Annotated in this window: 46 protein-coding genes, 2 tRNA genes, 1 other RNA gene and 1 pseudogene (1 of these 50 cut by a window edge); 40 read left to right on the forward strand and 10 right to left on the reverse strand. The window is 28.4% G+C overall.

The window, feature by feature from the left end; genetic code table 11:
• From TY07_RS07160 to TY07_RS07195, 8 genes and pseudogenes are all read left to right on the forward strand, one after another.
• Window positions 1-254 carry the 3' end of a sensor histidine kinase gene (locus TY07_RS07160; protein ID WP_005211996.1) on the forward strand. The gene continues 1,192 nt to the left of window position 1, outside the view, so only the last 254 of its 1,446 coding nucleotides appear in the window; the start codon falls outside the window, past its left edge; its stop codon occupies window positions 252-254.
• 208 nt (window positions 255-462) lie between these two features.
• Window positions 463-1,821: an ABC transporter permease family protein gene (locus TY07_RS07165; RefSeq protein WP_042397341.1), complete on the forward strand. Its 1,359-nt coding sequence runs from the start codon at window positions 463-465 to the stop codon at window positions 1,819-1,821.
• A gap of 11 nt (window positions 1,822-1,832) precedes the next feature.
• Entirely contained in the window at window positions 1,833-2,465 is a 633-nt protein-coding gene (locus tag TY07_RS07170; protein WP_005212002.1) for an ABC transporter ATP-binding protein, read from the forward strand.
• A 47-nt stretch (window positions 2,466-2,512) separates the two neighbouring features.
• Window positions 2,513-2,875 carry a hypothetical protein gene (locus TY07_RS07175; protein ID WP_005212003.1) on the forward strand — a complete coding sequence of 121 codons (363 nt, stop codon included), beginning with the start codon at window positions 2,513-2,515 and terminating at the stop codon, window positions 2,873-2,875.
• Between the two features lie 333 nt (window positions 2,876-3,208).
• Window positions 3,209-3,421, forward strand: a complete 213-nt coding sequence (locus tag TY07_RS07180; protein WP_042397347.1) for an NUDIX hydrolase — start codon at window positions 3,209-3,211, stop codon at window positions 3,419-3,421.
• A 41-nt stretch (window positions 3,422-3,462) separates the two neighbouring features.
• A pseudogene (locus TY07_RS07185) lies at window positions 3,463-3,777 on the forward strand (hypothetical protein).
• Window positions 3,778-3,843: 66 nt separating this feature from the next.
• Complete coding sequence (locus TY07_RS07190; RefSeq protein WP_042397350.1) at window positions 3,844-4,182, forward strand: hypothetical protein; 339 nt, start codon at window positions 3,844-3,846, stop codon at window positions 4,180-4,182.
• Between the two features lie 20 nt (window positions 4,183-4,202).
• Complete coding sequence (locus TY07_RS07195) at window positions 4,203-4,508, forward strand: hypothetical protein (protein WP_042397354.1); 306 nt, start codon at window positions 4,203-4,205, stop codon at window positions 4,506-4,508.
• Window positions 4,509-4,762: 254 nt separating this feature from the next.
• On the opposite strand, the gene TY07_RS07200 is transcribed toward TY07_RS07195, so the two are convergent.
• The gene (locus TY07_RS07200) at window positions 4,763-8,476 is read right to left on the reverse strand and encodes a M60 family metallopeptidase (RefSeq protein ID WP_078061307.1); all 3,714 of its coding nucleotides are present in this window, start codon (window positions 8,474-8,476) and stop codon (window positions 4,763-4,765) included.
• Window positions 8,477-8,532: 56 nt separating this feature from the next.
• On the opposite strand from TY07_RS07200, the gene TY07_RS18815 reads away from it, so the two are divergent.
• The 11 genes from TY07_RS18815 (at window position 8,533) to TY07_RS07250 (ending at window position 16,818) form a co-directional block, all read left to right on the forward strand.
• Window positions 8,533-8,937: a reverse transcriptase domain-containing protein gene (locus tag TY07_RS18815; RefSeq protein WP_302537713.1), complete on the forward strand. Its 405-nt coding sequence runs from the start codon at window positions 8,533-8,535 to the stop codon at window positions 8,935-8,937.
• 30 nt (window positions 8,938-8,967) lie between these two features.
• Complete coding sequence (locus TY07_RS18820) at window positions 8,968-9,513, forward strand: group II intron maturase-specific domain-containing protein (RefSeq protein ID WP_052330635.1); 546 nt, start codon at window positions 8,968-8,970, stop codon at window positions 9,511-9,513.
• Between the two features lie 227 nt (window positions 9,514-9,740).
• Entirely contained in the window at window positions 9,741-10,088 is a 348-nt protein-coding gene (locus tag TY07_RS07210; protein ID WP_042397360.1) for a PepSY domain-containing protein, read from the forward strand.
• A 37-nt stretch (window positions 10,089-10,125) separates the two neighbouring features.
• Window positions 10,126-10,794, forward strand: coding sequence for a response regulator transcription factor (locus TY07_RS07215; protein ID WP_042397363.1), 669 nt, complete (start codon window positions 10,126-10,128; stop codon window positions 10,792-10,794).
• Window positions 10,795-10,796: 2 nt separating this feature from the next.
• Window positions 10,797-12,173 (forward strand): sensor histidine kinase, encoded by a 1,377-nt coding sequence (locus TY07_RS07220; RefSeq protein WP_052330636.1) that lies wholly within the window; start codon window positions 10,797-10,799, stop codon window positions 12,171-12,173.
• Between the two features lie 104 nt (window positions 12,174-12,277).
• Window positions 12,278-12,895 carry a PepSY domain-containing protein gene (locus TY07_RS07225; protein WP_052330637.1) on the forward strand — a complete coding sequence of 206 codons (618 nt, stop codon included), beginning with the start codon at window positions 12,278-12,280 and terminating at the stop codon, window positions 12,893-12,895.
• A 160-nt stretch (window positions 12,896-13,055) separates the two neighbouring features.
• Entirely contained in the window at window positions 13,056-13,787 is a 732-nt protein-coding gene (locus tag TY07_RS07230) for a MerR family transcriptional regulator (protein ID WP_042397366.1), read from the forward strand.
• A gap of 347 nt (window positions 13,788-14,134) precedes the next feature.
• A complete protein-coding gene (locus TY07_RS07235) occupies window positions 14,135-14,476 on the forward strand; it encodes a zinc ribbon domain-containing protein YjdM (protein WP_042397370.1) in 342 nt (113 codons plus the stop codon).
• 124 nt (window positions 14,477-14,600) lie between these two features.
• Window positions 14,601-14,783 (forward strand): hypothetical protein, encoded by a 183-nt coding sequence (locus TY07_RS07240; protein WP_042397374.1) that lies wholly within the window; start codon window positions 14,601-14,603, stop codon window positions 14,781-14,783.
• A gap of 786 nt (window positions 14,784-15,569) precedes the next feature.
• Window positions 15,570-16,460: a polysaccharide deacetylase family protein gene (locus TY07_RS07245; RefSeq protein WP_042397378.1), complete on the forward strand. Its 891-nt coding sequence runs from the start codon at window positions 15,570-15,572 to the stop codon at window positions 16,458-16,460.
• 52 nt (window positions 16,461-16,512) lie between these two features.
• Window positions 16,513-16,818 (forward strand): hypothetical protein, encoded by a 306-nt coding sequence (locus TY07_RS07250; RefSeq protein WP_042397381.1) that lies wholly within the window; start codon window positions 16,513-16,515, stop codon window positions 16,816-16,818.
• Window positions 16,819-16,874: 56 nt separating this feature from the next.
• Here the strand turns inward: TY07_RS07250 and TY07_RS07255 are convergent, their stop codons facing one another.
• Window positions 16,875-18,482 (reverse strand): DEAD/DEAH box helicase, encoded by a 1,608-nt coding sequence (locus TY07_RS07255; protein WP_042397384.1) that lies wholly within the window; start codon window positions 18,480-18,482, stop codon window positions 16,875-16,877.
• Window positions 18,483-18,890: 408 nt separating this feature from the next.
• Complete coding sequence (locus tag TY07_RS07260; RefSeq protein WP_042397387.1) at window positions 18,891-19,613, reverse strand: lysophospholipid acyltransferase family protein; 723 nt, start codon at window positions 19,611-19,613, stop codon at window positions 18,891-18,893.
• Window positions 19,614-19,763: 150 nt separating this feature from the next.
• Between TY07_RS07260 and TY07_RS07265 the strand changes: the two genes are divergently transcribed.
• Together TY07_RS07265 and TY07_RS07270 are read left to right on the forward strand one after the other, a co-directional pair.
• The gene (locus TY07_RS07265; protein WP_042397390.1) at window positions 19,764-20,219 is read left to right on the forward strand and encodes a staygreen family protein; all 456 of its coding nucleotides are present in this window, start codon (window positions 19,764-19,766) and stop codon (window positions 20,217-20,219) included.
• 57 nt (window positions 20,220-20,276) lie between these two features.
• Window positions 20,277-20,351 (forward strand) — tRNA-Arg (locus tag TY07_RS07270).
• Between the two features lie 49 nt (window positions 20,352-20,400).
• Here TY07_RS07270 and TY07_RS07275 read toward each other — a convergent pair.
• Complete coding sequence (locus TY07_RS07275; protein WP_042397393.1) at window positions 20,401-21,294, reverse strand: DUF368 domain-containing protein; 894 nt, start codon at window positions 21,292-21,294, stop codon at window positions 20,401-20,403.
• A gap of 222 nt (window positions 21,295-21,516) precedes the next feature.
• On the opposite strand from TY07_RS07275, the gene TY07_RS07280 reads away from it, so the two are divergent.
• From TY07_RS07280 to ppcA, 6 genes are all read left to right on the forward strand, one after another.
• Window positions 21,517-22,761, forward strand: coding sequence for an HlyC/CorC family transporter (locus tag TY07_RS07280; protein ID WP_042397396.1), 1,245 nt, complete (start codon window positions 21,517-21,519; stop codon window positions 22,759-22,761).
• Window positions 22,762-22,871: 110 nt separating this feature from the next.
• Window positions 22,872-23,342 carry a nucleoside deaminase gene (locus TY07_RS07285; RefSeq protein WP_042397399.1) on the forward strand — a complete coding sequence of 157 codons (471 nt, stop codon included), beginning with the start codon at window positions 22,872-22,874 and terminating at the stop codon, window positions 23,340-23,342.
• Between the two features lie 11 nt (window positions 23,343-23,353).
• Window positions 23,354-24,127: a prolipoprotein diacylglyceryl transferase gene (lgt, locus tag TY07_RS07290; protein ID WP_042397474.1), complete on the forward strand. Its 774-nt coding sequence runs from the start codon at window positions 23,354-23,356 to the stop codon at window positions 24,125-24,127.
• A gap of 198 nt (window positions 24,128-24,325) precedes the next feature.
• Window positions 24,326-24,415: transfer RNA gene (locus TY07_RS07295), tRNA-Ser, on the forward strand.
• A 3-nt stretch (window positions 24,416-24,418) separates the two neighbouring features.
• Window positions 24,419-24,683, forward strand: an RNA gene (gene ffs / locus TY07_RS17605) — signal recognition particle sRNA large type.
• Between the two features lie 413 nt (window positions 24,684-25,096).
• The gene (gene ppcA / locus TY07_RS07300; protein ID WP_042397402.1) at window positions 25,097-26,713 is read left to right on the forward strand and encodes a phosphoenolpyruvate carboxylase; all 1,617 of its coding nucleotides are present in this window, start codon (window positions 25,097-25,099) and stop codon (window positions 26,711-26,713) included.
• A 61-nt stretch (window positions 26,714-26,774) separates the two neighbouring features.
• On the opposite strand, the gene TY07_RS07305 is transcribed toward ppcA, so the two are convergent.
• Both TY07_RS07305 and TY07_RS07310 read right to left on the reverse strand, forming a co-directional pair.
• Complete coding sequence (locus TY07_RS07305; RefSeq protein WP_042397406.1) at window positions 26,775-27,266, reverse strand: dihydrofolate reductase; 492 nt, start codon at window positions 27,264-27,266, stop codon at window positions 26,775-26,777.
• Entirely contained in the window at window positions 27,266-28,057 is a 792-nt protein-coding gene (locus TY07_RS07310) for a thymidylate synthase (protein ID WP_042397409.1), read from the reverse strand. Before TY07_RS07310 ends, TY07_RS07305 begins: the two co-directional genes overlap by 1 nt.
• Before the next feature lie 493 nt (window positions 28,058-28,550).
• Between TY07_RS07310 and dnaX the strand changes: the two genes are divergently transcribed.
• The 3 genes from dnaX (at window position 28,551) to recR (ending at window position 31,263) form a co-directional block, all read left to right on the forward strand.
• A complete protein-coding gene (dnaX, locus tag TY07_RS07315) occupies window positions 28,551-30,179 on the forward strand; it encodes a DNA polymerase III subunit gamma/tau (RefSeq protein ID WP_042397411.1) in 1,629 nt (542 codons plus the stop codon).
• An 88-nt stretch (window positions 30,180-30,267) separates the two neighbouring features.
• On the forward strand, window positions 30,268-30,612 hold the full coding sequence (locus TY07_RS07320; protein ID WP_042397414.1) for a YbaB/EbfC family nucleoid-associated protein: 345 nt from the start codon (window positions 30,268-30,270) through the stop codon (window positions 30,610-30,612).
• Window positions 30,613-30,666: 54 nt separating this feature from the next.
• On the forward strand, window positions 30,667-31,263 hold the full coding sequence (recR, locus tag TY07_RS07325) for a recombination mediator RecR (RefSeq protein WP_042397416.1): 597 nt from the start codon (window positions 30,667-30,669) through the stop codon (window positions 31,261-31,263).
• A 152-nt stretch (window positions 31,264-31,415) separates the two neighbouring features.
• Here recR and TY07_RS07330 read toward each other — a convergent pair whose 3' ends face one another.
• Entirely contained in the window at window positions 31,416-32,264 is an 849-nt protein-coding gene (locus TY07_RS07330) for a DegV family protein (RefSeq protein ID WP_042397418.1), read from the reverse strand.
• Window positions 32,265-32,513: 249 nt separating this feature from the next.
• On the opposite strand from TY07_RS07330, the gene TY07_RS07335 reads away from it, so the two are divergent.
• The 6 genes from TY07_RS07335 (at window position 32,514) to serC (ending at window position 37,374) form a co-directional block, all read left to right on the forward strand.
• Window positions 32,514-32,789, forward strand: coding sequence for a DUF2508 family protein (locus TY07_RS07335; protein ID WP_042397421.1), 276 nt, complete (start codon window positions 32,514-32,516; stop codon window positions 32,787-32,789).
• A 79-nt stretch (window positions 32,790-32,868) separates the two neighbouring features.
• On the forward strand, window positions 32,869-33,117 hold the full coding sequence (locus tag TY07_RS07340; RefSeq protein ID WP_042397423.1) for a pro-sigmaK processing inhibitor BofA family protein: 249 nt from the start codon (window positions 32,869-32,871) through the stop codon (window positions 33,115-33,117).
• 396 nt (window positions 33,118-33,513) lie between these two features.
• Window positions 33,514-33,702 (forward strand): hypothetical protein, encoded by a 189-nt coding sequence (locus TY07_RS07345; RefSeq protein WP_042397426.1) that lies wholly within the window; start codon window positions 33,514-33,516, stop codon window positions 33,700-33,702.
• Between the two features lie 247 nt (window positions 33,703-33,949).
• Window positions 33,950-34,897 (forward strand): D-2-hydroxyacid dehydrogenase, encoded by a 948-nt coding sequence (locus tag TY07_RS07350; protein ID WP_042397428.1) that lies wholly within the window; start codon window positions 33,950-33,952, stop codon window positions 34,895-34,897.
• 63 nt (window positions 34,898-34,960) lie between these two features.
• Window positions 34,961-36,217: a DUF1015 domain-containing protein gene (locus tag TY07_RS07355; protein ID WP_042397432.1), complete on the forward strand. Its 1,257-nt coding sequence runs from the start codon at window positions 34,961-34,963 to the stop codon at window positions 36,215-36,217.
• Window positions 36,218-36,291: 74 nt separating this feature from the next.
• On the forward strand, window positions 36,292-37,374 hold the full coding sequence (gene serC / locus TY07_RS07360; RefSeq protein WP_042397436.1) for a 3-phosphoserine/phosphohydroxythreonine transaminase: 1,083 nt from the start codon (window positions 36,292-36,294) through the stop codon (window positions 37,372-37,374).
• Between the two features lie 49 nt (window positions 37,375-37,423).
• Here the strand turns inward: serC and TY07_RS07365 are convergent, their stop codons facing one another.
• Complete coding sequence (locus tag TY07_RS07365; RefSeq protein WP_042397438.1) at window positions 37,424-38,119, reverse strand: 5'-methylthioadenosine/adenosylhomocysteine nucleosidase; 696 nt, start codon at window positions 38,117-38,119, stop codon at window positions 37,424-37,426.
• A gap of 311 nt (window positions 38,120-38,430) precedes the next feature.
• Between TY07_RS07365 and TY07_RS07370 the strand changes: the two genes are divergently transcribed.
• Window positions 38,431-39,147, forward strand: a complete 717-nt coding sequence (locus TY07_RS07370; protein WP_042397441.1) for a tRNA threonylcarbamoyladenosine dehydratase — start codon at window positions 38,431-38,433, stop codon at window positions 39,145-39,147.
• A gap of 175 nt (window positions 39,148-39,322) precedes the next feature.
• On the opposite strand, the gene TY07_RS07375 is transcribed toward TY07_RS07370, so the two are convergent.
• Window positions 39,323-39,808, reverse strand: coding sequence for a DUF4230 domain-containing protein (locus TY07_RS07375; protein WP_196049015.1), 486 nt, complete (start codon window positions 39,806-39,808; stop codon window positions 39,323-39,325).
• A gap of 352 nt (window positions 39,809-40,160) precedes the next feature.
• On the opposite strand from TY07_RS07375, the gene TY07_RS07380 reads away from it, so the two are divergent.
• Entirely contained in the window at window positions 40,161-41,090 is a 930-nt protein-coding gene (locus TY07_RS07380; protein WP_042397444.1) for a GNAT family N-acetyltransferase, read from the forward strand.
• A 20-nt stretch (window positions 41,091-41,110) separates the two neighbouring features.
• Window positions 41,111-41,965 (forward strand): PRD domain-containing protein, encoded by an 855-nt coding sequence (locus TY07_RS07385; protein ID WP_042397447.1) that lies wholly within the window; start codon window positions 41,111-41,113, stop codon window positions 41,963-41,965.
• A gap of 41 nt (window positions 41,966-42,006) precedes the next feature.
• Here TY07_RS07385 and TY07_RS07390 read toward each other — a convergent pair whose 3' ends face one another.
• Window positions 42,007-42,537 (reverse strand): PTS sugar transporter subunit IIA, encoded by a 531-nt coding sequence (locus tag TY07_RS07390; RefSeq protein WP_074431752.1) that lies wholly within the window; start codon window positions 42,535-42,537, stop codon window positions 42,007-42,009.
• Between the two features lie 423 nt (window positions 42,538-42,960).
• On the opposite strand from TY07_RS07390, the gene nagE reads away from it, so the two are divergent.
• Complete coding sequence (gene nagE / locus TY07_RS07395; RefSeq protein WP_042397450.1) at window positions 42,961-44,406, forward strand: N-acetylglucosamine-specific PTS transporter subunit IIBC; 1,446 nt, start codon at window positions 42,961-42,963, stop codon at window positions 44,404-44,406.
• Window positions 44,407-44,826: the final 420 nt, after the last annotated feature.

The raw sequence follows: 44,826 nt of genomic DNA on the forward strand, positions 1-44,826 counted from the left end.
ATGAAGGAAAGGAAATAAGAATATATATAAAAGATAAAAAACTTATTATAGAAAATGATTGTAAGCCAATTTCAGAAGAACATTTAGCACATATTTTTGAGGCATTTTATAGAGTTGATTTTGATAGAAATAAGAGTAGTGGGGGGAATGGGTTAGGATTATACATAGTTCAACAAATTTTAAAAATGTATAATTTAGATTATTCTTTTAAATCAATATTAACTGGAATGAGTTTTGAAGTTGATTTTAATTAAATATTTGAAATTTGTTCATGTTTAATAAAAAATAAAATAGTTGAAAAATAACGGGTATTAGATTAATAATATCCTTATTTTTTTATAAAAAATAATTTAATTAATACGATTCTTAATGAATTTTATAAACTTAATTTTTAAATTTCATAAATATTTCATATTAGGTTGATAGAATGTACTCAAGTTAATAAACAAGGAGGACATAAATATGAATGTATTTAAGAGATCAATATTATATATAACAAGAAAAAAAATAAAAAGTATTATTATGTTATTTATATTATTTGGAATAGCAACGGCAGTTTTAAGTGGAATTTCAATTAAAAAGGCAGCAAATATAGCAAGACAAGATTCAAATAAGGATATGGCAAATACTTTTGAATTACAAGCTAATTTTGCGGGTAATTTTGAAGGAACAATTCCAGAAAATTTAATTGATAAGGTTTCAAAGGTAGAAGGTGTTAAGAATTATGATGCAGCAATTCAAGGAGCTGGTTTAGATTTAGAAAATGTAAATTATATAAAACCTGAAAAAAATGTAGTTCAATATAATGATGATTATAAATATGAAAAACTTTTTTCTGTAGAAGCACATAAAAGTTCAGAATATGATACTAAGTTTATAAGTAAATCATTAAAGCTGATTGATGGTAGACATATTGTTGCTACTGATAAAAACAAGGTATTAATTCATAAGGATTTAGCAGAAGCAAATAATTTAAAAGTTGGAGATACTATAAAAGCAACAAAGAGTGCTGGAGATTTTAATGCATCAACTTTATCTAAAAGTGATTATGACCTTGAAATTGTAGGTATTTTTGAAAGTGAAAATACTGAAAGAGCTGGACATAAATTAGAAATGCCAGAAAATCTTTTAATTACTGATGTAGATACTATTAAAACTTTATATGGATATTCAGATGGAAATGTAAAATATACAAATGCTACTTTCAATACAGATACTGATGTAGATAAAGTAACATCAAAATTTAAAGATATTCCTACTGATTGGAATAAGTATACAATAGTAAAAAGTGAAGATACATTTTTAGCTTTATCTAAGTCTTTTGATTCTTTAGATAAGATTATAAATATGGTTTTAATTGGAGCAATAATAGCTGGAGTAATAATACTTTCATTAGTGTTAGCATTTTGGATTCAAGGAAGAGTTCATGAAACCGGTATATTACTTTCAATAGGAGTTTCAAAGTTTAATATTATTTCTCAATATATAATTGAATTATTACTTATAAGTATATTAGCTTTTGGAGGATCATATTTCTCAAGTAAGGTAATTTCACAAAATATAGGAAATACAATAGTTGCACAAGCAGGTAAGCAAGCGGTTCAAGACGTTCAAAGTGGATTTGGAGGATTTTCATTAGGAAATGATGTTAATAGTTCTTTAGCAACTCGTACAGTAGATGAAATAGATGTAAAAGTAGAGGTTGAAGAATTAATTTATGTATATGTTATAGGAACAGTTATTATCATACTTTCAGTAATGGCATCATCAGCATCAATAATTAGATTAAAACCAAAAGAAATATTATCCAAAATGAGCTAGGAGGAAAATAAATGTCAATTTTAGCATTAAATAAAGTTAATTATTCATATAAAAATGGAAAAAAAGTTTTAAATGATATAAGCATGGAATTTGAAGAAGGAAAACTTTACGCTATTTTAGGGGCTTCGGGTTCAGGAAAATCAACGTTATTATCACTATTGGCTGGATTAGATGAACCTAGAAATGGCGAAATATTATATAATAATCAAAATATAAAAGTAAAGGGATATGAGAATCATAGAAAAAGCAATATTTCATTAATATTTCAAAATTATAATTTAATTGATTATATGACACCTTTAGAAAATTTAAAAATAGTTAATCCCAAGGTGAATAAGAAAATATTAAACAATTTAGGGTTAGCTGATGATGAAATTAATAGAAACGTATTACAACTATCAGGGGGACAGCAACAGCGTGTTGCCATTGCAAGAACACTTGTTACAGATTCACCAGTAATATTAGCAGATGAGCCAACGGGGAATTTAGATAGTGATACAGCTGATGAAATTATAGAAATATTAAAAACAAGTGCACATAAACATGGAAAGTGTGTAATAGTGGTTACTCATAGTAAGGAATTAGCTAAAAAAGTAGATGTTGTACTTGTTCTAAAAAATAAAAAACTAACACAGATTAATTAATAAAAATTATATTATTAACAATAAGTTTTTAGAAGGAAGAATTAAGTATGAAAGTAAAACATTTTAAAGATGCAAATTTAATAAGTAAAGTACTATATGTTATTTCAATAATTATATTAGCATATACATTATTAACTATATATAATTCACATGTATATATATTATCACTTGTAGCATCAGGTAAGATTGTGGTAAGTAAAAGTATATTAGTGGTAATAACATATTACATTAATTCATCATTACCGTATGCATTTTATTCAATAGCAACATTTTCTATGGGATATATTATCAATGAATTAAATGTTAAAAGGGAAGTAGAAAAAGATATAAAAACTGATTTAGAAGACTTTAATAAATTAAATGAAGATGATAATGAATTAGAAGAATTAATAGAATATTTAAAAGATTAACTAGCTGTTAAGGATTAATTTAGAAAACTCTTGATATTCACTTGAGAAAGTTATTATGATGTTAGGGTAATGGGCAAGATGGTAAGGGATAACAAGCAATTGGATATAAAGTAAGTTTTGAGAAGGAGTATCAGTTAAGGGTGCTCCTTCTTCTTTTAGGTTAAGAAGTTTTGGAGCAACTATGTTGAATTTGAACATTACTATATAGAATAATATGGGGATGTAGATCATAATTAAATTATAATTTTAAAAGTATATTAGAAAAGGAGAAAAGTAATGAGCAAGTTTACAACCTAACTTAACACCGATACGGAGATTCAATTACATGGTCCAATGCATACTCTTCTTGAAAATGTAGGTCATGAAGTTGAGAATATAGATTTTATATATTTTGAAAGAGCATTTTCTAATGAAGTTAGACCACAAAAGGGAGAAAGCAAAGAATTATATTGGTTTACTAAAGAAGAAATTGAAAGTAATGATACTATAAAACCTCATGTTAAAGTAATGGCATTAGATGCATTACGTATTTTAAGTAATATATAAATATATATTATGATTATGTAGTATATAAGGAGGTTGTATCTATGAATAATGAGATTATACGTAGAAAAATGAAAGAGTTTCCGTAATGGAATGATAGAAATGGTTGTTATACAGATGAAAATTGTGATTTAGAAGAAGTACCAAGAATGACATATGATGATTCAGTAAAATATTTCTTTGGTGTGATGAATGATGATTTCTACTATAACATAACAGATAATATTTTTGAATTATCTTATGAGGAAGTAATTAAATATGCTAAAGATAATAACTTCTATGATTCAACATATGAAAAATTAAATCTGTTAATAAATAATGATAAGCCAACAATAGAATTTTATAAAAGTTTACTTTAGTAAAGCTCTTACTTGTATTTAGATATGCAAGTAAGAGTTTTTTATATGTAGAAGGGAGAAAGTATAATGAAAAAAGTTTATAATGAAAGTCAATTAGTTAAATTAAATAGCATACCAGTAGAGGTTATTGAATTCGTAAGAGAACTAATAGTTATATTAAATGAAGCATATGGAGAGGATAGGAATGTAGAATCTGACTTAGGTGGATATGTATTAATAGCAGAAAATATAGTAGATATCGAAATATTGAAACAAGATAAGTTACAATGTTTAGTGCCAGAATATACTGATGTAATAGAAGTTATGAATGGAGAAAATTATACTTCAAGCTTATACTTACTTTCTAGCGATTTTTCAATTGTAGTAGTATGTACTGAAGAACTTTCTAAGTTCCTACTGGAATAAGATAAGGAGGTAGAATTAATGTGAGTAAGAAGAGTGAAGAAAAGATAATCAAGGAAACTAAGTACTGCAAGATAAAAAGCCAAGGAAAAGTTGGAGCAGGAGAATACACATACTCAATAGAGAAAATCTACATCAAAGAACTAAAGAGATACGAAGTAAGGTTCTGTGTCTACAAGGCTACTAGAAGAGGTGACGAAACATACATTCCAAGAAGTCTTGATGTAACGGAGCTAGAACTAATAGAGCTAATAAAGGAGTCAATAAGAGAGAAAGTATTTTCAGAAGAATTCATTGAAATGTTAAAACAAGAAATAAACCAAATCTAAAAGTCTTAATTGCTACAAGTATAGTGATTAAGACTTTTTTACATTTAAATAAAAGTATAGAAAGAGGGAGTATAAATGTTTAATAAAGATAATGTATTTATTACAGTTAATGAAGAAGTTTCTTCAAGGAATTAGGTATTAAGTATGATGAAAATATGAGAATAATAATAGTTAAAAATAATGATAAGTTAAGAAGAATTTAAATTGATAACAAAAAAGAAATTGGATTAATTGTCCAATTTCTTTTTTGTTATTTATTTAGACTTTGTAATTTTTCTTTTTGTTAAAATTAATCCCAATACTACTAATAGCAATAACGATAAAATAGCTATATATTTTGATAATGAATTTACCGTTGCAGGAATATCTTCTATATTTTCATTAGTCTCATTATTACTATTTGTATCTTCAGAAATCATCATAGTTTCTGGATTAACTTCAAAGTCTTCTGCTAAAGTTTCAGTCATTACTGAGTTTTCTACAGGTTTTTCAGATTGACCTTGAGGTGCTTCAGGTACTACTGAAGTTTCAATAGGTTTTTCTACTGGAACATTAGATGTATTTGGTATATTAGTAGTTCCATCAGGTTTTTCCGCTGGAGCATTAGGAGTACTTGGTACATCAGGAGTTTCTCCAGGTTTTGTTTCATCATTAACTTTATTTGATAATACTATTATTTTTCTTTCGACGATAATAGTGTTATTATCACTATCTGTTACTTCATATTTTACAGAATAATCTCCTTCAGTTAAGCTAGTTAAGTCTAGTGTAGGTAATTTTAGTGATTTTATTAAATCTCCATCTTCTAAATCTGTTACACTTACTCCATTAGAAAAATCAAATCCCTTACCTTCACCTTCATTTATTACTATATCATCTAATCCGGTTATTACTGGTAATTGATTTGTTACTGTTACTATTCTATCTACAGTTGTAGTATTTCTATCACTATCAGTTACAGTATAAGTTAATGTATAGTCTTCATTTGTTCCTGGAGTAGGCTTACCCAATTCTCCAGTTACATTTATTTGTAATCCAGTTGTATCAATATCATCACTGTAGCTAACTCCATTCATCTTATTAAAGGTGTCAACTTGTCCAATTCCTATTTTTATATTATCAGCATCATGTATAACTGGTGGATTTGATTTAGCAGGAGCTTTTCCTTTATAAAAGACACCATCTGTAGATATCATATTAAGAGCTATTTCTTCATTTATGGCACGAACCTCTATTACATGCTGACCTTCATTTTGCATATTTAATGTAACTGAAGGTTCTCTTAGTGATCCTGTTAATTTAACTTTTTCCCACTTACCACCATCTACTCTGATTTCTACTTCAACATCTTTAGCTACATATATATTACTTTCTTTTCCATCAAAACAATACATAAAGTAACCAGTAGTTGTATTGTATGTTGCACCATTTACAAAAGCACCATTAGAATCTTTTGACCAATCTCCTTCGTATTGTATAAAACTAGAGTCTTGAGCTATTACATTTTTAACATTTGTTTTATTTGATAACTTCACTTCTGCAACTATTGTTATATCACGGCCATCTCTATTATTTAAAGCACTAATTTTTAAGTATTTAGCTTTTGTTTGCGGTAATGATATTTTTATGTCTGCAGGAGCATTTGAATTATCTTTTCTTGTTTTATCTTCATATATTTGTGTCCAAACAGTTTTATCTCCATTATATTCATCTGCTATAAATATTTCATAATCTCCTATTACGCCAACATGGTCATATGTACGTGTATATATTTCTAGATTATTAAAAGATTTTTCTCCACCTAAATCCAATATATATTCATGTGGAAAAGGTGTTTTATTAGAATTATCATAAGATGAGTGGAAATATGTACTTATATCTCCATCAACTATATTTTCTTTATTACCTTCATTATGAGAGTTTGGATCATTATTAGGAACAACTCCTTGTGGAGTACTAATAACTGTTAATCCTTTTACTGTAGTTTCATCTGCTGTTGCTAAACTTGATGGTCTAATATACTCAGGATCTGGCATTACATAATTTCTATCAGTAATTTTACCTACATCATTTAAGTTAGAATAAATCTTAGTTATTGATTTCCAACTAGTATCTCCTGAAGTTTTTCTAATATTTACATCAGCCCATCCAATACCGCCAGTATTTTTAGCTACCAATGTATATTGATAAATTTTATTAGCTTCTAAATTTACAGTAAAGCTAGTTGATTTGGCTCTGCCTTTATTATCTGTTTGCTGTGCAAGCTTAAGTGCATCATCAACATTATTTGCATAATCATTAGTTATAGATTGTAGTGTTGTTCCATCATCTAAATGTATTTGAAAAGCAGCTCTATCATCTCCAAAAGCTTGGAATTCATATTCTCCAGCTTCATCTACCATAAAGTATCCTTTACTTCTAGATAATCTATCACCTTCTGCGGAATCAATTCTCATTCCAGTTGATGTTGAACTTCCATATGGTGTACTTGTTGGTAAAACGTCTAAAGCTTCGTAAATATCCCATTTAAGTATATCAAAATGTTCTACAACACTAGCATTATAATCTAGAGCTATAGTACAATTTAACTTAGTTTCATGACTTATTCCGTCTTTTTCAACTTTAACTGTTAATACAAATTCATCTAATGCATTTTCAGGCATTGATGTACTAGCTAAATAATCATATTTACCATCTTGTCTTAATTGTAAAGTTCCATATTTTGGCTGAGATACATCTATTACAGTTACATTACCAGGTGAAACTAAACTTTTTTGGAAGTCAAATGTATAACCGCTAGATGGAATATAGAAAGGTCTACCTGTTTCTCTTCCTACTTCCCCCATTGCATACACACTTTGCACTGGAATAGTCTCTTTATATCCAAGAGCTTTTATCTTATCAATGGTTTCTTGTTTTAATGGCCAACGTAATTCTTTTTGTATATACCATGTATAATCACGTTCACCAGCCACACAAAATCTATATGCCATATCATCATATCTATCATCTCTCTTCAGTCCGCCTTGACTTTCAAGCTTATAATCATATGGTGGAATATATATTCCGTTAAAGGTTCCTCCCTCATAAGTTGATTTAATAACATTAACATAGTTTATTGGTCCAATTTCATGAGCAAATGTACTAAACATAAAGTTACCTATATTCGGTACACCAGGATAGTACTGAACGCCTTCAAATATTTGTTGCTTTAAACTACTATATGGATCTGCAACCTTATTCCAATCATCGGTTCCATTTTCTCCTCTAGAAGCTGCTATATTAGTATATAAAATATATGATGCAGCACTTAAAGCATTATTAGTTATTTCAGTAAAATCAGTTCCAAGGCCCCATTCATCAGAATATGAACTATATCTTCTTTGATAATGGTGATTTATTTCATGTATTATTCCCCAACTTCCATTTTTCACTAGACCATCATAATCAAATGCATCTTTTGACCATTCTGGTGGTAAATTACATGACCAGCTCCATACATTTGCATATGCTATACCAACGGTTATATATTGGTCAAAAGTAAGAGTCATTGGTGTTGTTCTATTTTCAAGTCCCATTGTATTGGCACTTAAGGCAGTTACATTTGTCCAAAACTCTGCTGCTTTTTGTGGATCTTCAATATGACGAATAAATTTAGCTGGAAGTATAAATCTTAAATAAGGAGTTCTTATTTCAGCAAATATACCTGGTGCATCTTTTGCAACTTTCCATTCTTCAGATGTTGTTTTACCTAAATCATAATATGGTGTATCAACTACCCCTTTAATATCTACCTCAATATTTGCGCCTGAAGGAACAGATTCAGCTATTTCTATAAAGACCATTCCTCCAAAAGGTGTACCTACTTTAGTTTCGGTTTCACTAATAGAGAAAGTTTTTCCTAAATACGGCATACGATTTTCGTTACTATGATTATAATAATATTCTTCTGCATCAACCATAGTCATACCTACGCTAAGTTTAATTTTTCCTTGCTTAGCGTATTTTAAAGCTTCATCATTTAATGTTACATTTAATTTATGATGAAAATTTCTCAGAGAATAGCTTTGGATTCCGCCCTCGCAGAGGTGTAAAAGATGCAATAAGGAAAGCTGAAAGTTATATTAACGAAGGTTATACATGGGTTGTAGACATAGACTTAGAGAAATTCTTTGATAAAGTAAATCATGATATTTTAATGTATAAACTATCGAAAGATATTAAAGATAAAAGAGTTTTGAAACTAATAAGGAAGTATCTGCAATCAGGAATAATGATTAATGGAATAGTAACATCAAGCGAAGTAGGAACGCCACAAGGCGGACCACTAAGTCCGCTATTATCTAATATTATGCTAGATGAATTAGATAGGGAGTTAGAGAAAAGAGGACATAAATTTTGTCGCTACGCGGACGACTGTAATATTTAAGTAAAGAGTAAAAGAGTCGGAGAGAGGGTTATGGAAAACATAACCAGATTCATTGAAGGTAAACTAAAACTCAAAGTAAATATCAACAAAAGTGCAGTTGAAAGACCTTGGAAAAGAAAATTCTTAGGGTTTACACTAGGGATTATGTTTGGTAAGGCATATTCAAGCATATCTAAACAATCATTAAGGAAGCATAAAGATAAACTCCGAGAAATATTATCAAGGTCAAAACCGATGACCTTAGAACAAAGAATAATTAAGATAAATCAAGTTAACATAGGTTGGATTAATTATTATGGAATAGCAAAGTGCAAAGGTATTGTTGTTCAATTGGATAAATGGATTAAACGGAGATTAAGAATGTGTATATGGAAACAATGGAAGAAGGTTAAAACAAGATATAAAAACCTTAATAAATTAGGACTTAATCACTATCAAGCAATAAAATTCGCCAACACCCGTAAAGGATATTGGCGAGTAGCAAATAGTGTTATATTAAATACTACACTAACAAATCAATTCTTTAACGACTTAGGCTTGAAAAGCCTAACGCGTCAATATATTAAAATTCATTAAACTTAAGGAACCGCCGTATACCGGACGGTACGTACGGTGGTGTGAGAGGACGGAAAATAAAATAATTATTTTCCTCCTACTCGATTATATTTATGTTAATAATATTATTAAAAATATAGTGATGAAAAAGATTAAAAAATTTTAATCTTACTTTCATTCCTACTTCATGAAAAAGAGAAATCAATATTATATAATTCATAATACAGATTAAGATAAGGAGAAACAAAATGAATAAATATTTAGAAACAGCAAGAGAAATAATAAAAAGAAACAAGAAAAAAATGGTAAAAAGAATTTCAATATTATTAGTTTTAGGTGTTGCAGTATGTGGTATAGGTGCTATTACTGTATATAGTATAGCTAAATCTAATATTAATTATACAGTTGATGAAGCAAAGGTAATAGCACTACAAGCGGTTCAAGGAGACATATTAAAGGTTAGGAAAAGCTTAGAGTTAGATAATCTTAGTTTTGAGTATAAATTTAAAATAAAAAATTCAAATAATATTCTTATAGAAGTTAATGTGGATTCTAACTTGGGGGTTATTACAGATATAGATAATTATTATGATTAAACATTATATATAAGCGTATTATAAAGGAGGAAGTATAGTGAAAAGCATATTAATAGTTGAGGATGAACCTAATATTTCCGATTTTGTAAAAGGGGAATTAGAATATGAAGGGTATGATGTTTGTATTAAGGAGGATGGTAGAGAAGGGTTAGAAGAGGCATTAAGAAATGAATATGATCTTATAATACTGGATGTTATGCTTCCTTCAATGAATGGATTTGAGATATGTAGAAGACTAAAGAGAGAAAAACAATCTCCGGTAATAATGCTTAGTGCAAAAGATAGTGTTATGGATAAAGTTAATGGGCTTCAAATAGGTGCTGATGATTATATTGCTAAGCCATTTGCAATAGAGGAGTTACTTGCACGTATTGAAGTGGTTTTTAGGAGACAAGATAGTTTAAATAATTCTATAGTAAAGTTTAAGGATATTGTAATTAATAAAAGCTCAAGAAGTGTTAAAAGGAATGGTAATGAAATAAGTTTAACTAATAAAGAATATGAACTATTAATGATATTAGTAGATAATAAGGATAAGGTAGTTACTAGAGAAGAGCTTTTAGAAAAAATATGGGGCTATGGGTATGAACCGGAAACTAATGTCACAGATGTATATGTAAGATATTTAAGAACAAAATTAAATAATGAAAATAAAGAAGAATATATACAGACAGTTAGATCAGTTGGTTATATTATGAGGGGTTAGTAATGAGAACTAAAAAATTACCTGTATTTTTAGAAATTATGAAAAGTTCCTTTTTTATAATAAGTTTAATTTTGATTATATATACAATTGGTCAATTAATTACATTTTGGATATTTACAGATGAGTATGAAAAAGATTTATTAGAAGCTAAATATAAAGAGATAAGCAGCTTATCTAAGGATATAAACATAGAAATATCTGAAAATGGGTTTTATGAATATTTACAACAGTTAACTAAGGTTGATGATGATGAATATATTAGGATTTACTCAACAGATAAAATATATTATGAATCCCCATCTGAAATATGGGAAGAAATTAAATTTGACTATGTAAATCAAGATATTATAATGGGATCTAAGATTTTTGATTTTGAGATATATATGGTAATAACAGGACCAATAGAGATAGGAAATTCTCAATATACGATACAAATAATTAGAGAAAATGAGATGTTTCAGGAATTTACTGAAAACTCCTTACCGATTTTAATTTTTACTTTAATTTTAGGATTAGCTTTAAGTGGTATAGGAGCTATGTATGTTTCGAAGAACTTTATAAAGAGACTTAGAAGGCTTACAACAACTATGAATGAAATAAAGGAAAAAGGAATTAATAAAAGAGCTGAAATATCAGATTTAAATGACGAAGTAGATAAAGTAAATATAGTTTTTAATTCAATGATGGATGAATTAGAAGAGGCATTTCATGAGCAAAGTAGGTTTGTATCAGATGCATCACATGAATTAAAAACACCATTAACAGCACTTCATGGACATTTAAGTATGCTTAAAAGATGGGGAAAAAATGACAAGGAACGTTTAGAAAAATCTTTGGATATATGTTTAAAAGAGGTAGAAAGATTAAAAAAGTTAGTAAATGATATGTTATTACTATCTAAGGCAGAAAAATCAGTAGTAGACTTAAATAAAGTAGATAAGATTGATCCTGTAATATTAGTTGATGAGGTTATAGAACAATATAGATTTTTAAATCCAAATGTCACATATATAGTTAATATTGATGAAAATATAAGAATAAAAGTTGAGCCAAATGATTTTAAGCAGTTATTAATTATATTTGTTGATAATTCAATAAAGTATAACAATAAAGAGAATGTTGAAATTTCAATAAGTATAAGAAAAGAAGCTAGTGCGATAAAATTAGAAGTTAAAGATAATGGAATTGGTATACCAAAGAATGAAATTGATAATGTAAAGAAAAGATTTTATAAAGTTGATAAATCTAGAGTAAATAATAATTCTTTTGGAATTGGTTTATCCATTGCAAACAGAATAGTTAGCAATTATAACTCTAAGATTTATATAGAAAGTGAATTAGATAAATATACAATAATAAGCGTATATTTTAAGGGATAAAAGTAGGGAAAATTAATTATCTATATTTAATGAAAATTTTATAATATTTTGGGATATCATAGATAAAAATATTAATAAAAAGATGTATATAAGTGGAGGATAAAATGAAAAAGGCAAAATTAGCAGCAATTATGATAATAATTTCTATTAGTTTAGTAGGGTGTAATAACTCAGGTGTATCAAATTCAGGTGCAACGAATGAGAGTACAACAAATCAAAATACAACAAATCAAACTGAAACAAACTCAGGTATAACAAATAATGAAGTTGTTGGGGCTAATAAGATAACAATTGATCAGGCTAAAGAAATAGCACTAAACCATGCAAAATTAACAGCAGAGCAAGTTTCATTTATTAGAACTGAAAGTGAATTTGATGATGGAATAGAAAAATATAATATAGAATTTTATTATAATAATCAAAAATATGATTATGATATTAATGCGGTTAATGGACAAATAATTCAATATGATTTAGAAGGAGTTATTAATAATAGTCAAAATAATTTAAATAGCACAGCTAATATTTCAATAGAGCAAGCAAAGGAGATTGCATTAAACCATGCAAATTTAACAAGCAATCAAGTTATATTTTCAAGAACAGAATTAGATTATGATAATGGGATACAAAAATATGAAGTAGAATTCTATTATAATAATAGAGAATATAGTTATGAAATAAATGCTAATACTGGAGATATATTAGGGTATGAGCAAGATTAATATATTAAGAGAAGGTGCCACTCTTTAGAGAGAGGTGCCTTTTTTTAGTAGATAATTTAAGCTTAAAAATAGTATTGACTCTAACGTTACGTGATAAATTAAAATTATATTTGTAGCTAAGATAAACAAAATAATTTATGAAAGGAGGTATATAAAGCTAATGAGGATAAGCGAAGTAGCAAAGTTAACAGGAATAACGGTAAGAACATTGCACTATTACGATGAAATAGGGCTATTAAAACCAAGTGAAATAACAGAGGCTGGTTATAGGTTATACTCTAGAGAAGATCTGGAAATATTACAACAAATACTGTTTTTCAGAGAACTAGATTTTCCTCTAAGTCAAATAAAGGAAATAATGAATAATCCCAATTATGATAAAGAAGAAGCACTTAAAAAACAAAAAGAATTGCTAATTCAGCAACGACAAAGGATAGAAGGATTAATAAAATTAATAGAAAAAAGAATAGAAGGAGATAATAATATGAGCTTTAAAGAATTTGATATGAATGAAATAGAAGAAAATAAAAAGAAATATGCTAAAGAGGTAAAAGAACGTTGGGGAACTTCTAAAGCGTATGAAGAAAGCGAAAAGAAAACAAGTAGTTACAATAAAGAAAAATGGGGAGACATTAATCAAGAGACAAGTGAGATATTTAAGGGGTTTGCTGAATTAAGAAATTCTGATCCAGGAAGTGAAGAGGTGCAAGAATTAGTTAGAAGATGGCAAAAGTATATTACTGATAATTTCTATACTTGTACAAATGAGATATTATCTGGATTAGGTTTAATGTATGTGGAGGATGAAAGATTTAAAGAAAATCTAGATAAGAATGGTGAAGGAACTGCTAAACTTATGGCAGAAGCAATAAAGATTTATTGTTCAAAATAATATGACACTTAAATGACACAAAGGAGGATTATTATAAACACATAAAGTAGTTAATGCAAAACAATTAATGATTAATAATAATCCTCCTTTTGAAATATAAAGGCGCCTAACACGAGAGTCCCCCTTAAGTGTTAGGCTATTTTTATATTTTAAATAAAAAATAAGATTTAAATGAGTTATTTTGAGTTTTACGGATAATAATAGTAATGATTTTTAATAATAGAAATAAGTAAATTAAAGGAATTGACAACGGTTTGTCAATAAAAGAATAGTATGATAGTATATATTAATGCATAGGATACTAATATGTAGTTAAATAACGAGATAGCAATGGAGGAAATGAAATTATGTTACCAAACTGTCCAAAATGTAATTCAGAATATACTTATGAAGATGGAAATCTTTTAATTTGCCCAGAATGTGGTCATGAATGGACTGCTGCAAGCCAAGCGGCTGAAGAAGAAGCAAGTGTTATAAAAGATGCTAACGGAAATGTTTTAAATGATGGTGATACTGTTACAATAATCAAGGATTTAAAGGTTAAAGGTGCTACATCAGCATTAAAGCAAGGAACAAAAGTTAAGAATATTCGTCTACTTTATGATGTAACAGATGGTCATGATATAGACTGTAAAATAGATGGATTTGGAGCAATGAAGCTTAAATCATCAGTAGTTAAGAAGATATAATTAGAGATAATATATAAGGACTGTTTATATTAAAGTTAAGCAGTCCTTTTTACTTGTAGTAATATAAAATTTATATTGTATGATATAATTAAAATAAAAATTAAGTTTTTGGAGGCGATAGTTTATGTTCACTAAGGAAGAACTTTTAGTAATAGAAGATGCTTTAAAAATAGCTGATGAAAAGTACATAAAGTTGCTTGATGAAAGCAAAAATAATAAGAATAAAATGGTTGCATTTAACAGAAAGCAAAAGAAATTATGGTTAGTTCAAAATAAATTAAATAAAATACTAAAAGAAGAAGTCTAAAAGTATTATTTTATGGTATCTAGTATAAAAACTAGATACTTTTTTTATTATTAATTTGATTTATGGGGAAAATTAATTAAAATACTTAATTTATAAGTTTATATCCATCTATAAATTTTATTATACAACATCTAATTTATTAATTTCTTACCATGTATTTAATAAATATATATACACCTATTTTTATTAAACGATAATTAATAATACAGGGAGATAAAATAATACAAATGAACACTAAAATTAGTAAAATGTTGATTTATTTAACATAATGTAGTATTTTGATATTTTTTGAAAAAAATCCATTATAATACATAAGAAAATTTGTAAAAAAATGTCTTCACCTCTGTTTTTATATAAATTCTATAAATAAATTATATCCAAAATAAGTAAAAGAATAATAATCAATAAACTAATTCAATTTATTGATTATTAAGAATATTTTCAAAATAAATATTGTAATATTTAATAGAATATTTATTTTAAAAACAAAAACAAGGTGATTTATATTTTAATAAAAAAACCAATATATATATTATTATATAATATAAAATTTATATAATAATATAAAATATATGAAATTTTAAAGCAAAATATGTAAAATGCAGTAAAAAAGAAATGAGTAAAAATTATATAAATAAATTTAAAAATAAATGCTAGTGATAATAAAAAATGAAATATTTATAAAAAAATCTTTCATAAATGAATTTGTATAATTTATTTACAAAATTAAACATTTAAGATAGAATTACATAAGTGAAAAAATAAATAGATAAAGGGGAATATAAAATGAAAAAAAGATTTATAGCAATTACATTTTTATTGTTGATAACTTTTGGAATGATAGCTTGTGGAAAAAATGAAGTTTCAAAAGAGGAAAATATAAATGAAACAAATCAAGAACAAGCAACAGGAAGTCAAGAAACTACTGAAGAACAGCAAGAGAATCCTAATAAATGTGGTAATACAGAAGAGCAAGATCAAGCTCAAATTGAGTATATAAATATAGCCCCAGAGGAGGTAAGAATACCTATTCTTATGTATCATTCAATAAGTGATGAAGATCCTAGTAATAACTTATTAGTTCCTCCTGCAATGTTTGAAGAGCAAATGGCATGGCTTGAAGCTAATAATTTTACTGCAATGAATTTAGATGAAGCTTTAGAAGCTATGGAGACTGGAAAAGTACCTAAGAGACCTGTTGTTATAACGTTTGATGATGGATATGCAGATAATTATAGTAGTGCTTTTCCATCATTAAAAAATCACAATTTAAAAGCTACTTTTTTCATAATAACTGATGGAGTAGACAATGGTTATTATATGTCATCAGATAATTTAAAAGAAATGCAAGCTGCAGGAATGTCTATAGAAAATCATACGGCAAATCACTTAGAATTAAATGGATTGTCAAAAGAAGATGCATATGATTCAATTAAAAGAGCACAAGACTATTTGAGAAATGTCATTGGTTCAGATGGAAATTATCTTTGTTATCCAGTAGGAAAATATAATGATGAAACTATTGCTATAGAAGAAGAGTTAGGAATAAAGGCAGCAGTAACAACTCAAGGGGGAATAGCTTCGATAAATGATGGGATTCATACTTTAAAGAGAGTTAGAATATCGCCAATGAGTATTGATAGCTTTGCTTCAATATTTTCAGAGTATATTAATTAAAGATAAGCTATACTATAAATGACGAAAAAAATAATACTTTGGAGGGATAGTAGTGGCAAAAATAACAAGTAAAAATAACAGTTTATTAAGAGATTCAAGAAATAAAGTTTCACCTAAAGTATATAATCTTTTACTGGATTTAGTTAATGATGACAAAGAAGAATTAGCGGAAATTGTTTTAAAAATAGATTATTTAATAGAGTATGCTAATAGTGCAGTGAAAGCAAAGGATTATAGTGAAGCATTAGAAACTATTCAAAGAGCAGAAGAAAGAATAAAGTTAATTAAAAGAGAATATTATGATGTAAGTCATTTAGAATACTTAATTGAAGGTGTAAAATTAAAGATAAAAAAATAAAACAATGCCCTATAGATAGAAACATCTATAGGGCATTGTAATTATATTAATATAAATTATTTAGAAGATCTTTTGTTTCTGCTTCTCTTTTTGTTGTTAGTTGAAACTTCAACGTTAACTCTTCTCTTATTGATTTTTCCACCAGTACACTTTTCAAGTACTTGCATGTGAATAGCATCATCAACATTAACAAATGCGAAGTTTTCCATTATGTCTATGTCTCTTATTTGAGAAGCTCCTACTTTTGCATTATCCTTAATGTAATTGATTAAGTTTTTAATAGTTAAGCCATCTCTTCTACCAGCTGAGAAGAATAATCTAACGTCATTTCCCTTAACTTTAGCTGGCGCTTCAAGTTTATCAGTTGAGTAATCAAAAGATAGTTGATTTTTAAATTGGCTTTGAAGTAATGAAGCTATAACTTTTACAGAATCATGAGTTTCAGTTAATTGAGTAGCAACATTAACAAACTTAGAATAGTCTTCAGCTTCAATTATTGAAGAAACTTCTTCTGTCATTGCTTTGAACTTAGCATCGTATATTTCTTGAACTGTAGGTACTTGTCTTTTTTCAATATTACCTTTAGTAACATTTTTAATTTGTTTAAGGAATCCAAATTCTTTAGGAGTAATTATGCTGTAAGCAGTTCCTTCACGACCAGCTCTACCAGTTCTACCAATTCTATGAACATATGATTCAATATCTTGAGGTAACTCATAGTTAAATACGTGAGTAACTCCATCAACGTCAATTCCTCTTGCAGCAACGTCAGTAGCAACTAAGAATTTTAAAGAACCATTTTTGAACTTAGCTAAAGTTTTCATTCTTTGAACTTGAGACATGTCTCCGTGCATACCTTCAACCATGTATCCTCTTGCTTGCATTGCAGCAACTAAATCATCAACACCTTTTTTAGTTCTGCAGAAGATGATACCAGCAGATGGATTATCAAGATCTATTAATCTACAAAGTGCTTCTAATCTTTGAGATCCGTTAACTTCAAAGAAGTTTTGTGTAATTGTAGATCCTGTCATTTCCTTTCTTGCTATAGCGATATGTTGAGCATCATCTTTTAAGTATTTTTTAGTTAATTTCTTTATTTGAGGAGGCATTGTTGCAGAGAATAAAAGAGTTTGTCTTTCTTCTGGAATGCTCTTCATTATTTCTTCCATATCATCAATGAATCCCATGTTTAGCATTTCGTCTGCTTCATCTAAAACTAAGAACTCTACTGAAGATAGCGGTAAATTTCCTCTTCTTATATGGTCTAAAACTCTACCAGGTGTACCAACTACAATGTTAGCTCTCTTTAAATCTCTAGCTTGAAGATGAATTGGTGCACCACCGTATACAGCAACGATGTTTAATTTTTCGTACTTAGTTAATTTTACTAATTCATCGTGTACTTGTATTGCTAATTCTCTTGTTGGAGCTAGTATTATTGAACCAATAGCATTTTTTACTGTTAAGTTGTTTAATATAGGTAAGCCAAATGCTGCTGTTTTTCCTGTACCAGTTTGAGCTTGCCCTATAATATCAGTTCCCGAAAGGGCAACTGGAATTGCTTCGGCCTGAATTTGAGATGGTGTAGTAAAACCTAAATCATCAATAGCTTTTACTAAAGTCTCCTTTAAGCCTAAATCATTAAATGTTAAATTCGTCATATAGTATCCTCTTTTTTCATGTATTTTTTTATTTATTTCAAATTATTTAAATAATTATCTCTCATCAATCGACTTTATTAAGTATATAGCAAAAATATAATTAATGCACTAAGTATTTATTGTAAAATATGAAATAGTTGTTTATTTTTCATTTAATCAAAAAATGGTAATGTTTTCATTGGCAAAAATAAAAATTCCACAAAAATATAATTGACAATTGGCCGAAAATAGTTCAAAATATGCAATGGAAATAGTCATTACTTAAATTTTAAATATTGTGTTATTGTGTCATGGAGTATGTGGGAAGTTTATCTACCTATGTACTCTATTTTTTTACAATAAAAAAGATGAGATTGACCTCATCTTAATATAACAGGTCGTACAACTCTAAACTTGTACGACCTGTTTTTATTTAGATAATTTAGATGCAATTATATTTTGTACTTTCTTAGGTAATTCATCTTGTTCTTCTTTAGTTAAAGAAGCTGTTTCTATAGCGGGATGAATATATAAGTTTACAGTAGCTGGTTTAAACCAAGGACCATCACCATGTTCCATAATCTTATAAGAACCATCCATAGTAACTGGAATTATAGGACTCTTTGATTTTGTTGCTAATTTAAAGCTACCTGCTTTAAAGTCCTTCATTGGACCGCCTTTACTTCTTGTTCCTTCAGGGAATATAACTAATGAATGACCTGCTTTTAAAGACTTAACGCCTCTAATTATAGCCTCACCTGATTTTCTAAGATTACTTCTATCCATGAATATACAATGCATAAAATTCATCCAAGTTCTAACTAGAGGGATTTTTTCAACTTCAATTTTTGAAATAAATCCAATGACTTCAGGAATTTGAGTGATATATATAGGAATATCAAAGTTACCTTGATGGTTACCTACAAACAATACTGTCTTGTCTTTAGGGATATTTTCAACACCATGAACATTAACTTTTACACCAGCTATTTTCAACAATGAATTAGCCCATGTAGTAGTACATTTATATATTAATGCTTCACTTTCGTCTATTCTATTTTTTTTAATTAAATATTTAACTCTAAATGTAAATGGTACGCTTATTATTAAGCTTAGAAAAAACCATATGTACCAAATTATAGTTCTAATCATAATTTTGCCACTCCTCAAATTTAAATGTTAAGTAAAGTATACTATAAAGTATATATAAAAAGTAATATTTTTGAAGTAAAAATATTAAACTAAGTAGTAATATATTCATATACTAATCTTAAAATTAATTTATTTTGGAGTAAAAGATAAATGTTTAAATTTAATCCTAAAAAATTAAAGGTTATATATAGGGATGAAGTAGATAGGAATAAATTAGAGATTCCGAGAAAGTATACATTAACACATAGTGATAGAACCGGAAATTTATTTTTAACTATAGGTAAAACTTATGATTATAAGAGTATTGATTATAATATAAGGGATGAAGTGTTAGCTTTTTGGGAAAAGAGTGATAAATATTATTTAAAGGTAAAATTAGAAGTAGATAATGGAAGTTCACTTCCAAAAATAATAATAAGGAATAAGATATTTAGAGAGGATTTACCACTTGCTCTTAATGCTATTGTATATGGAGATAAAATGCTATTTGAAAATAATAAAATGCTGTATAAGGCGCATATAATAGTGTATTTTAAATCAAAAAATGAAAAGTATAATGTTATAGAAGATTGGGGTGAAATAAAGGATTATAAATATAAAGAATAGTAAGTAGAAAAAATTGACATAAGCAAATGAGTGTAATAAAATATACTTATGGATCTTGCTCTCATAGTTTAATGGATAGAATAGTCCCCTCCTAAGGGATAGATACAGGTTCGATTCCTGTTGGGAGTACCATAATAAAAATCGCTAAGAAATTTAAGTTTCTTAGCGATTTTTATTTATATTATTTTGATTTCTTTTCTAAAAAATCTTTTGATTTTTCCAGTACTATTATTAAAGATCCGCCTATAATAAAGAATATCCAGCTGAAGTTTGAAAGATTCATTGCTGGTTGAGGGACTTCTAAAGTAGTAGGTCCCATAAATACGGCATATAAAGATCCAACCATTAATCCTAATATTAAATAAATCATAGCAGATCTATATTTACTTAATAAGAATTTAATTATTTTAATTGTACTTAAAATACCTGTAATTACACCTAATCCAAAGATTATTAATACTGGTAAATAAGAAAAGTTAAGTGATAAAACTTCTTTTATTGCACTTATAATTCCTGTGTAAAGTCCAAATATTAATAATAAAGTTGAACCTGATATACCAGGTAGAACCATAGCAGAAATAGCAATTAATCCAGCAACAAATACAAATATACCAAGTCCAAAGTTTAAACTTCCTAATGAAAGATTCATGCCACCATTAGTACCTGCAGGATTAAAATACGTAATTAGTCCAACAATTAGAGCACCGATTAAGGTAAAAATAATATTTTTATATTTACCTACTAAAGAATCCTTTTCCTGTTTAATTATTAATGGAATTGCAACTATTATAAATCCAGTAAATAGTGAACTTATACTATAGATGTGTGAATCAAATATAGAAGATAGTATTAGTACAGATAAAACCATACCAGTTACCCAACCGATTCCTAACTTAATTAAAAAGAATAAAGCCTTTTTCTTATCTTCTTTGCTATCTTTTGATATTAATGAGTTTAGAGAGCCTATAAAATCATCATAAAACCCTAATATAAAAGCAATAGTACCACCCGAAACACCAGGTACACTATCAGCTAAGGCCATAAAAAAACCTCTGATAAAATTAATAATATACACAATATCACCTCAAAATAAATATGTTAAGTATAAAATTATAATACTAAAAATAAAAAAATAATAGCACATTATTATTAAATTAATATTAAAAATATTAAAATTTCTATTGAAATAAAATGTAAAATTTGTGTTTATTTATTGGTAAATTATATCATATAGTATTAACGTATGATATAATAAATATCAAAAATATTTTATTAAATTACTAGGAGAGTGATTTTTTTGGAACCCAGTCAAGTGTGGCAGATAATAGTACTTATAATTTTACTTGTATTGTCTGGATTTTTTTCAATGTCAGAAACCGCCCTTATGGCACTAAGTAAAATAAGAATTAGACATATGGTGGAAGAGGGAGTAAAGGGAGCTAAGTTGGTTGAAAAGTTAACAGAAGACCCAAATAAGTTATTAGGAGCCATATTAATAGGCAACAATATAGTCAATATTTTAGCATCATCATTAGCTACAACATTATTTGTTTCTTTAGTAGGTCCAAGTGGGGTTGGAGTAGCAACTGCTGTAATGACAGTATTAGTACTTATATTTGGAGAAATAACTCCAAAGTCAATAGCAAAACAAAAATCTGAAGAAGTATCGTTAAAAGTAAGTAAACCAATAAATATAATAGTTAAAATATTAAAACCTTTTATAGGAATATTTTCGTTTATATCAAGTTTATTTATAAGATTATTAGGTGGAGATCCGAAGGCTACGGAACCATTTATAACAGAAGAAGAATTAAGAACTATGGTAGGTGTTAGTGAAGAAGAAGGTGTGCTTGAAGATGTTGAAAAAGAAATGATTTTCAATGTTTTTGATTTTGCAGATTCTCAAGCTAAAGATGTTATGGTTCAAAGAGTAGATATTGTAGCAGTAGATACCGAAGCTACTTACGAAGAAGTTTTAGAAGTTATAAAAACAGAGCAGTTTTCTAGAATACCTGTATATAATCAAACGATTGATGATATAGTTGGAGTTTTGTATGTTAAGGATTTAATTATAGCAGGTCAAAACAAAGAAGGATTTAAAGTTTCTGATTATATGAGGGAACCTTATTATACATTTGAATTTAAAAAAATTAAGGAATTATTTAATGAAATGAAGAAAACCAGAAATCATTTAAGTGTTGTTTTAGATGAATATGGTGGTACCGTTGGTATAGTAACTATAGAAGATTTAATTGAAGAGGTATTTGGCGATATAGAAGATGAATATGACGACTATGATAAGGAAATAGAAGTTGTAAAAGAGGATGAATATATAGTAGATGGAAGTGCCAAACTTGATGATATAAGTGAATTAATTGGAGTAAATATGGAGTCAGAAGAATTTGATTCTGTTGGTGGATTAATTATAGGAGAATTAGGTAGATTCCCAGATAATAAAGAAGAAGTAACTTTAAACAAAATAAGATTTGTTGTTGAAGAAGTTGATAAGAATAGAATTAAAAAAGTAAGAATTTACACATAGTTACTAATTGAAGTAATAAGGTAAGAGTTAAGAGTTTTAAATGGTAAAATGAATTTTATCAATGGCACTTAGCTCTTAAATTTTAGCCAATAAAAGGTGGAAATGACATAATGAATTATATGGATATTGCTCTAGAAGAAGCTAATAAGGCTTATTTAAAGGGGGAGGTTCCTGTAGGGGCTGTAATAGTAAAGGATAATAAAGTAATAGCTAAAGCTCATAATTTAAAGGAAACAAATAAGTCAGTATTGGCACATGCTGAAGTATTAGCTATTGAAGAGGCTTGCAAGGTATTAGGTGATTGGAGATTAAATGGGGCAGAGATGTATGTAACATTAGAACCTTGTTCAATGTGTGCATCTGCAATTGGGCAAGCAAGAATTTCAAAATTATATATTGGAACATTTAATAAAGATATGGGGGCTTGTGGGACAATTTTAAATATTTTAGATTATGATATTTTTAATACTTATGTAAAGGTAAATTGGTGTTATAATAAAGAATGTAGCGATTTAATAAGTAAGTTTTTTTATGAAAGAAGACAAAGAAAATTAATAGAAAAAGGGGAGGATAAGAGATGAATCCAGTAGCAATGAATCCGGTAGCATTTGAACTATTTGGTCAGCCTATAAGGTGGTATGGAATCATTATTGCAGGAGGCGTATTAGTTGCATTTTTTGTATCGTATATTCTTGCAAAGAAAAAAGGACTAGATTTTGATATTATTACTGATGGTTTTTTATGGAGTTTTCCATTTGCGATAGTTGGAGCTAGGCTTTATTATGTGGCCTTTGAATATAAAAATTATCATTCATTTTTAGATGTAATAAATATAAGAAATGGTGGTATGGCTATTCATGGAGGGTTAATTGGTGGATTGGTTGTTGCATATATATTTACAAGGATTAAGAAGATTAATTTTTTTGAATATATTGATGTGATAATGCCAGGAGTAATATTAGCTCAGGCAATTGGGAGATGGGGAAATTTTATGAATCAAGAAGCTCATGGAGGCCCAGTTACAGAAGCGTTTATAAGTAAATTCCCTGAATTTATTCAAAGAGGAATGTTGATAAATGGAACATATTATCACCCAACATTTTTATATGAATCTATTTGGGATTTAGTTGTATTTGTATTATTAATATTTATTTTATATAAAAAGAAACAGCAACATGGTATCGTAATAGGAAGTTATATGGTACTTTATTCGTTAGGAAGATTCTTTATAGAAGGATTAAGAACTGATAGCTTAATGTTCTTTGGATTAAGAACTGCTCAAATAATAAGCTTAATAGGTATTATTTTTGGAGTTTTAATTATATTTATAGCAATAAAAAATAATAAAAATAAAAGCAAAAATTAAATATCATAAAAATAAATAAATGCGACTCGAAGTGGTAAACTAATATAGTGATAAACTGCGAGTCGCATTTATAGATTTACGATGAATTATGAAAGTAAATCTTTCTATTGAACTACAATAATATTTATGTTAGAATGAGAAAGTATCAAGATTAAGTAAAATAAAAAATGTTTTAATTAATTTCTAGATATGTGATATGGAGAGATGTCCGAGTGGTTGAAGGAGCACGCCTGGAACGCGTGTATAGGGGAAACTCTATCGTGGGTTCAAATCCCACTTTCTCCGCCATAGCCGTACTAGATGGGGAGTTAGCGGTGCCCTATAACCTGCAATCCGCTATAGCAGGATTGAATTCCTCACCGAGGCTTTTAATCTTTCTGGACTGCCCTATGTAAGTGATGTTGAGGGTCGGGTCCCACGCGACGTAAGACTGTGAACCTCGTCAGGTTCGGAAGAAAGCAGCGATAAGCAGCCCCTGCGTGTGACGTGGATCAATCTTACCTGAGTTAACTACATAGGTAACGCTTAGAGGTTACTGTCAAAGTGAGGTGTACGGTTTTAAATTATCCTTTCTTGCTAGAAAGAAAGGCTTTTTTAATGTTTATAAACAATTTTAATTAAAATGAAAATTAATTATGAAAAATGATATTTCATTTTTCGTTCAAATTTATTTATTAAATTAAGGTTACTCTTCAATAGGATTAACAATATAGGACAAAAAAACAATAGGACAGAAAAATAGGGAAATCTCTTGTGAGATATCCCTATTTTTCTGTCCTTTTTTAAATTTAAAAAGGAAAATATTAAAAAACATAACTATTTAAGTTAACTAAATGATAATATAAAAATATTAAATGCAAGTTAAAAGTATTAAAAATTGCATTTTTTAAATAAAACTCTTGTAAAACCATATAAAAATGAAATATAATAAAAATATGAAATTCAAAAAGATTTAAGGGGGCTATTTAAATGAGAAAATTTCCGACTTCGATGATGACACAACATCCTGATAATGTAGAACAATACATATCAATCCAACATGAACCAGAAGAGGCAATACAAGGATTAACACCTCAAGAGCAAGGTGGTCTTGGAATTGATGAAGTAATGATAGATTTTGAAGGTAAATTAACACCTTATCATCAAACATCACAAATTGCATTAGGTTTAATTGGCAAGGGTATAGTGCCGGGTGAAAATGTTAGGATAACACCTAGAATACCAAATGCAAATAAGGAATCAGTATTTAGACAGTTAATGAGTATAATGTCTATAGTTGAAACTAATGCACAGGCTTATCAGCTTACAGGGGTACAAGCTATAAGAGAAGTGGTTGTACCAATGGTAGAGACAGGGCAAGAAATAGCTGAATTCCAAGAAAGAGTAAATTCTGTTATTGAATTAGGAAATAAAAATTATCCAGTAAAATTTGAAGAAAATAGTGTAAGAATAATCCCATTAGTTGAAGATGTTCCTGCATTAGTTAATGTTGATAAAATATTAAATGATTTTTATGAAATTTCAAAGGAAAAAGGATTTAATATAGACTATTTAAGATTTATGATAGCACGTTCAGATACAGCAATGTCTTATGGATTAATATCAGGAGTACTTTCTGTTGTAATGGCAATCGATAAGGCATATAAATGGGGAGAAGAACATGGGGTAGAGGTTGCACCTATATTAGGATGTGGATCATTACCATTTAGAGGACATTTTACTGGTGAAAATGTTGATAAGATATTAGAAACTTATGCAGGAGTAAGAACTTTTACTTTCCAATCTGCGTTAAGATATGATCATGGTGCTGATGAAACTAAAAAGGCTGCAAGAGAGTTAAGAGAAAAGATGGATATGTATAAACCAAGAAGATTCTCTGAAGAAGATATAGCTCTTATGAAGGAATTCATAGGAATATTATCAAAACACTATTTAACAACATTCTTAAAGGTAATAAATACTGTTTCATTTGTATCTGACTTTATTCCAAAGAATAGAGATAGATTAACTAAGGCTAAAACAGGTTTAGAATATAACAGAGAAGTTGCTAACCTTGATAATATAGCTAACTTAGTAAGTAATGAAGAGTTGAAGAAAGAAATATTAAGTATTGATAATTCTACTGAATATGCGGTACCTAGAGCTATTTCATTTACAGGAGCTATGTATACATTAGGTATGCCGCCAGAGCTTTTAGGAATGGGTAGAGGACTTAAGGAAATTAAAGATAAGTTTGGACAAGAAGGTATAGATAAATTAATTGAATTCTATCCTATGTTAAGAGAAGACTTAGGATTTGCAGCAAGATTTGCTAATGCTGGTGTTAGTAAAAAGATAATAGATGAATCTGCAAGACAAGAATATAAAGAAGATATGAAGTATGTAAATGAGATATTAAATCTAGGATTAGATTATGATTTCATGAACGATAATGAATTCTATCATACTCTATTAAAGACAACTAGACCAATAATAATGCATTTAATTGGACTAGAAGATGATATAATCCAAAGCAAAACTGAAGAGTTAAAGATTCTTAATGAATGGATTATAAGAATGGGTAAAGTAAGAGGAAGTATTGGATAAAATTAATGTTTAAAATAAAAAAGTCGGTTTTACCGACTTTTTTTATTTTAGTTGAAGTATTTTATTTTCTTATTAAATCAATAAACTGATATTTTAATCCACTTTTTTCACAGGTATAAATTTCTGATTTAAATTCAATATTAAATTCATTAAAATCTATTTGTGGAAAAGTAGTATCTCCATGGAATGACTTATACACTTTTGTTAAAAATATTTTATCCACACTGTGGATAACTTGTTTGTATATCTCTCCTCCACCTATAATAAATGCATGTTCAGGTGAATTTTTATACATGTTAATAACTTGTGAAAAGCTGTGGATAACTTCTACATTTGCATTATCCACAGAATAATTTTCATCCCTTGTGATAACTAAATGTTTTCTATTAGGCAAAACGCCAGGCAATGATTCAAAAGTTTTTCTACCCATTATTATTGTGTTTCCAGATGTAATTGCTTTAAATCTTTTTAAGTCTTCTGGTATATGCCATAAAAGCTTGTTATCTCCACCTATAACATTGTTTTCAGCTACAGCAACTATTATAGATAGCATTAAACAGATACCTCCATTTTTATTGCAGGATGATATTTATAATCTATAAGTTTTATATCATCTGCTGTGAAATCATAGAAGTTAGTTATTTCTGGATTAATCCAAAGCTTTGGAGCTTCATACTCGTCATTAGCTCTAGTTAATTGAAGTTTCATTCCTTCTACTTGATTTTCGTATATGTGTGCATTATTAATTACATGAGTAAATAAACCAGGTTTAAGTCCAGTTACTTGTGCAATTAAATGAACTAATACAGCATATTGTGATGTATTAAATGGTACACCTAATGGTATGTCTCCTGAACGTTGGATAAGCATACAATTTAGTTTGCCATCTGTTACGTCCCACATAGTCATGAAACAACATGGTTGTAGAGTCATATGGGGTAGGTCTTCTATATTCCACATAGTCATAAGCATTCTTCTATCCTGAGGATTAGTCTTTAATGTTTCAATAAGCTTATCAATTTGATGGAATTTAGCTATTTGATAACCATAGCCACGACCAATAGTATTATTTTCATCAACCCATTCATCCCAAATGTGTACATTTTGTTCTTGTAACTTAGTTACATCATTAGATTGATCTCTATAAATCCATAGCATTTCTTTTACAGCTGTCTTAAATGCAACAAATTTAGTTGTTAGAATAGGAAATTCCTTTTCCAAATTAAATTGCATCACTTGATGTGGAAGCTTATAAGTTGGCATACCAGTTCTATTATTATCGTAATAGCCATTATTTAAAATATCTTCAACTATATTTAAGTATTTTTTGTCATATAAACTCATATAAATACCTCCTTAAATATATAATTACTATTTTACTATAATGAATAGATATAAAACAGAGGGAAAAAAATAATAAGTCGATGAAAGTAGCTATTTGTCTAAAAGTTAAAAAAATAACAATAAAATGTAAATAAAATACAAGTGAGTGTTAAAAAAATAACAATAAAAAGAAATAAAATGCAGGTAAAGAAAATAATATGCATAAAAAAATAATAATTATGCAAAAGTTGCAAAGGGGTGTCTTTCGTGGAAATACATGTTGAACTTGCAAATTAAAAGTAAAACTTTAGAAACAGGGAAAAATCTTTAACTATTAATAGAATTTGGTTATAATAATTAAAGGAAACTCAACTTTATTTGATGATTAAGCACAGGTTAAGTAACTTTTGCTAATCAAATCTGAGGCTTGGAGTATCAATTAACCTAGATTAACTAAATTGAAATTTATAATATAACTTAATAGATAAATACAGCAAAGAAAGAGGTGATTGTATTGGCATATACAGCTTTATATAGGGAATGGAGACCCAAAACTTTTAATGATGTCGTAGGTCAGGAACATATTACAACAACATTGAAGAATCAGATATTAAATCATAGAATTGCTCATGCATATTTGTTTTGTGGAACAAGAGGAACAGGTAAGACTTCTACAGCAAAAGTTTTTGCAAAAGCTCTTAATTGTCTTAATTTACAAGATGGAGAGCCTTGCAATGAATGTGAAATGTGCAGAAAAATAAATGAAGGTTTAGCAATAGATGTTACAGAATTAGATGCTGCTTCAAATAATGGTGTTGATAAAATTAGAGATATTATTGATGATGTTAAATATCCACCACAAGAAGCAAAATATAAGGTTTATATAATGGACGAGGTACATATGTTATCCGCTGGTGCTGTTAATGCTTTTTTAAAGACATTAGAAGAACCACCTAATAATGTTATATTTATTTTAGCAACAACAGATCCTCAAAAGCTTCCTATTACTATTCTTTCAAGATGTCAAAGATTTGATTTTAAAAGAATAAATAACAACGAAATAACAGCAAGGCTTAGAAAAATAGTAGATGATCAAAATGTTCTTGCTGATGAAAGAAGTTTAAATTTAATTGCAAGAGTTTCTGATGGAGCAATGAGAGATTCATTAAGTATCTTAGATCAAGCAATTTCAATGGGAAATGGTAATGTAGATTATAATACAGTAGTTAGTATGCTAGGATTGGTTACAAATGAACATTTATTTAATTTAACTAATGCAGTAATACAAAGAAGTGTAGAAAAAAGTATAGGAATAATAGAAGATGTTATTTATTCTGGTAAGGATATATATTTATTTATAAAAGATTTAATTACTCATTATAGAAATTTACTTATGGCTAAGGTAACTAATAATCCTGAAGAAGTACTTGATATGTCGGAAGAAAATATTGCTTTAATAAAAGAGCAAAGTGCTAGATTAAGAGCTGAAGAAATAATGAGGTGTATAAGAATACTTCAAGAGGCAGAAAATAATGCTAAGTTAAGTAAACAAGCAAGGTTATATTGTGAGTTAGCTATAATTAAAATGTGTAAAATAGAATATGATACATCTAGTGAAGTTATGTTAACTAGATTAAATAAACTAGAAGAAAATTTAAAGAATGGTAGCATAAAGGTTGCTACAGTAGAGTCTCAAAATAATAATATTAATGCAGTAAAGAAAAGTATTAATAATGTAGAAAGTAAGAAGCCTACTCAAACTCAACATATTGAAGAAACTTTAAGTGGAAATTCAGATTCTAGGATTACAATAAATGATGTTCAAAAAGCATGGAGAGATATATTAGAAGCTTTCAAGGCAAGAAGAGCCATGGTTATTAGTTCATTAATTCAGATTGGAAAGCCAATAGCTTGTGCAAATGGAATAGTTACAGTTCAATTTGAAAAGCAATATCAATTTAGTAGAGATAGATTAAGTGAAAGTAAAAATAAACCTATTATTAATGAAGTTTTCTCTGAAATATTACAAGAAAATATTAAAGTAAATTTTGTAGTTGAAGAAGATAATAAAGGTAGTAAAAGTACAGAGGATATTTTAAGAGAAAAAATTGGCGATGATTTTATAGATTTTATAGATGAATAAAAAGTATAGAATCACTTTATTCTAGTAAATATTAAAAAAATACTATATAATAAAAAATAGATTTTATTTGTTTTAAGGAGGATATTTTATGGCAAGAGGTGGATTCCCTGGAGGTTTTGGGGGAGGAAATATGAATAACTTAATGAAGCAAGCACAAAAGCTTCAAAGAGATATGGAACAAGCACAAAAGGAACTTGAAACTAAAGAGTTTGAATCTTCAGTTGGTGGCGGTGCTGTTGTAGTAAAAGTAAATGGTAAAAAAGAAGTTTTAGCTATAAATATAAAAGAAGAAGTTGTAGATCCAGATGATGTTGAAATGTTAGAAGATTTAGTGCTAAGTGCAGTTAACGAAGCATTAAAGAAGGCTGACGAAGAAACTTCAAATAAAATGGGTAAATTAACTGGTGGATTAAATATACCAGGAATGTTTTAATTGATAATGGGCTGTTGAAAGACAGCCTTTTATTAATGGAAAAGGAGTGTAATTATGGATTTTTATCCGGTTGCTATAGAGAAATTAATTGAGGAATTTGCAAAATTGCCAAGCATTGGTCAAAAAACAGCACAAAGACTTACATTGCATATTTTAAATTTGCCAGAAGATGAAGTTAAGGAATTTGCTTCAGCCTTAGTAAAGGCAAGAGGTACTATTAAGTATTGTTCTGTATGTGGAAACTTTACAGATAAAGACCCTTGTGCGATATGTGGAAATCCAAATAGAGATAAAAATGTAATTTGTGTTGTAGAACAACCAAAAGATATAATGACTATGGAAAAGGTTAAAGAATTTAATGGAGTATATCATGTGCTTCATGGAAACCTTTCTCCTATGCAAGGAAGAGGACCTCAAGATATAAAAATAAGAGAGCTTGTTGCAAGAATGAGTGCAGATATTAAAGAAGTAATAATTGCTACTAATCCTAATGTAGAGGGAGAAGCAACAGCAATGTATATATCTAGAATACTTAAACCGTTAGAAGTTAAAGTAACTAGAATTGCTTCAGGACTTCCGGTTGGTGGAGATTTAGAATATGCTGATGAAGTAACACTTTCTAAAGCTCTTGAAGGAAGAAAAGAAATTTAATCAGTAACAAGTTCAAGTGACAAATTAAGGGGTAAACTCCCTAAGGAGTTTCTAATATAAATAAAGTCAGCTTAAGGCTGACTTTATTTATCAACTTGCAACTTATCACTTGTCACTCTCTAATCTTGTCATTTAGCAATTCTATTACTATCTTAGTAGTGGTATGCTACACCAATGCTACCTGGACCAACATGTAATCCAATTATAGGACCTATCGATTGAATTTTTATATTAGAAATTCCTAATTTATCTTGTAGTTTATTGGCTAATTCTTGGCCTTCTGATTCACAATTTATATGATGGACTATTAAGCCTTTTATTGGTGATTTTAAATTCTGTTCCATAACTGTATCTATTATTTTATCTATGGCTTTTTTCTTTGTTCTAACTTTAGTAAGTACAGTAGTTTTACCATCAGTAACTGTTAAAATAGGTTTTATTTGAAGTAGTGATCCAAATAAAGCAGCTGCACCACCTATTCTTCCACCCTTTTTTAAATAATCTAATGTATCAGGAACAAATATAAATTTACTATTTTCAATAACACTTTTAGCTATAGAAACAACTTCATCTAATGACTTGTTATCAGCAGCTGCTTTAGCAGCTTCTAATATGGCATATCCTGCTTGCATACAATTGCTTCTAGAATCTAACATTACTATATTAGCATTAGGATATTTTTCTAAAATCATTTCTTTAACTAAATTTGATGTTGAAAAAGTACCGCTCATATCAGAAGATAAGAATATTCCTACTATGTCATGACCCTCTTTAACTTGAGATTCTATTGCTTTATAAAAATCATCAATACTTGGTTGAGAAGAGGTAGGAATTGATGGTGATTTAGACATTTCTTTATAAAACCAATCATTTTCTAAATCTGTTTCTCTATAACTTTTCCCATTTAATAAAACATTAAGTGAAACTATAGAAACATTATATTTATCTATGTATTCTTTTGGTAAATAACAAGTGCTATCAGCTATTATTCTTATACTCAAAAAAAACACCTCCAATATTAATTGACATATTTAAAATATTATACCAAAGTATTGAAATTAAGTACAGAAAATATAATGTTAACAAATATAATTCAAAATTTTATATTTTGTTAATTGAACTTACTCAGCGACTGAAAGGAGTCGAGTTTCCTTATAATATTATAAAAATAGAATATAAGAATGGTTTAAATTGAATAATATAGTAAAAAGTGGATAGTATCTAAAATAAATGTTTTTAGGAGGGGCAGAATGAGTATAAAAAATATTTTAAATTTTATTTTAGTACACTATAAGGATGACGATACCATTGATAATAAAATATTAAATGAAATGCATGAAGCTATAATTGAGCTTGAAGTAGCAGAAGCTATGTTTAATTCAGTAAACGATCCAAAACTTATAGAGGCAGCTATTTATAGAGAAGAAGCAGCAAAAAAGAAAGTAGACTATATATTATCAGTTGCAAAAGAGCAATATTCAAATATAAGAAAAGAAGCTGAAGCTAAAGAGGAAATGGAAATATAAAGAATATTGTTATATAATATAAAAAAATATAATACTATATTATAGTAGTTATTTTATATTATATAGGGGGAATTAGTAGATGAACATAGAGATGGTTATATATGCTTTAGTTGGATTAGCTTTATTATACTTAATAATTAAGCTATTAAAATGGCCAATAAAGTTATTAATAAATGGAATTATAGGTATAGTTTTATTATATGTTGCTAATTTTATTGGCGAATATTTAAATTTCTATATTACCATTAATCCAATAACAGCACTTATTGCTGGCTTTTTAGGAATTCCAGGAGTAATATTCTTAGTAATTTTTCAAATGTTTTTTTAAATAGAAATAGGGGATCTTCAGTGGATGAAGATTCCCTAAGTTTATATAGACGGGAGTTAGAAGATTTTCTAAATTGCCGTAAGCGAAAAGCTTCTGCATAATACATAGTATTAAGATTTATTAAAAAGTGTTACAGTTATTTTAAAATAAAAAATAAATCAGGGTGTAAGCACTACATCCGCTTACACCCTTTTCTATATAAATAGTACATTAAAATAAATAATGTACCGTCTACAATAATACTTTACCCACTTAACATATAAATATGTATGTAAATTGTTGTTAAATCGCTTTTATAAGTATATAATTTTCTAATATATAATTAAAAATAAATAAATGAATTTTATTTATTTTGTATATTAAAAATCATAGTTATAACTTAAGGGAGGTTTCACTATGCCAGCAGGAAATGGAGTAAATTGTAGATATTGTCCTGAGTTTGATAAAGGTAGATGTGATGGAACTGATACAGGATGTTTATGTTACAAATGTCCAAGACATTTAGGTCAATGTAAATGTGTTAAATATTGTAGAGAAACAGAATCTATATTAATTTTTGATGATGAGGAAAATAGGAGCTATTAAGAGTAGCTCCTATTTTTTTATGATTATTATTCAAGAAATATAATCACAAAATTAATGTAAATAAAATATGATAAAAAATAAGAAGTGGTATTATAAATTAAGTCAAATTGATTATATGAAATGCAAAAAAATATTAAAACTTAAAAAAATAGCAAAAAACATTAAGGATATAGTTGTATAAAATGTAAGAAAGTAGTAAAATATCAAAAAGCAATAAATAAAAATATAATATTTGGGGGCAAGAAAAATGATTAGAATATTAACAAACGACGGGTTGCAACAAGGGGCGGTTGACAAGCTAGTTTCAATGGGATTTAAAGTTGTTAATACACACTATGATAAGGATGTATTAGGTGAGGTTTTAAAAGATTTCGATGTATTAGTAATAAGGTCTGCAACTAAGATAACAGCAGATATACTTGATGCTGAAGAAGGGGGAAAGCTTAAATTAATTATTAGAGCTGGTGTGGGGATAGATAACATTGATGTAAACTATGCTACAGAAAAAGGTATAATAGTTAAGAATACACCTAATGCAAGTTCAGATTCTGTTGCAGAGTTAGCTATTGGGCATATGTTTGCAGTAGCTAGATTCTTAGGAGTATCAAATTACACTATGAGAAATGGACAATGGAATAAGAAAAAATATGAGGGGATTGAATTAGGTGCTAAAACTCTTGGAATTATAGGTATGGGTAGAATCGGTAGAGCATTAGCCACTAAAGCTACTGCATTGGGGATGAATGTTGTTTACAATGACATATTTGGAAAACAAAATAATCTTTCATATGATTTTCTAGAATTTGATGACTTATTAAAGAAATCAGATTTTATTTCATTACATGTTCCTTATGACAAAAATAAGGGATCTTTAATAGGTAAAAATGAAATTGAAAAAATGAAGGATGGAGTATATTTAATTAATTGCTCTAGAGGTAAGGTTGTTGATGAAAAAGCATTATTAGATGCATTAAATGTTGGAAAAGTAGCTGGGGCAGGAATTGATGTTTTTGAGGAAGAACCAACCAATAATAAAGAGTTAGTAAATCATCCTAATGTTAGTGTTACACCACATATTGGTGCGGCAACAAAGGAAGCTCAAAATAGAATTGGTGAAGAAGTAGTAACAACCATAGCTAATTATTTTGAGCAAGAGGTTTCTTCTATTGCAGCTAAAACTATAGAATCTGTGTAATTTATATTATTAGATTGAATATAAGTAATAGTTAATTGAGGGCAAGTTTAAGGAGGATAACCAATGGCAATTATAAAACCATTTAAAGCATATAGACCAGTAAAGGAGTTAGCTTCAAAGATTGCAGCATTACCTTATGATGTAATGAATACTGAAGAAGCTCGTGAAATGGTAGAAGAAAATGAATATTCTTTTTTACATGTAGATAGGGGAGAAATTAATTTCCCAGGAAAAGTTAATATATATAGTGAAGAAGTGTATAAAAAATCTAGAGAAGTTTTAGATGAAATGATAGAAAAGAAATATTATATCCAGGATGAAAATCAATGCTTTTATATTTACAGACAAACTATGAATGGTAAAAGTCAAATTGGATTGGTAATGTGTGCTTCAGTAGACGATTATATAAATAATATAATTAAAAAGCATGAAAAAACTAGAGCAGATAAAGAACGTGATAGAATAAATCATGTTGATTATTGTGATGCGCATACTGGACCTATATTTTTAACTTATAGAGAAAATTATGGTATTTCTAAAATAATAGATGAAAGTATAAAAGAAGAGCCAGTTTATGACTTTATATCAGAAGATGGTAATGGACATACTGTATGGGTAATTAATGATGAAGAAAAGATAAATAAATTAATACATTTATTTAAGGATGTTAAATACATGTATATAGCAGATGGCCATCATAGAACTAAATCTGCAGTTGAAGTATGCTTAAAAAGAAGAAAAGAAAATCCTAATTATAATGGAACTGAAGGATTTAACTATTTCTTAGCTATAGCATATCCAGATAGTGAGTTAGAAGTTTTAGATTATAATAGAACTGTGAAGGATTTAAATGGACTTTCAAAGGAGGCATTTTTTAAAGCTGTAGAGGAGAAATTTACAGTGGAAAAGACATTAAATAATGAAAGATTTAAACCTGATAGTAAGCATACATTTGGTATGTATATTGATAAAGAGTGGTATAAATTAGAGGCAAAAGAAGGAAGTTTTGATGAAAATGATCCAACCGACAGGTTGGATGTATCTATTCTTCAAAATAATTTATTATCTCCTATATTAGGAATTGATGATCCTACAAAATCAGATAGAATTGAATTTATAGGTGGAATAAGAGGGCTAAAGGAATTAGAAAAGAGGGCAAATAATGATATGAGAGTAAGCTTTGCTATGTATGCTACTACTATTGAGGATATAATGAGCATAGCTGATGCAGGAAAGATAATGCCACCTAAGTCTACATGGTTTGAACCAAAACCTAGAAGTGGATTATTTGTTCATAAGCTTACAGAGGTTCATAAATAATAAAATATATTAATAATAAAATAAAGAGGGCTATTAAAAAACAAAATATAATGAAAAATTGGGGGGACATTTTTATGTCAAGAGTATATAATTTTGCAGCAGGACCAGCAGTGTTACCAGAAGAGGTTCTTAAAGAAGCAGCAGAAGAAATGTTAGATTATAGAGGAACAGGAATGTCTGTAATGGAAATGAGCCATCGCTCTAAAGCATTTGAAGAAATTATTCAGGATGCAGAAAGAGATTTAAGAGAATTAATGAACATCCCAGATAATTATAAGGTGCTATTCCTTCAAGGTGGAGGCTCAACACAATTTGCAATGATTCCAATGAATCTAATGAAAAATAGAGTTGCGGATTATATTATAACAGGTCAATGGGCTAAAAAAGCAGCAGCAGAAGCAAAAAGGTATGGAAAGGTAAATGAGTTGGCTTCATCAGCAGATAAGACATTTTCTTATATTCCTGATGTAAGCAAGATAGAAGTTAGTGATGATGCAGATTATGTGTATATCTGCCATAACAATACAATCTATGGAACTACTTATCATAATCTTCCTGATACAAAAGGAAAAGTTTTAGTTGCTGACATGTCATCAGATATATTATCACAACCTATCGATGTTACTAAATACGGATTAATATTTGCTGGAGTTCAAAAAAATATTGGACCAGCAGGTACAGTAGTTGTAATAATACGTGAAGATTTAATTACAGAGGATGTACTCGAAGGAACTCCAACAATGCTTCAATATAAGATACATGCAGATAATAAATCTTTATATAATACTCCACCTGCTTATGGAATTTATATTTGTGGTAAGGTATTTAAACATCTTAAAAAGTTAGGTGGATTAGAAGCTATGAAAGTTAGAAATGAAGAAAAGGCCAAAATTCTTTATGATTTTCTTGATTCAAGTGAATTATTTAAAGGTACAGTTGTAAAGGCGGATCGTTCTTTAATGAATGTACCATTTGTAACAGGAAATAAGGACTTAGATTCTAAGTTCATTAAGGAAGCTAAAGAAGCAGGGATTGAAAATATTAAAGGGCATAGAACAGTTGGTGGTATGAGAGCAAGTATTTATAATGCTATGCCAATTGAAGGTGTTAAATATTTAGTTGAATTTATGAAGAAGTTTGAAGCTGAAAATAAATAATTAAATAATAAAGAGTTAAGGCTTAATAAAAGTCTTAACTCTTTATAGATTATTGAAGTTTATTTAACATTGTTTTTAAGATAAATGTTGAGTTTTTCACTCCAATTGGAGTGAATTTTTCAAAGTCCATATGAGCTCCGTTATTAGCATTATCAGAAATAGATCTAATAACAACAAAAGGTATATTGTTTAAGTAACAAACGTGAGCAATACTTGCTCCTTCCATTTCACAAGCTAATGCTTGGAATTCTTTTTCTAGCCATTGAATTTTATCTAATGAAGCAACGAACATATCTCCAGATACTATTCTTCCTGAGAATGTCTTGAAATCAGAAGCTTCAGCACATGCAGCTTTAGCAGTTTCAACTAATTTTTCATCACATTTAAAATCAAATGTATCCATTCTAGGAATTTGCCCTACAGGATCACCGAAAGCAGTAGTATCCATATCGTATTGAACTAAATTTTCAGCTATAACAACATCACCAGGGAATATGTCCTTTCCTATTCCACCAGCAACACCAACGTTTATTACAGAAGAAACATTATATTCAGATACAAGTATTTGAGTACAAACAGCAGCATTTACTTTACCAATACCACATACTACAGCCACAACGTTGTGTCCCCATAACTTTCCTTTGTGGAATTTCATTTTTGCTTTTTCTTCAACAGTTTCTAATTCCATGTCTTTTAATAGAATTTCTAATTCTTCAGACATAGCACCAATTATTCCTAAAATCATATTAAACCTCCATTTATAAATATATAGTTTTACATAAACTGAATTTTTTGCTTAAGATGGAATTTTAATTCCACCTTAAGGTTAGAACTCTTTATCTAGGGATGTGTCCGTTGTTATTTCCTACATAATGATGTGGAATGTTACAACGACTAGCCATCAGATAAAATATATTATATACTTTCATGTAAGTATTTAATAGTAGAGAAATATAAATATAGTGTAAAAACGGTTAAATTAGTTACTTGTATAAATAAGGGCTATAGTTTAAAATAAGTAACAATATATTATAAACGTTAAAGGAGAAACTGAAGATGGCATTAAATGAATTTTGTAGAACTGAATTACTAGTTGGTGAAGAGGGAATAAATAAGTTACATAATTCAAAAGTAATTGTTTTTGGAATTGGCGGAGTTGGAAGTTTTGTTGTTGAAGCATTAACAAGAGCTGGTGTAGGTAACTTAATATTAGTAGACAATGATACTATATGTATTTCAAATTTAAATAGACAAATACATGCAACACAAGCTACTGTTGGAATGATAAAAGTAGAAGCAATGAAGGAAAGAGTTATTTCTATTAATCCAAAATGTAACGTTGAAGCTAAACAAGTATTTATTACAGCTGATAATATATCTGAGATTATTCCATCAGATGTTGATTATGTAGTAGATGCTATAGATACAGTTACATCAAAATTAGCATTAGCTGAATATTGCTACAAAAATAATATAAATATAATAAGCTCAATGGGAACTGGAAATAAGATGGATCCAACTCAATTTAGAGTTTCTGATGTATTTAAGACAAAGGTATGCCCTTTAGCAAAGGTTATGAGACATGAATTAAGAAAAAGAGGAGTAAAGAAATTAAAGGTTGTTTACTCTGAAGAAATGCCAATGACACCAGATAAGGGAAGGGCTGTACCATCAGCAAAAAGACAAACTCCAGGAAGTATATCATTTGTACCACCAGTAGCTGGAATGATAATAGGTGGAGAAGTTATTAAAGACTTAACAGGAATAAAATAAAAAAGTGCACAGCAGCTTTTTTAGTTAGTAGTTTTGAGTTAATAGTTAAGGATGAAACTCCTAGTGGAGTTTCTTAAAATATATATTTTTTTAAATTCAGTTCAGCTGAATTTGGTCCTTGACTATTAATTATTAACTTCTAACTAAAATATTATTTTGCAGTATTTTTAAATGATTAAGATAAGGTTAAAGTTATATCATAATGTTCCCCAGTTAAATTAAACAGCAAGCTTTCTAATGAATTTTCAGCATTTTTTAGGGTTTGTGTATAGAAATCTTGATTATTCATTTTTTTACTAAACATATCATTAGCATTTATATATATTTCATTTATTTCTTCGGAAGAAAGCTTTAAATCACCAAACCTAAGAAGACCAACTTCTGTATCACCATATATAGTTTTATTTTCATCAATATCTATACTGAAAATATCTATCTTTGGTATTGTAATATATATTTCCTTATTTGAGTTATCAATTTTTATATTATTAGTAGATAAGGTTGAAAAATCTATTGAATAAGAGCAATTAGCAAAAAAGGTTATTTTTTTGGATTTTTTAAATATATCTAAATTAAAATAAGTATTATCTACTGTTAAGGTTTCACTAAGTTCAATTTCTAGTGGAATTAACTTATTTACATCTTTAATTTCATTAATCAATGTATCCTCAGTTAAAATTTCAGATGATTTTATATTTAGAGCATTAGGAAGTAAATTTTTCAGCTTATTGGGATATTTAGTATATAAAAGAATTAATGATAAAAATATTATAAAAATTATAAGAAATATTAATTTGAAAGTTTTAAATTTATATTTTCTTTTAGATAAAAAAATAATAACCCCCACCTTGAACTATTGATATAATTAAATTCACATAAATTAAATATATTAGTTAATAAGTAATGATATTACAGTAAGTAATATTTATATTTTTACTATAAAGTTAGTTGAGTTTTTTACTACTTTGTTTGTATAATAAGAATAGCTTAAAATGTGGTTTAGGAGAGTTAGTATGGATAATCAAAAGGGAGTAAATATAGAGCTTATAAAGGGTACATTAGATGATTATATAATTAAGGATAAAGATAAAATTGTAATAGGAAGATTTACAATAACGGAATTAGATAAAGAAAATAAAAAGTGTAATTTGAAGCTAAAGTTCTATAGAGAAGATAATTATGATTTATTAAAGATAACATTAGAAGCGATATTGAAGGCTGTATTTAAAAATAATAATATTTTTAAGGCTAATGTTACAGTAAGTGAAAATATAAATTTAAAACCATTTTTAGATAGTGGATTCATATTGGAAGCTATTTTTACAGACAATATATTCTTAAAGGGATGCTTTTATGATGAGTTAAGCTTTGGAATTAATAGAAATGATTATTTATGCTCAAGTAGGGCTAACATAGTTGAACTTATAGGAAAAAATGTTGTAATTAGAAACTTTACACCAGATGATGCTCAAGAGTTATTAGAATACTATATAAGAAATAAAGAACACTTGAGAGAATTTGAACCAGTAAGAGATAATAGCTTTTTTACTTATGAAGTACAAAAAGAGTTATTATTAGAAAGCTATAGGCAATTAATGACTGGTGTATGTAGTGATTTAGGAATATATTTATCTGGTAAGCTTATTGGAAAGATTAAGATTTCTAATATCGTTTATGGAGTATTTAAAAGTGGGATATTAGGTTATGCTATAGATAAAGATTATGAGGGTATGGGATATATGAAGGAATCTATAAATTTAATATTAGATTACGCAAAGGATTATTTAGATTTACACAGATTAGAGGCATCTGTATTAACTACTAATGAAAGATCAAAGGGTGTTTTATTATCTTGTGGTTTTGAGGAGATAGGTCTTAATAAAAAGTATTTATATATAAATGGTAAGTGGAGTGATCATATTACATTTTATAAAATTCTCTAAATTTTTGGGAGGTGTTTATTATGGGGGTTAAATTAAGGGGAAAAAGTACTGTTATTAAAGCTTTGAATAATAATATGGTGCTGGTAAAAGATCAAGGTGTGGAAAAGATTCTTTTATCTAAAGGTATAGGGTTTAATAAAAGGTTTGGAGATATTTTAGAAGAAAATTTAGAAGTAGATAAGATTTTTTCAATTGAAGATGAAAGAAATCAACAGAATTTAAAAGAAGTTTACAATAGAGTAGATGGTGAATTTATTGCTATTTGTGAAGAGGCTATTGCTGAAATATCAGAGGAATTAGGAGAAGAACTTAATGAATCCATCCATATTGGATTGATAGATCATTTAGCAGTAGCAATGAAAAGATTAAAAAATAAAGAGGAAATAAGTAATCCGTTTATTGTAGAAATTGAGACTTTATATAATGTTGAATTTGAAATGGCAAAAAAGATTATTAAAAAGCTTCAACGTAAATATAGAGTGAAGTTTCCACAGGGAGAGATTGGATTTATAACTTTGCATATACATTCGGCAAGAAATGGAAGAAAGCTATCCAATACAATAAAATATAGCTATTTAGCTAATAGAATAGTAGCTCATATAGAAAAAAGATTTAATGCAAAAATAAATAAAAGGTCTCTTGATTATGCTAGATTTTTATCTCACATAAGATTTACTATTGAAAGAATATTGACAGATACTTTATTAAAAAATGATTTAATTGATGCAATTAAGGAATCTTATCCTATATCTTATGAAATTGCAGAAGAAGTATCTAAGATAATTGAAACTTCATTAGATAAAAAGGTACAGGAAGATGAAATTGCGTATATAGCAATGCATATTGAAAGATTTAGATTAACGTTATGTAAATAAAAAATAGCTGAGGCATTGCCTTAGCTATTTTTTTATATTTATTAAACTTCGAAGTTAACAACTACGTCTTTACCAGCAGTAACTGATCCTGATTCAACTGCATTTATTGATTTAGCAGCATCAACATTTGTAATTAAAACTGGAGTAGCAAGAGATAATCCTTTTCCTAAAATGAAATCTCTATCAATCTTAATGATTGGAGTACCAGCTTTTACTTTTGTACCAGCTTCAACTAATTGTTCAAAACCTTCACCGTTTAATCCAACAGTATCAACACCGATGTGAACTAATAATTCTAGTCCATTTTCTAAAGTCATTGCAAATGCATGCTTAGTTTTGAACACTAATGATAATTCACCGTCAGCAGGAGCTACAACAGTATCACCAGTTATCATAATAGCTGCACCATCTCCAGCCATTTTTCCAGCGAAAACAGGGTCTGGCACTTCTGATAAAGGCATTAAGTCACCAGTTGCAACTGCAACTAGGGCAGTCTTTGGAGCTTCAACTGAAGTATTTGTTTCTACTTTCTCTTCTGATTTTCCGAATAATTTTTTAAAAAAATTAGCCATAATATTTCCTGATTATAATCAGGGTTCACTTCCTTTCTAAAAATAAGATTACACAATTTTTGGGTATAAAATAAAAAGGCATAAGTATATCTTTATTAAAGATTAACTTATGCCTGATTTAACAGTAACACGTTTCAATCTAGATTATATATTTTTGAGAATAGTATGTCAATATGTATAGTAAATTATTACTAAAATAAAAAAAGCTTTGAAAACGTTGGCAAGTGATGCCAAGGTATTTTATAATAAATTTGTAAAATAAATTAAGTTCAAATTGTGAGGCGTGCAACCATAAAAGTGGGCATTAGCTGAAAAGGATATATTATATTCTTTTCAGCTTTTTTTATTATTGAAATTATAAAATTTAATTATTTTGTTAGTCTTACAATAATGAACAAATAAAAAAATAGGGGGAATTTTATTATGATGAAGTACTTACAAAGACTTGGTAAATCATTAATGCTTCCAGTAGCGTGTTTACCAGTAGCAGCAATTCTAATGGGAATTGGATATTGGATTGATCCATCAGGATGGGGAGCAAATAATGTTGCAGCTGCTTTTTTAATTAAAGCAGGGGGAGCATTAGTAGACAATATGGCAATTTTATTTGCAATTGGTGTTGGTGTCGGTATGTCAGATGATAATGATGGAACAGCTGGGTTGGCAGGACTTGTTTCTTGGTTAATGATAACGACTTTATTATCAACTAGTGTTGTAGCTATGCTAAAAGGTGTTGATGTTTCAGAAGTGCCAGCAGCATTTGGAAAGATTCAAACACAATTTATTGGTATATTATCAGGTTTAATTGGAGCAAGCTGTTACAATAAGTTTAAAAATACTAAGTTACCAGCAGCTTTAAGTTTCTTTAGTGGTAAGAGATGTGTTGCTATAGTAACTGCAGGAGCTTCAATAGTTGCTACATTAATTTTATTCTTTGTATGGCCAGTGGTATACGGAGCATTAGTAGGGTTTGGTGAAGCAATTATTTCTACAGGATCAATTGGAGCAGGTATATATGCATTCTTCAATAGATTATTAATACCTTTTGGATTACATCATGCATTAAATTCAGTATTCTGGTTTGATGTTGCAGGAATTAATGATATCGGTAAGTTCTGGGGAACTATGGAAGGTGGAGTACTAGGTCAAACAGGTATGTATATGACTGGATTCTTCCCAGTAATGATGTTTGGGTTACCAGCAGCAGCTTTAGCAATGTATCATACTGCTAAAGATAATAAAAAGAAAGTAGTAGCTGGATTATTACTAGCAGCTGGATTAGCTTCATTCTTTACAGGTGTAACTGAACCATTAGAGTTTGCATTTATGTTCTTAGCTCCAGGGTTATATTTAATACATGCTGTATTGACTGGTATATCAGCAGCTGTTTGTGCTGCATTACCAGTAAGAGCAGGATTTAACTTTAGTGCTGGTTTTGTTGATTGGTTCTTAAGCTTTAAAGCACCATTTGCAGAAAATCCACTTTGGTTACTTGGAATTGGATTAATATTTGGTGTAATATACTATATCGTTTTTAGATTTGCAATTACAAAGTTTAATTTAAAGACTCCAGGTAGAGAAGATGATGATATCGATGGAGAAATGGATATTAAACTTGAAAATAATGATTTTACTGCAGTAGCAGAAACTATATTAAAAGGTCTTGGTGGAAAAGAAAATGTAGTAAGTATTGATAACTGTGTAACAAGATTACGTCTAGAAATTAAAGATAATACCAAGGTTAATGAAAAAGTTATTAAGTCAGCTGGTGTTGCTGGTATAATTAGACCAGGAAAAACAAATATACAAGTAATAGTAGGTACACAAGTACAATTTGTAGCTGATGAGTTAAAAAAATTATGTAAGTAATAGTTAGTAACTACTTAAAAGGTCGTACAGTTTTAGGATTGTACGACCTTTTTTATAATAATAAATATAAGTATACATATATATGCAGAATGTATTAATTGAATAAAAAGAAAAATAGTTTAATGAGATTAAGAGTATTATGAAAGGGATATAACACTATAAAAATAGTTAACTTAGCCTGGTGTATCAATATGAAATAAATAGAGAATAATGACGAAAAATAAAGAAAAACGATATTAAATTCATATAATGGGAAATAGCATTTAAGAATGCATAAGCTGCTGTGGTATTATAAATCATGTCCTCAGGGACAGCCGATAAGTCGAAAGACAAATCTTTAAAAACATTACAACAAAAAAATGTTGAAAAAGATGTTGACAAGAAAGTTTATTGGTGATAAGATAAGGAAGTCGCTTCGGT

The sequence above is a fragment of the Clostridium saudiense genome, from assembly GCF_000577815.1.
Classification (GTDB): domain Bacteria; phylum Bacillota; class Clostridia; order Clostridiales; family Clostridiaceae; genus Clostridium; species Clostridium saudiense.

Bases quoted from the DNA above. Each gene is read 5' to 3' on its own strand.
- TY07_RS07165 (WP_042397341.1), top strand. From the start codon at position 463: ATGAATGTATTTAAGAGATCAATATTATATATAACAAGAAAAAAAATA.
- TY07_RS07170 (WP_005212002.1), top strand. From the start codon at position 1,833: ATGTCAATTTTAGCATTAAATAAAGTTAATTATTCATATAAAAATGGA.
- TY07_RS07175 (WP_005212003.1), top strand. From the start codon at position 2,513: ATGAAAGTAAAACATTTTAAAGATGCAAATTTAATAAGTAAAGTACTA.
- TY07_RS07180 (WP_042397347.1), top strand. From the start codon at position 3,209: ATGCATACTCTTCTTGAAAATGTAGGTCATGAAGTTGAGAATATAGAT.
- TY07_RS07190 (WP_042397350.1), top strand. From the start codon at position 3,844: ATGAAAAAAGTTTATAATGAAAGTCAATTAGTTAAATTAAATAGCATA.
- TY07_RS07200 (WP_078061307.1), bottom strand. From the start codon at position 8,476: ATGACTATGGTTGATGCAGAAGAATATTATTATAATCATAGTAACGAA.
- TY07_RS18815 (WP_302537713.1), top strand. From the start codon at position 8,533: ATGTTACATTTAATTTATGATGAAAATTTCTCAGAGAATAGCTTTGGA.
- TY07_RS18820 (WP_052330635.1), top strand. From the start codon at position 8,968: ATGGAAAACATAACCAGATTCATTGAAGGTAAACTAAAACTCAAAGTA.
- TY07_RS07210 (WP_042397360.1), top strand. From the start codon at position 9,741: ATGAATAAATATTTAGAAACAGCAAGAGAAATAATAAAAAGAAACAAG.
- TY07_RS07220 (WP_052330636.1), top strand. From the start codon at position 10,797: ATGAGAACTAAAAAATTACCTGTATTTTTAGAAATTATGAAAAGTTCC.
- TY07_RS07225 (WP_052330637.1), top strand. From the start codon at position 12,278: ATGAAAAAGGCAAAATTAGCAGCAATTATGATAATAATTTCTATTAGT.
- TY07_RS07230 (WP_042397366.1), top strand. From the start codon at position 13,056: ATGAGGATAAGCGAAGTAGCAAAGTTAACAGGAATAACGGTAAGAACA.
- TY07_RS07235 (WP_042397370.1), top strand. From the start codon at position 14,135: ATGTTACCAAACTGTCCAAAATGTAATTCAGAATATACTTATGAAGAT.
- TY07_RS07240 (WP_042397374.1), top strand. From the start codon at position 14,601: ATGTTCACTAAGGAAGAACTTTTAGTAATAGAAGATGCTTTAAAAATA.
- TY07_RS07245 (WP_042397378.1), top strand. From the start codon at position 15,570: ATGAAAAAAAGATTTATAGCAATTACATTTTTATTGTTGATAACTTTT.
- TY07_RS07255 (WP_042397384.1), bottom strand. From the start codon at position 18,482: ATGACGAATTTAACATTTAATGATTTAGGCTTAAAGGAGACTTTAGTA.
- TY07_RS07260 (WP_042397387.1), bottom strand. From the start codon at position 19,613: ATGATTAGAACTATAATTTGGTACATATGGTTTTTTCTAAGCTTAATA.
- TY07_RS07265 (WP_042397390.1), top strand. From the start codon at position 19,764: ATGTTTAAATTTAATCCTAAAAAATTAAAGGTTATATATAGGGATGAA.
- TY07_RS07285 (WP_042397399.1), top strand. From the start codon at position 22,872: ATGAATTATATGGATATTGCTCTAGAAGAAGCTAATAAGGCTTATTTA.
- lgt (WP_042397474.1), top strand. From the start codon at position 23,354: ATGAATCCGGTAGCATTTGAACTATTTGGTCAGCCTATAAGGTGGTAT.
- ppcA (WP_042397402.1), top strand. From the start codon at position 25,097: ATGAGAAAATTTCCGACTTCGATGATGACACAACATCCTGATAATGTA.
- TY07_RS07305 (WP_042397406.1), bottom strand. From the start codon at position 27,266: ATGCTATCTATAATAGTTGCTGTAGCTGAAAACAATGTTATAGGTGGA.
- TY07_RS07310 (WP_042397409.1), bottom strand. From the start codon at position 28,057: ATGAGTTTATATGACAAAAAATACTTAAATATAGTTGAAGATATTTTA.
- TY07_RS07320 (WP_042397414.1), top strand. From the start codon at position 30,268: ATGGCAAGAGGTGGATTCCCTGGAGGTTTTGGGGGAGGAAATATGAAT.
- recR (WP_042397416.1), top strand. From the start codon at position 30,667: ATGGATTTTTATCCGGTTGCTATAGAGAAATTAATTGAGGAATTTGCA.
- TY07_RS07335 (WP_042397421.1), top strand. From the start codon at position 32,514: ATGAGTATAAAAAATATTTTAAATTTTATTTTAGTACACTATAAGGAT.
- TY07_RS07340 (WP_042397423.1), top strand. From the start codon at position 32,869: ATGAACATAGAGATGGTTATATATGCTTTAGTTGGATTAGCTTTATTA.
- TY07_RS07345 (WP_042397426.1), top strand. From the start codon at position 33,514: ATGCCAGCAGGAAATGGAGTAAATTGTAGATATTGTCCTGAGTTTGAT.
- TY07_RS07350 (WP_042397428.1), top strand. From the start codon at position 33,950: ATGATTAGAATATTAACAAACGACGGGTTGCAACAAGGGGCGGTTGAC.
- TY07_RS07355 (WP_042397432.1), top strand. From the start codon at position 34,961: ATGGCAATTATAAAACCATTTAAAGCATATAGACCAGTAAAGGAGTTA.
- serC (WP_042397436.1), top strand. From the start codon at position 36,292: ATGTCAAGAGTATATAATTTTGCAGCAGGACCAGCAGTGTTACCAGAA.
- TY07_RS07365 (WP_042397438.1), bottom strand. From the start codon at position 38,119: ATGATTTTAGGAATAATTGGTGCTATGTCTGAAGAATTAGAAATTCTA.
- TY07_RS07370 (WP_042397441.1), top strand. From the start codon at position 38,431: ATGGCATTAAATGAATTTTGTAGAACTGAATTACTAGTTGGTGAAGAG.
- TY07_RS07380 (WP_042397444.1), top strand. From the start codon at position 40,161: ATGGATAATCAAAAGGGAGTAAATATAGAGCTTATAAAGGGTACATTA.
- TY07_RS07385 (WP_042397447.1), top strand. From the start codon at position 41,111: ATGGGGGTTAAATTAAGGGGAAAAAGTACTGTTATTAAAGCTTTGAAT.
- TY07_RS07390 (WP_074431752.1), bottom strand. From the start codon at position 42,537: ATGGCTAATTTTTTTAAAAAATTATTCGGAAAATCAGAAGAGAAAGTA.
- nagE (WP_042397450.1), top strand. From the start codon at position 42,961: ATGATGAAGTACTTACAAAGACTTGGTAAATCATTAATGCTTCCAGTA.